We start from the raw sequence: 45,964 nt of genomic DNA, 5'->3' as shown, positions 1-45,964 counted from the left end.
AGATGTGTATAAGAGACAGCTAAATATACATCATGGATAGAACCAGTTTGATCGCCGAATTGAACAATCGTGGCCTCGGCGACGGGACCGGAAGCGGGCCGCTTTATAAGCGCCTGGCCCAGGCGCTGACTGGTCTCATCCAGGAAGGGCTGCTGAAAGCCGGAACGGCGCTGCCGGGCGAGCGCGATCTCGCCGGCGCCCTACAGATCGGCCGCGTCACGGTACGGACAGCCTATCGCGACCTGCTCACCTCGGGCGTCATCGAATCCCGTCACGGCAGCGGCACCTTCGTCTCACAACACGTGGAGCGCATCGAGCAGCCGCTCTGGCGCCTCTCTTCCTTTTCCGCCGATATGCGCTCGCGCGGCCGCGAACCGGCGGCGCGCATCCTGTCACGCACCGTCAGCGCGCCGGCACCGGAGGAATCCTTCCTGCTTGGCCTCAGCCTCGACGAGCCCGTGCTGCGGCTGGACCGACTGCGCCTCGCCGACGGCCAGCCGCTTGCCATCGAGCGCGCCGTCGTGCCCGTCAAATTCCTGGGCGAAGAAGCCATATCCGAAGGATCGCTCTATGATGCGCTGGCCGCCAGGGGCTTCAAGCCGGTGCGCGCCCAGCAGAGGCTGACCGCCGTGACGCTCGACCCGACATCCGCATCAATCCTGACCGTCAAGGCCGGGGCGCCGGCATTGCTGATCGAACGCGTCTCCCGCCTCGCGGACCAGCGCGTCGTTGAATACACACGCTCGCATTATCGCGGCGATGCCTATGATTTTGTTGCTGAATTGAGAATTGGAGATGACCAGTGAGCGAGACCCAATCCCTGATGCTGACGGAAGCCGGACAATCGCCGGAGGTCGTCGCAACCCTGCTTGAAAAGGAAAAGCCCGCTTTTGCCGAAATCGCGAAGCTCTTCGCCTCGGGCCGCCCGTCGCTGATCACGACAGCCGCGCGCGGCTCTTCCGACCATGCGGCGACCTTCTTCAAATATCTCTTTGAAATCTCCTGCGGCGTCCCTGTCGCCTCCGTCGGCCCGTCGATCGCCTCGGTCTATGGTGCACCTCTTCACCTGAAGGGCGGCATCCACTTCACGGTTTCCCAATCCGGCGGCAGCCCCGACATCATCGCGCTGCAGGCCGCCGCCAAGAAGGGCGGCGCAACCACGATCGCCGTCGTCAACGTCACCGACAGCCCGCTCGCCAACGAGGCTGATATCGTGCTCGGCATCAATGCCGGCCCGGAAAAGAGCGTCGCGGCCACGAAATCCTTCATCGCCTCCGTCGCCGCGCTTGCCGGCGTCACCGCGGCGATTTCGCAGGACAAGGCGCTGTCTGCCGGCCTCACGAAGCTGCCTGAAGCCCTTGCCGCGACCTCTGGCATCGATAGCAAAGCCGCCGAAGACGTGCTCTTCAACGCTTCCTCGCTCTATACCGGCGGCCGTGGCCCGGCTTTCGCCATCGCGCTCGAAGCGGCGTTGAAGGCAAAGGAAACCGCCGGCCTACATGCGGAAGCCTTTTCGCTGGCCGAACTCATGCATGGCCCGATGCGCCTCGTGCAGCCGGGCTTCCCGATCGTCGCCTTCTCTCCCGACGACGCCGCCTTCGCCAACAACGCGCAGGCGCTGGAGCGCCTGCAGAAGCTCGGCGCAACCGCCGTCTCCTTCTCGACCGCGCCGCTTGCCGGCATCAACCTACGCATGCCCAGCACCGGCAACGGCCTGCTCGACCCGCTGGTGTCGCTGCTGTGCTACTATCGCCTCGTCGAGTCGGTCACGCGGCGCAAGGGTTTCGACCCGGATAAGCCGGCTAATCTTCTCAAGGTAACGGAGACCATGTGATGGACTACAAGGTCTTTACCGGCGCCCGCATCTTCGATGGCGACCGCTTTCATGAAGACAGTGCGCTTGTCATCGGCAATGGCCGCATCCATGCCATCACCGGCGCCAACGATGTGCCTGACAATGCCGAAACCATCCAGCTGAAGGGCGGCGTCCTCTCTCCGGGCTTCATCGATGCGCAGGTGAACGGCGGCGGCGGCCGCATGTTGAACGACGAGCCCTCACCCGAATCCATGTATATGATCGCCGCGGGACATCGCCCCTACGGCACGACATCGCTACTGCCGACCCTCATCACCGATGTCGCGGCCGCGACGACAGCGGCGATCGAAGCGGCCGTCATGGCCGTGAAGGCCAATCGCGGCGTCGCCGGCCTGCATCTGGAAGGCCCGCATCTGGCGCCGGCCCGCAAGGGCGCGCATCTGGCCGAGCTGATGCGCCCCGTCGAGGACAGCGACGTCCGGACCTTCATACGCGCCCGCGAGGCGATCGGCACGCTGCTGGTCACGATCGCGGCCGAGCAGGTGACTGAACGGCAGGTGCAGGCGCTCAGCGAAGGCGGCGTCATCGTCAGCATCGGCCACAGCGATTGCACGGCGGAAGCGGCTACGGCGTGTTTCGACGCCGGCGCGCGCGGCGTTACCCATCTTTTCAACGCTATGAGCCAGATGGGCCATCGTGCCCCGGGTCTCGTCGGCGCGGCGATCGACCACCCCGCCCCCTGGTGCGGCATCATCGCCGACGGCCATCACGTCGAGCCGATTGCGCTCAGGGTCGCGCTGCGCGCCAAGCGCGGCGAAGGCCGGCTGTTCTTCGTCACCGATGCCATGTCGCTCGTCGGCACCGATCTTCCGAGCTTCACGCTGAACGGCCGAACGGTCTATCGCACCAAGGGCGGCTATTGCTCCAAGCTGACGCTTGACGACGGCACGCTGGCGGGCTCGGATGTCGATATGGCCTCCACCATCCGCTATGGCGTCAATATCCTCGAGCTGCCGCTGGCCGAAGCCCTGCGCATGGCGACCTCCTATCCCGCCCGCTTCCTGCGGCTTGTCGATCGCGGCCACCTGGCGCCGGGAATGCGCGCCGACCTCGTTCACATCAATGACGGCATCGAAGTCACCGGAACATGGATCTCCGGCCAGCCTTCGGCTTAAAACACTCGAAGAGGAAGCCGGCATGACCGCAGTCACGGACAGCTATTTCTCCGCCCTCATCGGCCGGTTGGAAACCCTGCGCGAGGTGCTTGCCGAACCCATGTCCAGGGCCTCCGCAGCCATCTGCACGGCCGCGCGCGCCGATCGTCGCGTCTATGTCTTCGGCACCGGCCATTCGCACATGCTGGCGGAAGAGGTGCATTATCGCGCCGGCGGCCTCGCCTTCACCATCCCCGTGCTTGTGGGATCGGCCATGCTGCATGAAGGCGCCGTCATCAGCTCGGTCTATGAGCGCACCGAAGGCCTCATCCGGCCGATCTTCGAGCGTTACGGCATGCAGCCGGGCGATGTGCTGATCATCGCCTCCAACTCCGGCGTCAACGCCGCTCCCCTCGAGGCGGCAGACTATGGCCGCGAGATCGGCGCCACCGTTATCGCCATCACCTCGCTGGCCTATTCGGCCGCCATTGCCAACGGACGCAGGAAGCTCGCGGATATCGCCGATATCGTGCTGGATAACGGCCTGCCGCCGGGCGACGCCATGATCGACCTGCCGGGCACCGGCCTGAAGGTCGGCCCGGCATCGACGGCGGTCGGCGCCACGGTGCTGAACGCCATTTTCGCCGATGTCGCCGCCGAACTCTGCAAGGATGGCGACCCGCCGGTCTACCTCAGCGCCAACATGCCGGGCGCCAAGGAAACCAATCAGCAGCTGGTCAAGAAATACCGGCCCCGCAACCCGCATCTCTAAGGCGGCTTATTGCGCTGCGTCAGACGCCGATTGCTCTTCTGCCGCAGCCTCCGCCTGCTTGCGCCGCCGGCGCAGGACGACGTAGAAGACCGGCGTCAGGAACAGGCCGAACAGCGTCACGCCGAGCATGCCGGAAAAGACGGCCGTGCCGAGTGACTGGCGCATTTCCGCGCCCGGACCGGTGGCGATCATCAGCGGCACGACGCCGAAAATGAAGGCGAAGGCCGTCATCAGGATCGGACGCAGGCGCAGATGGCTTGCCTCGATCGCCGCTTCGATAGCGCTTTTTCCCTCAAGCTGCGCCTGCCGCGCAAATTCCACGATCAGGATCGCGTTCTTGGCTGCGAGACCGATCAGCACGATCAGCCCGATCTGCGTCAGGATGTTGTTGTCCATGCCCCTTAGATACACGCCGATCAGCGCCGCCAGAACCGCGAGCGGCACGATGAGGATGATCGCAAGCGGCAGGACCCAGCTTTCATACTGCGCCGACAGAGCCAGGAAGACAAAGATGACCGACAGGGCGAAGATATAGACCGCCGTATTGCCGGTATGCTTTTCCTGATAGGCGAGTTCCGTCCATTCGAAGGTCGTGCCTGAAGGCAGGAGGTTCTTCGCCAGCCCCTCCATGATGTCGAGGGCCGAGCCGGTGGAAACTCCCGGCCCCGGATTGCCCTGCAGGGGGACCGAGACATACATGTTGTAGCGCTGCACGAGCGTCGGCCCGGTTGTATCCCGGATATCGACCAGCGTGCCGAGCGGCACCAGCGCCCCGGTCGCCGAGCGCACCTTCAGCGCCAGAATGTCCTCGCGATCCATGCGATACTGCTGATCGGCCTGCGCTCGCACCTGGTAGACGCGGCCGAAGGCGTTGAAGTCGTTGACGTAGGACGTGCCGAGGTTGATCGACAGGGTCTCGAAGATATTCGGGATCGGCACGTTGAGCGCCCGCGCCTTATCGCGGTCGATCGCCAGGAAATATTGCGGGCTGTTGGCGGAGAAGGTGGTAAAGACGCCGCTGACACCTTTGTTCTGTGCCGCGACGCCCATCATCTGGTAGGCGAGCGGCAGGATGCGGCGCATGTCCGGATTTTCTCGGTCCATGATCTGCATCTTGAAGCCGCCGGAATTGCCGATGCCTCGGATCGAGGGCGGCGGAATGGCAATGATGAAGGCTTCCTGGATGCCCTGCAGGCTGCCGAAGAGCTGACCGATGATCTTGGTGGCTGTCTCCCCGCTCTTCAACCGCTCCTCGAAGGGCTTGAACGGCGTGAAGATGACACCGGAATTCGAGGCATTGGTGAAAGTCGCACCGTTGAAGCCGGCGAAGGCGACGGCATTGGCGATACCAGGCGTCTTGTTGATGATCTCGGTCGCCCTCTGAATGACCGCATTGGTGCGCGCGAGCGAGGCCCCATCAGGCAATTGTACGACGACGATCGCATAGCCCTGGTCCATTGTGGGAACGAAGCCCTGCGGCACGATCCGGCCCATGTACCAGGTGCCGGCGAGCAGCCCGGCAAAAACGAGAAGCGCGCAGGCGAGCGCTGCCCAGGTGGTCACCAGATGGCGGACGATCCAGGAATAGCCGCGGCTCATCCGCTCGAAACCCCGGTTGAACCCGTCGCCCAAGGCACGGCCGAACCGCGCGAAGATATTGTTGGATTTCTCGTGGCTGTGCGGGCGCAACACGATCGCGGCGATCGCCGGCGAGAGCGTCAGCGAGTTCAGGCAGGAGATCGCCGTTGCAACCGAAATCGTCACCGCGAACTGCCGATAGAACTGCCCCGAGATGCCCGGAATGAAGGCGGTCGGCACGAAGACCGCAATCAGCACCAGCGAGATTGCCAGCACGGCCGTACCGACCTCGTTCATGGTCACATGCGACGCCTCCTTCGGCGTCATGCCGAGCGCGAGATTTCGCTCGACATTCTCGACCACGACGATCGCATCGTCGACGACGATGCCGATCGCCAGCACCAGGCCGAACAGCGTCAGCATGTTGAGCGAGAAACCGAAGGCGAGCAGGAAGGCGAAGGTGCCGATCAGCGACACCGGGATGGCGACGATCGGAATGATCGCCGTTCGCCACGATTGCAGGAAGACCAGCACGACAATGGCGACGAGGATAGCCGCCTCGAAGATGGTCTTGTAGACCTCGTGGATCGATTCGGCGATGAATTCGGTCGGGTTGTAGATGATGCGATATTCGAGCCCCTGCGGGAAATCCTGCGCCAGGCTCTCCATCGTCTTCTGGATATCGGCGGCGGCGGCAAGCGCATTGGTGCCGGGCCGGGCGAACACGCCGAGCGCGACCGCCGGGCTGCCGTTCAGATAGCTGTTGGTGACGTAGTCCTGCGCGCCGAGTTCGATGCGGGCGACATCCTGCAGCTGCACGAGCCGGCCATTGCCCGTCGCCTTGACGATGACGTAGCGGAATTGCCGCGCATCAGAGAAGCGCCCTTGTGTTGTCACCGTGTATTGGAAGGCATTGGTGCCCGAAACCGGCGGCCCGCCGATCGCGCCGCCCGAAACCTGCACGTTCTGGTCCCGGAGCGCCTGCACGATGTCGCCTGCGGTCATGCCGTAGGCCGCGAGCTTTTCCGGATCGAGCCAGATGCGCAGCGAATATTGCCGCTCGCCGAAGAGCTGCACGTCGCCGACGCCATCCAGTCGGACGAGAATGTCGCGGATGCGCGTGCGCGCATAGTTGGAGATGTAGAGCTGGTCGTAACGGTTGTTCGGCGAGAGAAGATGCACGACCATCATCAGGTCGGGCGAGCTCTTAACCGTGGTGATGCCGATGCGCCTGACCTCGTCGGGCAGGCGCGGCTCGGCAATGGCGACGCGGTTCTGCACCAGTACCTGCGCCTTGTCGAGATCGGTGCCGAGCTTGAACGTGATCGTCAGCGACATCGAGCCATCGGCACTGGAATAGGAGGACATGTAGAGCATGTCCTCGACGCCGTTGACCTCCTGCTCGATCGGCGTTGCCACCGTATCGGCGATGGTCTGCGCGTCGGCGCCCGGATAGGAGGTACGAATTACGATTGTGGGAGGCGCAACCTCCGGATACTGCGCCACCGGCAGCTGGAAATAGGCGATGCCGCCGACGATCAGCAGCACGATGGATAGAACCGATGCGAAAATCGGCCGGTCGACGAAAAAATGGGAAAACCTCATTGGTTCGTCCCCTGCACATCCGCTTGAGCCGGCGGCTCGTCATTCGTCGCCTGCTGTGGCAGCTCGATCAGCTGCGGTGTCACTTTGGCGCCCGGCCGAATGCGTATCAGCCCGTTGACGACGATCGTCTCGTCACCGGTCATGCCGTCACGGATGACGCGGTAGCCGTAGAGCTTCGGCCCGAGACGCACCGGCTTCGGCGTGATATTGCCGGCGGTATCGGCGACATAGACGACGCGCTGGTTCTGGTCGGAGCCGATGGCTTCATCGGGAACCAGGATCGCCTTGTAGCTGTTCGAGCCTTGCACCTGAACGCGTCCGAACAGGCCGGGCTGAAGGGTAAGATCGGGATTCGGGAACCTGGCGCGGACGCGGATCGTGCCTGTCTCGTTGTCAACGCGGTTTTCGGCGAAATCGAGCTTGCCCTTGAACGGCTTCTGCCGCTGATCGGCAATCGTTACGGTCACGTCAAGCCCGCCGCCGCCCTGCTGCAGGGCGCTGCCGTTCTTGCGAGCCTCATCGGCGTAGGAAAGCAGCCGGCGTTCGTCGACATCGAAATAAAAATCGATGGGATCGAGCGAGACAATGGTCGTCAGCACGGTCTGGTCGGCCTGCACGAGGTTGCCGACGGAAATCAGCCGCCGGTCGATCCGGCCGCTGAGCGGCGCGGTGATTTTGGTGAAATCCATGTCAAGATTGGCACGGTCGACGGCTGCCTGCGCGCCGCGCACATTCGCCTGCGCAGAGAGAAGGTCGCGTCGGCGATCATCCAGCGTGGATGCCGACTGGCTACCCGTCGTCGACAGGGATTCCGTCCGCTTGAATTGCGCATCGGCGAGCGTCAGCGACGATTTCGCCACCTCCAGCGACGCCGTGGATTCGTTCAGCGTCGTAATGAACGGCCGCTGGTCGATGACGAAAAGCAGGTCGCCCTGCTTGACCATGGTGCCATCCTGGAAATGCACTTCCTGCAGATAGCCACCCACCCGCGAGCGCACGGAAACTTCATCGACCGCCTGGAAGCGCCCGATGAACTCGTCGCTATCGACGACATTGCGAACGATAGGCTTGGCGACCGTCACCGGCGGGGCCGGCGGCGCACCCTGCGCCAGCGCCTGGGCGCCCGAGACAACGGCAAGAACACAGCTCAACAAAACGGCACGCGGCAGCATCGGCATGAAGCCCCCCTTGAAAAACCGCATACGGCAAGAGGCGCCGTCATCACGGTAAGCGCTCACAAAATTTGCCTGCAACTTTCAGCGAAGAACCCGTCGCCATCAGGCGCAATCCAATCAGGTCTCTTCGGACTTCCCCAACATGCGCCTCGGGCCGCGTGGGCCCGGGTATCATCCAGCCCTTGCGGCCGGCGTCACGCGTTAATGTATAAACGGTTTATCGAATTGGACAACAGGGAATGAAGCGGACGCGACTAAACGCAACCGTTTGTTTTCATTATATGGAAGGACGCCCATAAGATGAGCTGGCCGAGGCCGTCAGCCCTCCAGCTCCTCGCGCAGCATTTCGAGCTCGAGCCACTCCTCTTCCATGCTGACAAGGCTCTCCCGCAGCTTTTCCATCTCCGCTGCGAGGCGATTGAAGGTTGCGGGATCCTTGGAAAAGAGGTTCGGATCGGCCATCTTCTTCTCGCGCGCGGCAATCTCCGCTTCGGCTTTCTCCATGTCCTTCGGCAGATTTTCCAGCGCGAATTTCTGCTTGTAGGACAGCTTGCCCTTGCCCTTCGAGCCCTCGCCGGCTGGCGCTGCAGCTTCGGCTGATTTCGGCTTCTCCGCCGCCTTTTCCGCCCGCTTGCGCTCCTCGATCGCGCCCTTACGCTGGGCGAGCATGTCGGAATAGCCGCCGGCATATTCGATCCAGCGGCCATCCGGTTCTTCCGGATTGGCGGGAGCGATCGTCGAGGTCACGGTGCGGTCGAGGAAATCGCGGTCGTGGCTGACGAGGATGACCGTGCCGGAAAAACCGGACACGATTTCCTGCAGCAGGTCGAGCGTCTCGATGTCGAGGTCGTTCGTCGGTTCGTCGAGGATCAGGAGATTGGTCGGCCGCGACAGGATGCGCGCCAGCATCAGCCGGGCACGTTCGCCGCCGGAGAGGTTCCTGATCGGCGTGCGCGCCTGCTCCGGCTGGAACAGGAATTCCTTCATGTAACCGGTCACATGCCGCTGCTCGCCGTTGACGAGCAGGTTTTCGCCACGGCCGTCGGTCAGGTAGTTGGCGAGCGTATCCTCCGGATTGAGCTCCTCGCGCTTCTGATCGAGCGTGGCGATTTCCAGATTGGTGCCGAGCTTCACCGTGCCGCTATCAGGCTCCAGCTGACCGGTCAGCATCTTCAAAAGCGTCGTCTTGCCGGCGCCGTTCGGGCCAACGAGACCGATGCAATCGCCGCGATGGACGCGGATCGAAAACGGCGCGACGATCGACCGATCGCCATAGGTTTTGGTGATCTTATCAGCCTCGATCACCAGCTTGCCGCTCTCCTGCGCATCGGAGGCAGCGGCCTGCACCGTGCCCAGGGCGCCCTTGTGCCCGCGATAGCGCGAACGCATGTCCTGCAGTTCGCCGAGGCGGCGCATATTGCGCTTACGCCGCGCCGTCACGCCGTAGCGCAGCCAGTGCTCCTCGCGCTCGATCTGCTTGCCGAGCTTGTGCTGCTCCAGTTCCTCGGCCTCGAGCACCTGATCGCGCCAAGCTTCGAAATGGGCAAATCCCCTGTCCAGACGGCGCGATGTGCCGCGATCGAGCCAGACGGTCGCGGTCGAAACCTTCTCCAGGAAACGCCGGTCGTGCGAGATCAAGACGAGCGCGCTGCGGCTCTTCTGCAATTCGCCTTCCAGCCATTCGATGGTCGGCAGGTCGAGATGGTTGGTCGGTTCGTCGAGCAGCAGGATATCCGGTTCCGGCGCCAGGACGCGCGCCAGAGCAGCACGGCGCGCCTCGCCACCCGAGAGGGTCTTCGGATCCTCCTCGCCGGTCAGGCCGAGATGGGACAGGAGGTAGGTGACCCGGTAAGGATCGTCGCCTGGTCCGAGACCGGCTTCGGCATAGGCCGCGACCGTCTTGTAACCGGCGAAATCCGGGGCCTGTTCAAGGTAACGCACGGTCGAAGACGGATGGCGGAACACCTCGCCCGACTGCGCTTCGACGAGGCCGGCCGCGATCTTCAAAAGTGTCGACTTGCCCGAACCATTGCGGCCGACAAGGCAGATCTTGTCGCCCGGCTCCACCTGCAGCGCGGCACCGGCGAGCAATGGCGCGCCGCCAAAGCTCAGGAAGATGTCGTCGAGTTTCAGAATGGGAGGGGCCAAGATCAGACTCCGCTGAGATCATAAGGGCGGGCAAGAACGATCGCTCTGCCGCTGCCGAGCGAAAAGCGCACGTCGCCTTCCGCCACGTTGGAAATGGTGCGCGATGCGCCGAAGGGCAAATGGAAATCGCGCAGGGGATAGCGGGCATTATCGATGAAAAGGCCCTTCAGATCGCTGAAGCCGAGGACTGAGAACAGCGAGCCTGCCGGCAGCGCCAGCGTGAGATCGCCCGGCGGCAGCGGCACCGCCTCCTCGTCACCGGAGGTCAGCAGGACATCGAAGCCTTTCTCGGCCAGGCGGATGCCATAGAGCAGGTGCTGGATGGCATGATCGGACCGCTCGCCACCCATGGCGCCCGCCAGGATCAGCCTCGTGGCACCGCGATCGATCGCTTCCGAGACGGCAATCTCGCCGTCGGTCGCCGCCTTCGCCGCCGGATAGGGCTGCTTGGGCACATTGGGAAATGCAGCTTGCAAATCGGCGGGCGTGGAATCGAAATCCCCGACCCATAGCTCAGGTTCCACCCCAAGCGCGATCGCATGGCGCATTCCGCCATCGGCTGCGATGAAACGGCTGCCGGAAATGGCGGCGCGCAACCGCTCGGTCAGACGGAGTTCGCCGCCGAGCAGTATGGTGAAGGTGGTGGACTGGCTCATGAGGCAAGCCCATAGCGCAAAGTCATGCCCCTAGGGAAGAGCAGCATAGGCAAGAACGGCCGCGACGACGGCTCAGTCGTCCGTTTCCTTGAGACGCGCCTGGAAAACCCGTTCGTAGCCGCTGACATAGCGATCGAACAGCAGCGAGAAGCTCTCGATCTCCTCCGGCGTCCAGTCGGCGAAGATGCTGCCGATGACGGAATATTTCTGCGCCTGGATCTCCAACAGCAATTTCTGCCCGAGCGCGGTCAGGATCACGACGATGCGCCGCGCATCCGCCTGCGATGCCTTGCGCCGTAACACGCCGCGCGTCACCATGTCGGCAACGATGCGGCTCGCCCGCGAGGGATCGATGCGCAGCATCTCGGCAATCGTGCCGACGGTGACTTCGCCTGTCATCTCCGCCCGGCGGACGACATCGAGCACGTCGAGATGCGAAAGCTCGAGCCCCGGCGCAACGCTCTCAATGGCAAGCCTGCCAATCATGCGGCGCCCTGTCAGCAGCCGCATGCGCGTCATCGCATGGCCGATGCGCAGGAGGTTCTCGTCGTCGGTCAGGGTCTGGGCTTCAACTTCACGTGTATTCGTCGCAGATGTCATCTTTCCACCATACCAGAGGCGGACAAGAAATAAAACATGCAAATAGCACTCACCTGTCATTGACATTTATATGCTATTGGCACATATGTATCAGGTATGAAAACCGGGACGTCCCGCGCATTCGATCGACCGCGCAGCGTTTCGGCCAAGCTCGGATTTCTTGCCCCATGGACATGCAGACAACCTTCGCGCCGCTCGTGGCGGATCATAAACGGCGGCTTATACTCTTCCTGTTTCTGATGACGGCCATGTTCATGGCAACACTCGACAACCAGATCGTCTCGACGGCGCTTCCGACGATCGTCGGCGAGTTCGGGCATCTGGAGCGTTTCGGCTGGATCGGATCGGCCTATCTCCTCTCGCTCTCCGCCGTCATGCCCGTTTACGGCAAGCTCGGCGATCTCTTCGGCCGCAAATATGTGATGATGACGGCGATCGCGATCTTCACGATCGGCTCCGCCGTCTGCGGCCTAGCCATCTCGATGGATACGCTGATCGCCGCCCGTGTCCTTCAAGGCTTCGGCGGCGGCGGCATCATGGTCTCGATCTTCGCCGTCAACGCCGATCTTTTCGAGCCGCGCGAGCGTGCGCGCTACCAGAGCTATTCCAGCCTCGTGCTGATGGCGTCGGGCGCCATCGGCCCCGTTCTCGGCGGCACGATGAGCGATCTTTTCGGCTGGCGTTCGATCTTCCTCGTCAACGTGCCGATCGGCTTCATCGTGCTTGCCGGCCTCGCCTTCATGCTGCCCTACCGCAAGCCGGCCCGCCGTCCGAAGATCGATTATGCCGGCGCCATCGTCCTTGCCCTGACGACGACCAGCATTGTGCTTGCTGCCGACGGAAGCGAACTCTTCGGGTCGCTGCTATCGCCGCAATGCCTCGGCATCATTGCCTTCGGCGCGATCTGCGCCATCGCCTGGGTCTTCATCGAGCGCCGCGCACCCGAGCCGATCGTGCCGATGACATTGTTTCGCAATCCGACATTCGGCCTTCTGCTGATCATCTCGATCACCAGCGGCGCCGTTGCCATCGGCATGGTCAATTACTTCGCGCTCTTCCTGCAGACAACGACGGGCCTTTCGCCCTCGATGGCCGGCCTGCTGTTCATTCTGCTGACCGGCGGCATCGTCTGCGGCTCGCTGTCGGCCGGCAGGCTGATTGCGGCCAGAGGGCGCTACAAGCCCTTTGCCATCGCAAGCGCTGCCTGCAGCGCCATCGCATTTGGCTCGCTTGCCGTCCTGCCCGCCGGCACACCCATCGTCTTCATCGGCGGCCTGATGCTGCTGCACGGCATCGGCATCGGTCTTGCGCAGCAAGTGCCCGTCATCGGCGTGCAGAACGCAGCCGCTGCCCGTGACGTCGGCGCGGCGACCGGCGCGGTCACGCTCTCGCGCATGGGCGGCGCCTCGATCGCCATCTCCATTTATGGCGCCATCATCGCCGCCAAGCTCGGCAATGTCGGCGTCTCCATATCAGGCGTATCCGATATCGAGCAACTGACACCGAAGATGATGGCCGCATTGCCCGAGGCGACCCGCGAGGCCGTCGCCAACGCCTATGCGAGCGCCTTCAGCCCGCTGTTCATGACGGCCGCCGGCATCTGCCTCATCGGCCTTCTGACCGCGCTGACGCTGAAGAACGTGCAGCTACCCGGTGCTGTGAAGAAATTCGAAAGCACCGCCGCCGCTCAGGCGGCCGAGTAACAAAAAGGTATATTCTTAAGTAAACCCAATATTCTACTGCCATAGTAACTGCACTACGCAATTAGTTTTTGAGCGTGCCTAAGCAACCTTTCATTCCGTCTGTCTATAAAACCTACGAAATCGTCATCAAAGTCAGCTACATGACAAAATACGCTCGATAAAAGCTCTTCTCTTCCGTCAATTGGAATTAGCTCTTCGAGATAAATAGATGGCAATTTCTTTCCAATTTTCTTATTTTCGGCAGCACTAAGGAAACAGAAATTTGCAAGGCTGTTTACCTGATCCTCCGCTTCATTCTTAAAAGAAGCCTTTGGATAAATATGGTGAAACTCAGATCTATTATACGCCTGAAGGACCGGCTCAAGATCAATTTCCTTACTAGACATAAAACTCCTAGGAATATTATTTGATAACATCAAAACAAAAGTCTTTGTATTTGCTGTGGTTGTCCTAAATACGTTTTTCTTAAAAAACTCAGGAGATATATCAATATCCATGGAATCGATATGCGATTGCATGCCATTTTTTAACGATTTCATTTCCTTAATATCGCGTATTACTGCCTTTCTGGTTTGGCTACTATATCTATTACCCAAACAAGACCTCCAAAACCAACGCTTTAATTTTAGATATGTTTGGTTACTGTATGAAACTTCCTTGCCATCTGGCTCCGCGAAAAATACGGACAGTGGTATAAGCAATGCGGGATATGGAAGATTTTTGAGATTGTAGACACAAAGTTGCGTACGCAAGAAGTCGATAGCTCCCTTAATTCCATTACGAACTCGCGGAAACTCTTCCCTCACAGTTTGACCATTTAGTTCTAGCAAAGTTTCAGCCGACGGCTCATCTTTAAGTATAGCCGCAGTACACCGCAGTATTAGATCTGAATCTTCTCCCACGCCTTCAAAACCAAACTCCTCCAGCTCATCCTTTAATCCCTTAAAACTCTCCAGGAGATCAAAATTCTCATTCCACGTCCACGCAGAAAGAAGTTGGAGCGTATCTAGCTCAACGCCAAGCCTGTTTACTCGTTCAAAGACAATAGCGACCATAGACCTATCTTCGGTTTTTAGGACCTGTACAGGTATTGTTACTTCTTTAAACTTTTCTTGTAATCTATCGACTTGATTAATTTGATCCTCAGTGAGGTGAGAAGTTGCTTCTCGATAGGAGACAGAATCGAACAGTACTCTTAAGGGAAAATATCTCTCGTTATCCACTTCGTTATCTTTAAGAGGATAAAATTGGCTCTCCTGCGCGTTATTGCCGGATTTTAGATCAAAATAAATATCGCTCCATTTATCATCAATCTTAGGCTTCAATTCTGTTTGAAACACCGTAAAAATTGAAGTTAGACGCTGCTGCCCATCCAGCACATAATCTACGGGATAATCTTCCTCGGGATCAGGGAGATCAAATCTACCGAGGCTTCTTTCTACGTTTAGCTTGTTTTTGGTTCGCCAAAACAATAAAGAACCAAACGGATAATTTTTATAGATACTATCCATTAAGTAGGCAACATGATCCATGTCCCATACAAAGCCTCGCTGAAATGCGGGTATTCTTATGCCTCCGCCCTTGACGGAATCTAGTAATTTACGAACAGAATAAGATTGATATTCCATACTGGATCTACCTAAAATTAAGTTAGAGAATCAATTTTCTATCTATAGCAGATAAATTTGTTTTGCGAAGATAGGTTCAAATGGCAAACGTACTTGTCATCCCTTCGTCACAAGGCTAAATCTGCCGACGCTCTAACGGGGTGCCTCATGTCCTTCCGGACATCTGGCTGAGAGGCTTTCATCGGCCAACCCGCGGAACCTGATCCGGCTAACACCGGCGGAGGGATTAGACGCGTGACGAAATCATAGCGCCCTTTTCCCCTTCAAGACGAAACCTAGAGCGTGATGCCGAAAAGCGTAAACGGTTTTCGGGCGACATCATGCTCTAATTATTTGATTTTAGAGCGGATTCAGATTTTAGGTCGATAGACCTAAAATCATCCGGCTCCAGGAGGAGGCGCTGTCGTGCAAAACCGATCGCTATTGTCATTCTTCGCCGGCCTGACCCTTGCCGCCGGCGCAACGTTTTTTGCTGCCCAGACGGCCGAGGCAGCCGACAAGACCCTGACCATCTACACCTATGAGAGCTTCACCGCCGATTGGGGTCCGGGCGCCAAGGTCAAGGCCGCCTTCGAAAAGACCTGCGGCTGCACGGTCAATTATGTCGCCGTCACCGATGGCGTCGCACTTCTGTCCCGCCTGAAGCTGGAGGGCGCCGGCACCAAGGCCGATGTCGCTCTCGGCCTCGACACCAATCTCGTCGACGAGGCCAAGGATACCGGCCTCTTCGATAAAAGCGGCGTCGACACGTCTGCCCTCAAGGTCCCCGGCGATTTCAAGGACGACGTCTTCGTGCCCTACGACTACGGCCATTTCGCCGTGATCTACGACAGCCAGGCGGTCAAGAACCCGCCGAAGAGCATGAAGGATCTGATCGAGGGCGATTCCTCGCAGAAGATCGTCATCGAGGATCCGCGCACCTCGACGCCGGGTCTCGGCCTGCTGCTCTGGGTCAAGTCGATCTATGGCGATAAGGCGGCCGACGCCTGGACGAAGCTCAAGGGCCGCATCCTGACCGTCACCCCCGGCTGGTCGGAAGCCTATGACCTCTTCACCAAGGGCGAAGCGCCGATGGTGCTCTCCTATACGACGTCGCCGGCCTATCACATGATCGAGGACAAGACCGATCGCTATCAGGCGGCCGCCTTCTCGGAAGGACATTATATCCAGATCGAAGTCGCCGGCCTCATCAAGTCCTCGCCGAACAAGGAACTCGCCCGCGACTTCCTGAAGTTCATGATCTCCTCGGGCTTCCAGGACATCATCCCGACAAGCAATTGGATGATGCCGGTCTCCACCACCTCGGAGCCGCTTCCGGATGCCTTCAGCAAGCTCGTCGTGCCGTCGAAGACCTTCCTGATGAGCCCCGATGTCGTCGACAAGAACCGCAAGGCCTGGATCGACGAATGGCTGGCCGCCACCAGCGGCAATTGACGCCCTGAGCATGCTTGCGGCATCCGAACGAAGACGCGCCATTTCCGGCGGGGCGCTCAGCCTCGCCGGCATCATGCTCTTCGTCGGGGTCGCGGTCCTCGTCCTTTTGGCCGCCGGCATCGAATCCGGCGGCGACACCACGCTGGCCGACCCCTATCTGCTGCGCGTCCTACGCTTCACGCTGCTGCAGGCGGTGCTTTCGACGCTGCTCTCCGTAGTGCTCGCCATACCGGTCGCCCGCGCCTTGGCGCGCCAGCCGCGCTTTCCCGGCCGACTGTGGCTGCTCCGACTGATGGCGGTGCCGATGGGCTTGCCGGTGCTGATCGGCGCGCTCGGCCTGCTCGGCATATGGGGGCGGCAGGGGCTGCTCAATCAGGCTCTTGCAGCACTCGGCCTGTCGCAACCCGTTAGCATCTATGGCCTTGCCGGTATCCTGCTGGCGCATGTCTTCTTCAACATGCCGCTCGCCTGCCGGCTGATGCTGGCCGGGCTGGAGCGCGTGCCGGCGGAATATTGGCTTGTGGCCGGCGGGCTCGGCATGCGGCCGGCCTCGGTCTTCCGCTTCATCGAATGGCCTATGCTGCGCGGCCTTATTCCCGGCATTGCCGGCCTGATCTTCATGCTCTGCGCCACCAGCTTCACGCTGGTCCTGATCCTTGGCGGCGGCCCGGCCGCAACGACGCTGGAAGTGGCGATCTATCAGGCGCTCCGCTTCGATTTCGATCCCAGCCGCGCCGTGATGCTGTCGCTGCTGCAGATCGCCGTCACTCTCCTCATCCTCGGCGCCATGACGCTGTTTCGCTCGCCCGACGATCATGGGCTGACCAGCGGCCGCGCGCTCCGCCGCATCGATGGGCAGAAGACGGCTGCCCGATGGATCGACGCTCTTCTGCTTTCAGCTGCTGCGCTCTTTCTCGGCCTGCCGCTCGCTTCGGTCGTCGTGACCGGCCTCGAGGCAAACCTTCCGAAGCTCGCCGGCCAGCCGATCTTTCTGCAAGCGGCCGTCACCAGCCTCGCCATCGCAATCGCCGCCGGCCTTCTGGCCGTCTTGATATCCTTTGCCATCATCCGCGCCCGATCGGTAATATCGGCGGATCGCCGCAAGACCGCCAGCCTGCGCGGCCTGGCGCTCGCCTTGAGCGCAAGCTCGTCCCTTATTCTGCTGGTCCCGCCGATCGTGCTGGCAACCGGCTGGTTTCTGGCGCTGAGACCATTGGGCGATCCCAGCCGCTTCGCCGCCATCCTCATCGTTGTTATCAATGCGCTGATGGCGCTGCCCTTCGTCATCCGCGTCATCGAGCCGGCCTATGCGGTCCACCGCCGCCGCACTGAACGGCTGGCGACGAGCCTCGGCCTTCACGGCATTGCCCGTCTTCGCCTCATCGATTGGCCGGGCTTGCGCAAGCCGCTCTTCACCGCGCTCTCCTTCGCCATGGCGCTTTCGCTTGGTGATCTCGGCGCCGTGGCGCTCTTCGGCTCGGACAGCCTGATGACCCTGCCCTGGCTGGTCTACAGCAAGCTCGGCAGCTACCGCACCAACGACGCCGATGGATATGCCTTGATCCTCGGCCTAGTGTGCCTTCTTTTGACCATCGCCGGCACCGCCGGCCAAGGTACGCGCGATCATGAAAGCAAGGGAAATGACTGACGGCCACGACATGAAGGAACAAGGCATCGCCATGGCCGGCGTCGAGCTGCGCCTCGGCACGCACGACTTTCGTTTCGATTGCGCATTGCCACAGGGCAAGATCATCACCATTGCCGGACCGTCGGGATCTGGAAAATCGACCTTCCTCAATTTATTGGCCGGCTTCGAACAGCCCGATCGCGGCCGCATTCTGCTTGCCGGACAGGACGTGACCGGCCTCCACTCCGCCGAACGGCCGGTGTCGCTGGTCTTTCAGGACAACAACCTCTTTGCCCATCTCGATCTCTTCACCAATGTCGGTCTCGGCATCAGCCCGTCATTGAAGCTTTCGCCACGGGACCGGCAAAGGGTCTCGGAGGCCCTGGCGCGCGTCGGGCTGCCCGGCTTCGAGAAGCGCAAGCCGGGAACGCTCTCCGGCGGCGAACGACAACGCGCCGCTTTCGCAAGGGCGCTGGTGCGCGACAAACCAATCCTGCTGCTGGACGAACCCTTCGCCGCCCTCGATCCGGGTCTCCGCTCGGGCATGGTCGAGCTTTTGAAAACACTGCATCGCGAAAGCGGCAATACGGTGCTGATCGTCTCGCACGATCCGGCCGAGGTGCGGCGCCTTGCCGACCATGCCGTCTTCATCGATGGCGGCGCAATCGGGCTTGCCGCCCCCATAGAGACCTTCCTGAAGACAGGCGATATCCCGGCATTGACCACATTTCTGCAGCATTGATTGCGCTGCAGCATCCAGCCATCGGCTTTGCCTTAATTTCGTCGTGCCGAACGGCTGAAAGTCCTGGGAAATGCTTGCTAAAATACAACGCCGCCACATTTAAACGGAGTCTCGCTATGCAACCGATGCCAAAATCGGCTACAGCAAGGGTTGGAGACCGTCCGGGCAGATGCGGATCGATGGGGATGCAAGCAACCTATATCGGCGCGCGACGATGATCAGCCCGGTAACGATCAACCGGATTTGGCGCCGAGCCGGCATGGCAGCGAAATGAGTGGGACACTGGTACTGAAGCAGAGCGAACGAGCAGAACGAAGGATCAGCGTGACCGTCGCAGCCCGTTTGCGCCGCCTTGCCCCGCTTCTTGTCGCCGCCATGGTGCTGGACAGCTGCCAGACGGTGATGGACCAATCCTATCAGCCGAGCGTTTCGCCCTCCGCCAATCCGCAGATCGTCTCCGAAGTGCAGAAAAACGATCCGCGCGCGCAGATGGGCGCACGCGAGCATCCACGCATCCTCGCAAGCTATGGCGGCGAATACAAGGACGCCAGGACCGAGCGCCTCGTTGCCCGCATCGCCGGCGCCCTGACCAGCGTGTCGGAAAATCCGCAGCAGTCCTATCGCATCACCATTCTCAATTCGCCCTCGATCAACGCCTTCGCGCTTCCAGGCGGCTATCTTTATGTCACCCGCGGCCTTCTGGCGCTTGCCAATGATGCTTCCGAAGTCGCTGCCGTGCTGTCGCACGAGATGGCGCACGTGACAGCCAATCACGGCATCGAGCGGCAGAAGCGCGAGGAAGCCGAAGTCATCGCCAGCCGCGTCGTTTCGGAAGTCCTGTCGAGCGATCTGGCCGGCAAGCAGGCGCTTGCGCGCGGCAAGCTGCGTCTCGCCGCCTTCTCGCGTCAGCAGGAACTCCAGGCCGATGAGATCGGCATCCGCACGCTCGGCCAGGCGGGCTACGATCCCTATGCCGCCGCCCGCTTCCTGAATGCCATGGAAGACTACAGCCGCTTCATGTCGGCCAATTCCGATGCCGATCAGAGCCTGGACTTCCTGTCGAGCCACCCGAGCACGCCGCAGCGCATCGATCTCGCCAAGGCGCATGCCCGCGAATTCGGTGAGGAACGTAAGGTCGGCGACATCGGCCGCGATTATTACCTGAACGGCATCGATGGCCTGCTCTATGGCGACAGCCCCGAGGAAGGCTATGTGCGCGGCCAGACCTTCCTGCATGGCGGTCTCGGTATCCGCTTCGACGTGCCGCCCGATTTTCGCATCGACAATAAGGTCGAGGCTGTGATGGCGACCGGCCCCGGCGATATCGCCATCCGCTTCGACGGGGTTGCCGACAGCCAGAACCAGAACCTGACGAATTATATTTCCAGCGGCTGGGTGACGGGCCTCGATCCCTCGTCGATCCAGTCGATCACCGTCAACGGCATGCCGGCCGCCACCGCGCGTGCTTCGGCCGATCGCTGGGATTTCGATGTCACCGTCATCCGCGACCGCACGCAGATCTTCCGTTTCCTGACGGCCGTGCCGAAGGGGAACATCGCGCAGCTCAACCAGACGGCGGATGTCCTGCGTTCGAGTTTCCGGCATATGACCCCGGAAGAGGCGGCATCGCTGAAGCCGCTCAGGGTCCGTGTCGTCACCGTCAAGCCCGGCGACACGATCACGACGCTCGCCGCCCGCATGATGGGCACCGACCGCAAGCTCGACCTGTTCAAACTGATCAACGCCCTACCGACCGGGTCGACGATTGCACCGGGCGACAAGGTCAAGATTATTTCGGAATAATAATCGGCCTATCTTCCCCCGGCCGGGAGAAGACCCTTCTCAGGCATAGGTCGCCATGCGGGGATCCGCATCGACAAGCGCGTTGCGGAGCTTGTCCATCGCACGGCTTTCGATCTGACGCACGCGCTCCTTGGAAATTCCGAGATCGGCGCCCAGTTCCTCGAGCGTCGCTCCGTCCTCGACAAGGCGGCGTGCCTGGATGATCTTCATCTCGCGTTCGTTGAGGTGCTTCAGCGCCGAGGCAAGCCAGATGCGGCGGCGTTCGCCGTCGATCATGTCGGAAACCTGCTCGTCCGGCAGTGGCTCGTCGCTGATGAGAAAATCGATACGCTCCGCGCTTTCGGAATCGCCCGATATCGACGGCGCCTGCAAGGAGGTATCGCTGCTGGAAAGGCGCGCATCCATAGTCTGTACGTCGGAAAGGCTGACGCCCAGCGCAACCGCGATTTCCTCATGGATGGACTGAACGGTAACACCCGAATTGCTGCGGGCGAGCTTGGCGCGCAGGCGGCGAAGATTGAAGAACAACGCCTTCTGCGCCGAACTCGTGCCCCCGCGCACGATCGACCAATTGCGCAGAATATAATCCTGGATCGAAGCGCGGATCCACCAGCTTGCATAGGTCGAGAAGCGAACTTCCCGTTCCGGTTCGAAACGGGCGGCCGCCTCGAGGAGACCGACATAGCCTTCCTGCACGAGATCGCTCATCGGCAGTCCGAAGTTGCGAAACTTGCCCGCCATGGAAATGACGAGGCGCATATGGGCGGTTGCTATCTGATTGCGGGCGCCGCGATCATCGTGATCCTTCCAGCGTATGGCAAGATTATGCTCTTCGTCGCGATCGAGATAGGGGGCAGCCATCGCAACTTTGATCATGCGTCGATCTGCAGACATGTTCGTCATACGCATCTCCTAGGTTCGGCCTCAAATCGTCTTTAGTGCCGCGGTCGACGAAAAGGGCAGCAAGTATCGTTTCCGAACATCGCTGTTCGGATGGAAATCAATGAATGAAATTCAAATTGGAGACCGATATCCGGTTCGCCGGATAATCGATGACTAGTCTTGTTCGATCTCAGCGAATGGATCTGGCGATTGAAGCTTGTTCGGATCGCCGGGGGGCTTCGGATGAAAACGCATAGGCCGGTCCTCGTAAATGTCGATAATACGGCCTATCCGGAAACCTCTCCCCACAGGAGTGTACCCACACGGACCGCTAACACGAGGGCTTAAACGCGGCAGAAGCAAAAAGGTTCCAAAGAAAAAACCCGGCGCGAAGGCCGGGTTTTTTTAAAGCTGGATTGGGGCGCTGGCCTTATGCGGCTTCGTCCTGGGAATCGTCTTCCTCGATGGCCTTGCCGCGCTTGGGGCCCTTGTTGAGATTGGTCTCGACAAGGCGAACGGCTTCGGTTTCCGACATTTTGTTGACGGCTGCAATTTCGCGCGCCATGCGATCGAGTGCAGCTTCATAAAGCTGACGTTCGGAATAGGACTGCTCCGGCTGGTTCTCGGCGCGATAGAGATCGCGAACCACCTCGGCGATGGAGAGCAGATCGCCGGAATTGATCTTGGCATCATATTCCTGAGCGCGACGCGACCACATGGTGCGCTTCACGCGGGCTTTGCCCTGCACGACCTTCAGTGCCCGCTCGACGAAATCCGTCTCGGAAAGCTTGCGCATGCCGATGCTCATGGCCTTGGCCACCGGCACCTTCAGGCGCATCTTGTCTTTCTCGAAGTCGATTACGAACAGCTCGAGCTTCATGCCTGCGACTTCTTGTTCTTCGATCGCAGTGATCGTGCCGACACCGTGGGCCGGATAAACGATCGCTTCACCAGTCTTGAAGCCATGGCGTGCTGCTGAAGGTTTTTTCTGCTGGGTCGTCATTCTTTTCAAAAACTCCCTGTTACGCGCCCGGTTGGGCCGGGTGCCGGGTCAGTCAGGCCCGGATGAGACGGACGTACCGTCGGGGTCACTTCATCCTGGTCCAGCCAGACTTATGCAAACAGAAACCCATCCATCGCGATCTAGGACCCGACAACACAAACGGTTGATATGTCAAGGAAACCGCGTACGGATTGGTGATTTGCTTTCGTGATGGTTTTGGGCATGCGAAATGCCGCTGTGGATCAGTATGAGGAACCTATCACAAAAATCTGAGGAAATCAATAATTTGCTGCGCGCGCGGCAAAAAGGCCACGTTGACCGCCATGCGGCCCGACGGCAATGATTCGCTTTCTGCGATATCGACTACACCTTTATCGACGGCCTGTCACGGCCCTCGATCAGTCGCCGGTTCCGGGATTCGCCGAGAAATACTTCTCGAACTTTCCTTCTTCGCCATCCATCTCCTTGGCTTCCGGCAACGGGTCACGCTTGACCGTGATGTTCGGCCAGATGGCGGCATATTCCGTATTGATCTTCAGCCACTTGTCGAGGCCCGGCTCCGTATCGGGCTTGATCGCCTCGGCGGGACATTCCGGTTCGCAGACGCCGCAATCAATGCATTCGTCGGGATGGATGACGAGAAAGTTCTCGCCTTCGTAGAAGCAGTCGACAGGGCAGACTTCCACGCAATCGGTATATTTGCAGCGGACGCAATTATCGGTCACGACATATGTCATGAAGCACTCCAGGAATGTCTCTAGCTTCCGCGGATGCGCAACCTGGAACGTCGCGCCGTCCCGCGGAGCCGAACGGACAAACGAATGCATCACGCGCAAACGCGCCGCCCGGCTGGTTACCGGCAGGTTGATGGTGAGGTATCGACTTTATCAGTCAATTTCAAGGACAAACAATCTGGAAAGCGGCCTGAGACAGGCAGAGTTTTCTAATCGTCGTCCGAGATCAGGCGATCGATTGCCCGGCGATCGCGTTTCGTGGGCCTTCCGCTCCCCGGCGCTCGCAGCGCCTGTTCGAACGGGGTGAGGCGTTTTGTCTCATCCGGCGGCGGCGTCAGGTCCTCATAGAGCAGCCTGGCTTCCTCGAAAGGCCCCCTGCGCTCGCCGGGAGCACGCACGATGAGGATGACATCCCGGCGCTCCAGGGAGAGCTCGATACGGTCGCCGGCCTTGACGCCGAAGCTCGGCTGCGCGATCCGCTCGCCGTTTACCCGCACACTGCCGTTCTGAACATAGACCTGCGCCAGCGAGCGGGATTTCACCATGCGGGCAAAGAACAGCCATTTGTCGATGCGCTGGCGCGAACCGGAAAATGGCTGTTTCTCGTCCGTCATGACCTATTTCTTCATCTGCTCCTTGAGGGCAGCGAGCTTGGCGAAAGGAGAATCCGGATCGATCGGCTTTTCCTTGCGCGGCGGCTTGGCCTCGAATCGCAACGGCTGCGATGCGCCGCGATTGTTGCGATCGTTCCGGTCGTTGCGTTCGCCGCGCTCCTGACGGTCGCCGCGATTGCCCTGATGCGGCGGACGGCCGCCCTCGCGGTTGCCGCGCGGTCCCTTATCGCCGCCACCGCCACCGCGATTGTCACGGCCATCGCGACGGTCGCGTCCTTCGCGGTTGCCTTCGCCACCGCCTGCCTGCTGCTCGCCACCACCACGGCGGTTGCCCTGCTGACCGCGGCCCTCGCCCTGCTGGCCGCGACGGTCACCATGACCACGGCCACCCTGGCGCTGCTGATTGTCGCTGCGTCCACCCAAGCGCCAGAGCAGAACCGGCTTAGGCTCGACAGGTTCCGCGGCAACGATTTCAGCGTCAGTTGCCTCGGCAACTTCAGCTGCCACTGGCACCGATTCAACCGAGACATCGGCGGCCGGAGCTGCATCCTGCACAACGGCTTCCGTTTCCTTAGCCGGCTCGTCGCCGACAACATCGGCGTCGTCATGATCGGCCTTCTCGGCGGCGGCTTCCGCAGCCGGCGCTGCCGGTGTCGCAGCCGCATCCTGCTGGGCGAGGAAGGCGGTGGCCTCCTCCGCCTTCACGGAATCGGCGCGATAGCCGAGACCCTTGAGAATTTCCTCCATATCCTCGAGCGTCGCGCCGAGGATGGAGAGCATGGCGGTCGTCGTGGTGAAGCGGCGGCCGTCATAAGCGCCTTCCGGACGCGAAGCCTGGCCGGGCTTCCACTGCAAGAGCGGGCGGATGAGATCCGCCAGGCGCTCGAGAATGTCGATGCGAACCGCCCGCTTTCCAAGGAAGCGGAAGCCCGCGAGCTTGTAGAACATGCGTTCGTAGCTCGGATCGGTGACGACCGAGGTGCGGCCGGCGGCAAGAACCGGGATCAGATCGCCATAGCCCGGCTTGTCCAGGCCATCGTTCTTCAGAGCCCATAGCAGCGTGATGAGCTCGGCCGGAGCCGGCTTCAGCAATGCGGGCACGAAAATATGATAGGCGCCGAAGCGGACGCCGTAGCGGCGCATGGAGGCGCGCCCATCCTGATCCAGCGACTTCACCTCTTCCGTGACGTCGCGGCGGAACAGAACGCCGAGATTCTCCACCAGCTGGAAAGCCAGCCCCTTGGCGAGGCCCTGCAGATCCTCGGCGCGCTGGAGATCGTCGAGCGGCTTCAGGATCGTGCTGATATGATGGTTCACGAAGCGCTCGATGCGCGAGGCGACATGATCGCGCGCATGGCCCGTCAGCTGCTCGTCGGCAAGCAGGATGACGCGCGGACGCATGACATGATCGCTCCCCGACAGGCGCGCCACGGGATCGCCGAGCCAGCGCACGAGTCCATCGGCGCTGATCGCAAGATCGCTGTTGCCAGCCGCATGCAGGCGCGCGGCGCGCGCCTCGAATTCCAGAGACAGCGCCTTCTGGGAGGCTGTCTGGACGGCCTTCGCATCCGGCCCCTCGGTGCCCGCAACAGGCGTGAACCGGAAACCGGTCAACTGTCCCACATGATGCCCTTCAACGAAGACATCCCCATTCACACTGATTTCAGCTTCCAGCATCGCATTCTCTCTCAGGCGCTTCATGAGCACAGATGTCCTGCGATCAACAAAGCGTTTCGTCAACCTCTCATGTAACGCGTCGGACAATCGATCTTCGATTTCCCGCGTCTTTTCTTGCCAGTGTGTCGGATCGGCAAGCCAACCGGGCCGGTTCGACACATAGGTCCAAGTCCTTATCTGCGCGATTCGCGCCGAAAGCGTGTCGATCTCGCCATCCGTCCGATCGGCGCGATGCACCTGTTCGGCCAGGAAATCCTCTTTCACCGTGCCATAGCGCACCAGATCGGAAAAGAGGGCGGCAATGAGATCGGCGTGCTGGGCAGGCGTAATGCGCCGATAGTCGGGAAGCGCGCAGGCCTCCCATAATTTCTCAACCCGAGCCGGGTTGCTGGCAAGATCGACTATCTCCAGATCGCGTGACAAATATTCCAACGCCTGCTGGTCTACCGCAGGCAGCGCCCGCGTCAACCCCTGCACGCGCGGCGCGTCTTCCAAACTGGCGCGCAGCGCCGCGATCGAGGAAAAATTCAAAGCCTTGGTGCGCCACTGCAGCACCTTCACCATGTCGAATTCGTGTCCCTCGATCCGGCGCACCAGTTCGTCGTCGAAAGGATCGACCTGTCCGGTCACTCCGAAGGTGCCGTCCTTCAGGTGGCGGCCGGCGCGGCCAGCGACCTGGCCAAGCTCGGCGGGATTGAGGTTGCGGAATTGATAGCCGTCGAACTTGCGGTCCTGGGCGAAGGCGACATGATCGACATCGAGATTGAGGCCCATGCCGATCGCATCGGTCGCGACCAGATATTCGACATCGCCGGCCTGGTAGAGCGCCACCTGCGCATTGCGCGTACGTGGGCTGAGCGCGCCGAGAACGACGGCGGCGCCGCCGCGCTGGCGGCGGATGAGCTCAGCGATCGCGTAGACCTCATCGGCGGAAAAAGCCACGATCGCGGTGCGCTGCGGCAAGCGCGTGATCTTCTTCTGCCCGGCATAGAAAAGATGCGACAGCCGCGGCCGCTCCAGGACGGTGATCCCGGGCAAGAGCTGTTCGAGGATGGGCCGCATCGTGCCGGCCCCCAATAGCAGCGTCTCGTCCCGGCCGCGCAGGTGCAGGATGCGGTCCGTGAAGATGTGGCCGCGCTCGAGATCCCCGGCAAGCTGAACCTCGTCGATGGCGACGAAGGAAGCACGCGTCTCGCGCGGCATGGCTTCGACGGTGCAGACGGAAAAGCGGGCATTGGGCGGCGATATTTTTTCCTCGCCCGTGACAAGCGCCACATGCTGGACCCCAACCTTCTCGACGACGCGCGTATAGACCTCGCGCGCCAGCAGCCGCAGCGGCAGGCCGATCACGCCGCTGCCGTGCGCCACCATGCGTTCGATGGCATAATGGGTCTTGCCGGTATTGGTCGGTCCGAGCACCGCGGTCACGCCGCGTCCGCTCAGGATCATGGGCTGCGAAGTCTGTGTCATTGGTCCGTGCATGGGCGAGAAACCACCGTCTTTCGATCAGCAAGTTCCCCAAGGAGGAAACGAAGAGATGACGACCATATGCGACAAAGGCAAGACCTGAATAAAAAAACAGCCGCAGCAACAATCGATTTCATTATTGATGGCTTCAACCATAAGCTACATTAATCCTGCATCTAATGCGAGTCCCGACGATTTCCGGAACAGCTTGAGAACGAATCGGAGACGAATCGCTGACTCGCTGTCGTTCTTTTTTTGTTCACTACAACATATGGATTTCGATGAAAAGACTGACACCAAATGCTGAATCTCGTTTCCGTGCCTTTTCCCTGAGAAAGGGAGTCAGGCAGAGAATCCGAAGCCGGCGAAAATCAGCGTTTTTCGTAGTTAATTATTTGTAAATAATGCAGCTTCCCGGAATGCCGCTCCTTCCATTAAGATTCGGGCCAAAGCCGGAACGAATCGGCGACGAATCGCGGATTCCAGCCGATTCTGCTTTTGTTCCACACAATATCTAGCGCTTCCTGGACCAGAACCCATAGGACTCCGAATGGTTGAACCCACGATTCGAGCCGAATCTGCAATTGCGATCAATCTTTTAACGAGCGCAAATATAATGAATCTGGAAACACACGCATAAGCTGTTCGTATCGGCGCCTCGATCGAGGCCAACGCGAAGCGGATTTCACGGCTACATATTTGTATTTCGCCAGGACAGCATTGAGACATGGAAAGCGGCGCGGGCGCAGGACGCCTCCACCGGCCTATTCCGCGCGAACCGATGGGGGCATGAAGGCATCATCCTGTGAACACCCGCCTTCCACTGGATTTCGCTCAGTTTGCACGCCCGGGACGTACAAAAAGGCCCGGCCATTAACCAAAGTCCAAAGGCAGAACGAATCGCCGACGAATCACGGACAGGCTTCTTTTCTCGTTTCGTTCACCGCAACATATTGTATTTTAATAGTATTTTAACCATAAGAACGGGTCGTGGCTCCGCCCTCCTACGCCCGCTTCGTGCCGCCGCGTTAATATCTGGCTGAATGCCGCGCCGCCGGCACCTAGCCATTTTTATTTCTTAGCCGGAACAATTTTCGGCGACGCAAGTTTCTATCTGCAGAATTGGGGAACTCCGCCCATTCGCTAAGGAACCGATTCGAACTGGAGCCGCTGGAGCATAGAGCCGGATTGAATGACATTGCCGGCGCTATTCAAGCGATGGACATGGAGGAGACATATCATGCTTGGTACGGTATTGCTTGTCATACTGATTCTGCTGCTGATCGGCGCACTGCCCAGCTGGGGTTACAGCCGGGCATGGGGGTACGGTCCATCGGGCGGTCTCGGGCTTGTTCTCGTCATTGTCCTCATTTTGTTATTGATGGGGCGGATCTGATCCGCGGGTCAATGTTCAAACTTCACAACACCAGGGAGCTAACACCATGAAGAAGATCATCGTCGCGATCGCCCTTGTCGGCGCTTTAGCGTCGTGCACGGCAACGGAAAAAGGGACTGCCATCGGTGCCGGCACCGGCGCCCTGATCGGCGGCGTGGCCACCCATAGCTGGGGCGGCGCGGCAGTCGGCGCTGTTGCCGGCGGCGTCGTCGGCAATCTTATCGGACGCTCCCATGAGCGCCGCGGCTATTGCATCTATCGCGATCGCTACGGCAATCGCTACGAGGCTCGTTGCCGCTAAGGCTTGACCGCTCGTGACCGGCCGCTTTTGCGGCTCGGTCGCGAACATCGGAGCAGGCTCCGGAAGCCGGATTTTCTGAAGGAATCCTCTTCCCGCGCGATCGGCCGCGGGAAGGGAGCAGTGTTTTGAGAAAGGAACGGCACCATGGCCGCAATCATCGCAAGCATTGCAGCACTCGCGCTCATCGGCACCACTTTTTACGCGCTCGGAAGCGCGGCAAGAGCGCGGGACAAAGAGAGAAAACGGCGAGCGCCATTGGAAGCCGTGATCCTGGAATTCAAGCCACGGCAGCGACAGCAGGCAAATTCAGGCCGGGGATGATTGCCGGGCTGACACTTCCGCCTATCCGGCAATCCTGCCCATGATGCGAATGGCCAAGAGCGGATCAGCTCTTCACGGAAGTTCCGAACCGCTCTATCCCATCGCTTCTACGCAATTGCCAACGGAAAGCCGCTATGCACTTTCCCTGGAATTGCTCTCTAGACGAAGAACTGGCCGCCATTGGCTGTTATCGTCGATCCCGTAATGAAACCGGCATCGTCGCTGGCAAGGAAAACCGCGATGCGGGCGATTTCCTCGGGCTCGCCCAGGCGCCCCACCGGGATCTGCGGGATGATGCGCTCGTTCAACACCTTTTCCGGTACCGCCAGCACCATTTCCGTGCCGATATAACCGGGGCAAATGGCATTGACGGTGATGTTCTTGGCAGCGCCCTCCTGGGCGAGCGCCTTGGTGAAGCCGAGATCGCCGGCCTTGGCGGCGGAATAGTTCGCCTGCCCCATCTGCCCCTTCTGACCGTTGATCGAAGAGATGTTGATGACGCGGCCGAAGCTGCGGTCGCGCATGCCTTGCCAGACCTGATGGGTCATGTTGAACAGGCCGGTGAGGTTCGTATTGATGACCTCCTGCCACTGCTGTGGCGTCATTTTGTGGAACATGGCGTCGCGGGTGATGCCGGCATTGTTGACCAGGATTTCGACGTGACCGAGATCGTCCTCGACCTTGGCGATGCCCTTGCCGCAGGCTTCGTAATCGGTGACATCCCATTTATGGACGGCGATGCCGGTCACATCGTGGAAAGCCCGAGCCTTCTCGTCGTTGCCGGCATAGGTCGCCGCCACCTTGTAACCCGCATTATGCAGCGCCATCGAAATGGCCGCGCCGATGCCGCGCGTGCCCCCGGTTACCAATGCCACTCTGCTCATGTGCCACTCCCCTTTGTTGCTGCGGAGGCGGGACGCCCGAAGGCCGGGTCGCCCGCTCGCTTTCACCACTTCTTCTGGAAAATTCCTTTCAAGACGCCCTAGAGCATGACGCCGAAAAGTGTGAGCGGTTTTCGGACGACATCATGCTCTATTTCTTTAGATTCTAGAGCGCCTCGAAGCACATGGCGACGCCCATCCCGCCGCCGATGCACAGCGTGGCGAGCCCCTTGCGGGCGCCGCGGCGCTTCATTTCGAACAGTAGCGTATTGAGGACGCGGGCGCCGGAGGCGCCGATGGGGTGGCCGATAGCGATCGCGCCGCCGTTGACGTTGACGATCGAGGTATCCCAGCCGAGATCCTTGTTGACGGCGCAAGCCTGGGCGGCAAAAGCCTCGTTGGCTTCGACGAGATCGAGATCCGCGACAGACCAGCCGGCCTTTTCCAGTGCCTTGCGCGAGGCCGGGATAGGCCCGGTCCCCATGATCTGCGGATCGACACCGGCGGTTGCCCAGGAAACGATGCGGGCAAGCGGCTGAATGCCGCGGCGCGAGGCTTCCGCCTCGGTCATCAGCACGGCGGCAGCCGCGCCGTCATTGAGGCCGGAAGCATTGCCGGCGGTGACTGTACCTTCCTTGTCGAAGGCCGGGCGCAGCTTCGCCATGCCGTCCAGCGTCGCGCCGTGGCGGATATATTCGTCGGCATCGACCGTGATGTCGCCCTTGCGCGTCTGGATGGTGAAAGGAATGATCTCGTCCTTGAAGCGGCCGGCCTTCTGTGCGGCTTCCGCCTTGTTCTGCGAGGCAACGGCGAACTGATCCTGTTCATCGCGCGAAAGCTGCCACTGGCGCGCGATGTTTTCGGCCGTAATGCCCATGTGGTAACCGTAGAACGCGTCCGTCAGACCATCCTTGATCATGGTGTCGATCATCTTCATGTCGCCCATCTTGGTGCCGGAGCGAAGGTTTGCCGCATGCGGCGCCATCGACATGGATTCCTGGCCGCCGGCGACGATGATCTTTGCATCACCTGTTGCGATCTGCTGCAAACCGAGCGCCACGGCGCGCAGGCCGGAGCCGCAAAGCTGGTTGACGCTCCAGGCAGTCGCTTCCTGCGGAATGCCGGCCTTCATCGCGGCCTGGCGGGCCGGGTTCTGCCCTTCGCCGGCCTGTAGCACCTGGCCGAGGATCACTTCATCGACTTCCTTGGCATCGACACCGGCCCGCTCCAGCGCACCCTTGATGGCGGTGGCGCCAAGTTCATGCGCCGGAACGGTCGCAAACGCGCCGTTGAACGAGCCGACGGCGGTGCGGGCGGCGCTGGCGACGACGATGGATGAACTGCTCATGGAAGCCTCCTCGGAAAATGAACGTGTATATAAGGCGAAACTGTCAAAGCTTTGCGCCGGAGTCAAATTGCAAGAATTTCCGGCGTACAGATTTCATGAAGCCGTCATTGCCTGCGAGAAATCCAATCAAAGGAAAGGTCTTGCCGCATCGCACAAAGCGATTGTCACCAAGCTTCTTTTGCGTCTACACTCGGGAGTGGAGGAGTATTCCATACAATCAGACGGGGCCAGGAGACTGATAATGGCAAAGAATGAGGGCCAGATCGTAATCAAGAAATATGCGAATCGCCGCCTATACAATACCGGCACCAGCACCTACGTGACGCTGGACGACCTGGCGGAGATGGTGAAGAAAGGTGAAGAATTCACTGTCCAGGATGCCAAGAGCGGTGAAGACATTACGCATTCGGTCCTGACGCAAATCATTTTCGAGCAGGAATCAAAGACCGGCAACACGCTGCTGCCGATTTCCTTCCTCCGGCAGTTGATCGGCTATTACGGCGACCAGATGCAGATGGTCGTGCCGAGCTTCCTCGAACATTCCATGCGCGCCTTCACGGAGCAGCAGACGCAGATGCGCGAACAGATCAATCGCGCCTTCGGCGAAACGCCGCTCGGCAAGAATCTTCAGCTGCCCATGCAGATGGTCGAGGAGCAGGTTCGCCGCAACACCGAAATGTTCCAGCAGGCCATGCAGATGTTCTCACCCTTCATGAAGCCGCCTGCCAAGGAAAGCCGCAAGGCCGAAGCCAAGGACATCGACGAACTGAAGGAACAGCTCCGCGCCATGCAGAGCAAGCTGGATAGCTTGTGAGGTGTGGCAGCGCTGAAAAACCGCCTGTGCGTTCATGGAGAGTTTTCACCCCCCTCTGTCCCTTTCGGGACATCTCCCCCACAAGGGGGGAGATTCGTAACTCGCAGCGACCTCTCGCCTCAAACAAATATCGAATCTGCGCAGACTGCAGTTTATTGGTTTAGCGGCAATGGGCAGCATACTCCCAACGATCTCCCCCCTTGTGGGGGAGATGTCCCGAAAGGGACAGAGGGGGGTATCACAGCTTCGGCACACAAATAGGCCGCATTTCACCCACCGAGCACACCTCAATCACAACGAAAAAAGGCCGGCGAAACGCCAGCCTTTAATTCATGCCACCAAGGCAGCGCTTGATTATGCGCTTTCCTTCGGCGTCAGAACCTGGCGACCGCGATACATGCCGGTCTTCAGGTCGATGTGATGCGGGCGACGCAGTTCGCCGGAGTTCTTGTCTTCGACATAGGTCGAAGCCTTCAGGGCGTCAGCCGAGCGGCGCATACCGCGCTTGGACGGGCTTGTTTTTCTCTTCGGTACAGCCATTCTCGTTACTCCATGTACGGACGAAACATATCCACGGCCAGCAAGGCGGCCGAAACAGACATGCATCAATTTCGGAATTTGGGCCGGCTTATACATGGCTTGTCGGGCTTTGACCAGTCCCCTCTAGCATTTTTTGCCCGCCGCGTTTGATTCGCAGATATCGACGCCGAATCAAGCGGTCAGGCCTCGTCCTCCGACACAGTCCACGTCTCCTTCAGCGCCGCTTCCTCCCATTTCTTCCAGGCAGGCAGGGCTTTCATGATGGCCATATAGTCCTTCGTATCGGCGGAGACGGCAATATCATACCGTTCCAGGCGGCTGACGACCGGAGCGAACATGGCATCGGCTCCGGAGAATGCCCCGAACAGAAAGGGACCGCCGGAGCGGGAGCGCGCCTCGCGCCAGATGGCTTCGATGCGCGCCACGTCTTCCATCACCCCTTCCGGCAGGTCAAGCGAGCTCACGGGGCGGCGCATGTGCATCGGGCAGACATTGCGCAAGGCGCTGAAGCCGGAAAGCATCTCCATGCTATAGGATCGCGCCAGCGCGCGGGCCTGGCGATCCCTAGGCAGAAGACCGGCATCGGGGAAAAGCTCCGCGACATACTCGATGATGGCAAGCGACTCCCACACCTTGAAGCCGTCATGCACCAGCATCGGTACCTTGCCCGTCGGCGAAACCTCGCGAATGTTTGGATTGCCCGCCGGAAAATCGAAGGGGATCAACACCTCCTCGAAAACTATGCCGCAGCCTTCGAGCGCGATCCACGGCCGGAACGACCAGGAGGAATAATTCTTGTTGCCGATATAGAGCGTCAGCTTGCTCACGATCTTGTTCCTTTTTTAGCGTCGGAACCCGAAGGGGAAGAGTTCCTCGAAATGGTTCATGTCCTTGAATGAGCAGAAGGCCGACGGTCCGATCGTCGGTGGCAGGTCATCCGCCCATATGTCACGGCCAAGAATGCCAGATGACAACAAGCCGATCGAACGACAAGTTCTGATCTCACTCATAAAGGCATTTGATGTATGCGTCGGCATTCCTCGCGCGGCGCTGGATCAGCGAGGCAAGCTGGCCAAGCCCCCGCCCCGGCTTGCTCGCCACCCGATCGATCGGATTGGGAAGCGAGACGGCGAGAAGGGCCGCCTGACGGGCCGTGAGCTTGGAGGCCGGCACTTTGAAATGATAGCGCGCCGCGGCTTCGATGCCGTATATGCCCGGGCCCCATTCGGCGACGTTCAGATAGATCTCCATCATCCGGCGCTTCGACCACACGGCGGAGGCGGAGACCGCTAAAGGCAATTCCATCGTCTTGCGCACGAAGGAACGGCTGTTCCATAAAAACAGGTTCTTCACCGTCTGCATCGGGATCGTGCTGCCGCCGCGCGTGGACTTGCCGCGCAGCGTCTCCTGCACCAGCACCCGCATCTCGCCCCAATCGACGCCGCCGTGGTAGCAGAATTGCCCGTCCTCGGAGACCATGACGGATTTCACCAGCACCGGCGCGATTTTATCCAGCGGCACCCAGCGACGATCATACCCCTGAAAGGTAACGGCATCGCCGATCATCAGGGTTGAAACAGGGTGGATGAACGACAGCACATAGACGACGATGAAAAAATAGGGCAGCAGCAAGAGGCCGATCAGGACGAGGATGATGCGCTGCCAGAACGGGCGGTCTCTGAAGCGCGCCAACAGGGAGGAGCGTCGCGGCACCTCGGCTTCCTCCCCCTCATTGTCCGTCGATATGTCCAAATGTCTGACGTCCACGGCCGCTCCATCCCGGTACACCCCTTAATGTATCCGGGAAACGCTCTGATGCTGCATTCGTCATACCGTCTACACAAAGCGATGACCAGAGTGCGAGGCAATTCCCCATCCGGCTGTTGACAATTCTCGTTGCCAGCAAGAGCCTCTCATGCCAAACAGCGGCCATGGACAGCACCCATTCCTCATTCGAGCACCGTCTCAAGGACAATGCCGGCAAGATCGAAGCCATGTTGAACGGGCTTCTGGTCGACGCCAGCCTCAATGACGAGATCGTTCGCCCTGCCCGGCTCCTGAACGCGATGCGTCACGGCGTACTGAACGGCGGCAAGCGGCTGCGTCCCTTCCTCGTGATGGAATCCTCAGCGCTTCTCGGCGGTAATGCCGAGGCGGCGCTCAGGGTCGGTGCCGCGCTGGAATGCGTGCACTGCTATTCCCTCGTTCACGACGATCTGCCCGCCATGGACGACGACGACCTGCGCCGTGGCCAGCCGACGGTGCATATCGCCTTCGATTACGCAACGGCGATCCTGGCGGGCGACAGCCTGCTGACCTTTGCCTTCGACATCATTGCGGCGCCTGAAACGGAGCTGCCGGCGGACCGGAAAATGGCGCTCGTGCTGGCGCTGTCACGCGCAGCCGGCATCGGCGGAATGACCGGCGGGCAGGCGCTCGATCTCGCCGCGGAGAAGGAGGCGCCGGATGAAGGGGGCATCACCACCCTGCAGGCGATGAAGACGGGCGCGCTGATCCGCTTTGCCTGCGAGGCCGGCGCCATTATTTCAGGCGCCTCGGCTGATGACCGCAAGCGCCTTCGCACGTTCGGCGAAAAGATCGGCCTTGCCTTCCAGCTCGCCGATGATCTGCTCGACCTGACAGCCGACGCCGCCACCATGGGCAAGGCAACCGGCAAGGATGCCGCCCGTGGCAAGGGCACGCTGGTGGCTCTCCACGGCCAGGAATGGGCGGAAGTGACGCTCGCAAGGCTGGTGAAGGACGCGTCCGACCTGCTGTCCGGCTACGGCGACAAGGCAAGCGTCCTGACGGAAACCGCCCGCTTCGTCGCCAACCGCAAGAACTGAGTTGTGCTCAACCGGGTACGGTATTGCCTGACGGAGGGCAGCTTATCTTACGCTGCGCATCGGCTCATGGGCGCGGAGAGAACGGTCCAACCTGGATAGCGACACGCCCGCCATCATCCAGCGAGGGCCATCCATTCAGCTCGCGAATGTCACCATAACAAGAATCCATGGCGTCACCGGGTGATTTCCGCCGCATTCTATGACACATTCCCGTGCCGTATTGGCCTGTAGACGCAGAATTCCTCGCGGCCGTGCCAATGCTTCGGGAATAGTCTCCATGCGCGAAATGCTTTCCTATCTGCCGCACATCCTGCCGGCCTATATCGCTTACATCGTTGCCGTCATCAGCCCCGGCCCCGCCATCATGGCCATCATCGGCACATCGATGACCCACGGCCGCAAGGCCGGCATGACCCTGGCGCTCGGCATCTTCGGGGGGTCGCTGACCTGGGCGATTGCCGCGGCGGCAGGCCTTGCCACGCTGCTGCAGACCTATGCGATGGCGCTGGAGCTTTTGAAGATCTTCGGCGGCCTCTATCTGCTGTATCTCGCCTACAAGGCCTTTCGCGCCGTCCGCGCTGGCGGCGAGCTGCCGACAGCCGCCGAGGGGCCGAAAACACCAAGCTTCAAATCGCTGATCCTGCGTGGCTACGGCATCCACGTCACCAACCCGAAGGCCATCTTCGCCTGGCTCGCCATCATCGCGCTCGGTATGCCGCAGGGCGCGCCGGGCTCGGTCGCGATCCTGATCATCGGCGTCTGCGGCGTGACCGGTTTCGTGGCTTTCATGGGCTATGCGATCCTGTTTTCGACGCCGCATGCGCTGAAAATCTATCGCAATGCGCGGCGCTGGATCGAAGGCGCCATGGCCGGCTTTTATTGCTTCGCCGGCATCAAGCTGCTGACGAGCAATATATAATCCGGCGTTGGCTTTAAGCGGCGGATCACTCCGCCGCGACGGTCTTCTGGCCGAACCGCTTTTCGATATAATCGCTAACCAGCGCCTCGAAATCGGAAGCGATGTTCGGGCCGCGCAGCGTCATGGCCTTCTGGCCGTCGATGAAGACGGGAGCCGCCGGCGTCTCGCCGGTGCCAGGCAGCGAAATGCCGATATCGGCATGCTTGCTTTCGCCGGGGCCGTTGACGATACACCCCATGACGGCGACGTTCAGTGCCTCGACGCCCGGATATTTCTCGCGCCAGACCGGCATGTTCTTGCGGATGTCGTTCTGGATGTTCTGCGCCAGTTCCTGGAAGACAGTCGACGTCGTGCGGCCGCAGCCGGGACAAGCCGCGACGACGGGAATGAACTGGCGGAAGCCCATGACCTGCAGCAGCTCCTGCGCCACCTGCACTTCGCGGGTCCGGTCGCCGTTCGGCTCCGGCGTTAGTGAAACGCGAATGGTATCGCCGATGCCGTGCTGCAGCACATAGCCCATGGCGGCGGAGGAAGCGACGATGCCCTTCGAGCCCATGCCGGCCTCGGTAAGGCCAAGATGCAACGCATGGTCGGAACGCTCCGACAGCATGGAGTAGACGGCGATCAGGTCCTGCACCTGGCTGACCTTGGCCGACAGGATGATGCGGTTGCGCGGCAGGCCGATTTCCTCGGCAAGATCGGCCGAAATCAGCGCCGACTGCACGATGGTCTCGCGCGTCACTTGCCGGGCCGAGAGCGGCGAGCCTTCGGCGGCGTTCTTGTCCATCAGCGCGGTCAGCAGGTCCTGATCGAGCGAGCCCCAGTTGACGCCGATGCGCACCGGCTTGTCGTAGCGGATCGCCATCTCGATGATTTCGGCGAACTGCTTGTCCTTCTTGTCCTTGAAGCCGACATTGCCGGGATTGATGCGGTATTTGGCCAGCGCCTCGGCACAGGCCGGATGATCGGCCAGCAGCTTGTGGCCGATATAGTGGAAGTCGCCGATCAGCGGCACGTCCATGCCGAGACGCAGCAGCCGCTCGCGGATCTTCGGCACGGCGGCAGCGCTTTCATCGCGATCGACGGTGATGCGCACCAGTTCCGAGCCGGCTTTAAAGAGGGCAGCGACCTGGGCCACGGTCGAATCGATATCAGCCGTATCGGTGTTGGTCATCGACTGCACGACGACGGGGGCACCGCCGCCGACAATGACGCCGCCGACATCGACGGCAACGGAGGAACGGCGCGGTTTCGGATCGAAATCGGTGGCGGACGACATGGAAAGCTCTCGCAGGCCTCGAAAATGGGTGTCTTTCAGGTGGATCACGGAGCGGTCGTTGTCAACCGCTGCGACGATCTCTTTTGATCGAATGGAGCTTAGCCGTTACCGAGCAAAAGCGACGAAATTAATACGCGCTCTCGCCGATACCGTCCGCGTAACGCGCGAGCGACGACAAGGCCAGTACGACGAGCAGCAGCACCGGCAGTGCCATCAGGACCGGCGAGAAACCGACATGCTCCGCGGCAAAACCGATGGCCGACGGCGCGACCAGCATGCCGGAATAGCCGAGTGTCGTCACGACCGAGATGCTGATACCGGGCTGCAGGCCGGGAATATTGCCGGCGGCGGAAAAGGCGATTGGCACCATGTTGGAAATGCCGATGCCGCAGAGCGCAAAGCCGAGAATGGCAATTTCGGCGTTCGGCGCCAGCGCCGCGGTCAGCATGCCGACGATGGCGAAGACCGTGCAGATGCGCAGCGTTCTGATGGCGCCCAGCCAATCGCGCACGAAATCGCCGGCAAAGCGCATGGTCGCCATGGTGGCGGAGAAAGCGGCATAGCCGAAACCCGATAGCGCCACCGACGCACCTTTTTCCTGGCTGAGATAAAGAGCGCTCCAATCCAGGACCGCGCCTTCCGGCACCATGCAGAACAGCGCGACGATGCCAAGCAGCCAGGGCAGCGGGATCATCGGCAGCTTTGCCTTCGGCTTGGCCTCATCGTGATGCGGCTGATCGCTGAGCACCATCGGCCAGGCAATGGCGACGAAAAGCACGGCAATCGCGGTCGAGGCCTCGGCATGGCCGAGAATGCCCCAGCGCGAAATCAAGAGCCCGCCGATCGCCGCGCCCAAAAGGCCGCCAAGGCTCCAGAAGGCATGGCAGGAGGACATGATCGCCCGGCGCATGGATTTTTCGACCGAGACGGCATTGGCGTTCATCGCCACATCCATGGCGCCGATGAAACCGCCAAAGAGGAAGAGAGCGACGGCCGCGGTCCAGACGTTCGGCGTAAGCGTCAGCGCCAATATCATCGGCAGCAGCAATACCGCAAAGGCGCGCACGACAATGCGCGAGCCACGCACTGAGATCTGTGCGCCGGCGAGCGGCATCATGACGAGCGAGCCGACGCCGAAGACGAGGATCATCAACCCAAGCTCGAATTTCGTCAGTTGCAGCCGCTCGGCGAATTCGGGAATTTTCGGTGCCCAGCAACCGACCATGAAGCCATTCATCAGGAACATCAACGAGACAGCCGCGCGCGGTTTTGTGAAGAATCCGCTCCTTTTCGCCTCAAAACCCTCCATCCTCGCCATATCGTCCATGAAAATTCCTCCAAATCCGCGGCCGCAGTCTATTTAAATCGATTGAAATCGCAACGATCGAAAACAGCGGGAACGGTCACATTTCGTCTCCGTCTGTTACTGCATAATTCCTTAGATCGGGATCGATTTAAGGATAAAATTATGCAGCAGCTTTGAGGTGCTACAGCGACCTTTGCGCGTCATATATGACGCGCGGCGCTGTAGAACGGAGGCAAAGACGCCACAACCCCGAATAAATAATTCGTGACCATACGCCGCTGGCGAAAAGCCCTATTGACGGCGAAAAAGCAGGCTCCTATCGCTTGAAGCCTGAAAGATTCTTCGGCCGGCCCATATCGGGTCATCCTCTGGTGCATCCCCGTGAAAAATCCCATCAGCTATGGCATCCTGCTTACGGTGTTTGCCTACATGCTGTTCACCGCCCACGATTCGGCGGTGAAGCTGCTTGTCGCCTCCATTCCCGTCTGGCAGGTCCTGTTCATCCGAAGCTGCACCATCCTTGCCGGCTGCTTCGTCTTCGAAGGCCCCTCTCTCATCCGCAAGGTGGCGCGCTCGCCGATCATCAAGCCGATGATCCTGCGCAGCATCATCATCCTGATCGCCTGGATTTCCTATTATTCGGCGGCTTCCTACCTGCAGCTCGCCGAGGTAACGACGCTCTATTACGCAGCACCGATCGTCGGCACGATTCTCGCGACCATCGTACTGCGCGAAAAGGTCACCGTCGCCCGCTGGATGGCGGTCGGTGTCGGCTTCTGCGGCGTCGTGATCGCCTCCAATCCGGTGGGACTGTCGATTTCCTGGCCGGTCTATCTGGCGCTGCAGGCCGCCGTCCTCTGGGCAAGCGGCATGGTCCTGCTGCGGAAAACAGCGCTGCACGAGAAGAGCCATATCCAGATGGCCGTCTCCAACATCCTGTTCATCATCCTGACCGCCGGCATGGCGATCGCCCACTGGCACACGCCGACGCCGTTCCAGATCGTTCTGCTCGCGCTCACCGGCATCATCGCCGGGGCAGGCCAGCTCGCTCTCTTCGAAGGCATGCGCCAGGCACCCGTCTCGGTGCTGGCGCCGTTCGAATATACCTCGCTCGTCTGGGCCTTCCTGCTCGGCTACCTGATCTGGGGCGACATCCCCGGCCCCAACACCTTCATCGGCGCCATCCTGATCCTCAGTGCGGGGTTCATCATCATTATCAGCGAGCGAATGAAACGGCGCGCGGCTGCGGCTTGAGGCGGCTTTGCATCCGGAATTGCGCGAATCCGACGAGATAGGGCATTGCGGTACCCCGTTTAAACCGGAAGTGCTCTAACGAGTATCCTTCCAACCCACACCGAGGCGTTGGATTTCACTCCGCCACAGCAGCGGTCTGTTCGATGGGATGCGGCCGCCGCATCAGGAGAGCCTGCATCGGCCGCTCGAAGTACTTGAGGAGCGCCACCGAGATCCCAATCGTGCAAAGCGTGACCAGCGCCAATATTATCGTCACGAGGGGCAGGGAGAGGTGCTTGCCCAGCAATTTGAGCGGAAGCTGCAGCGTGTAGGGGTGGATGAGGTAAAGCGAGTAGGATGCGTCTCCCAAGAGAACCAGAATGGCCCACAATTTCCCGGACGGCACCCGCATGAGCAGGAACCCGGAGACGAGCAGGACGGCAAGCAGGCTCGAGGCGAAAAGACTGGGGCCGGCGAGTGTCACAATGAAGAAGTGACCCCCGCATGCCAGAAGAACGAGCAGGACGGCGGCGACATTCGACCCGTTCCTGAAGGCACTATACGCCGAATATGCCTTATGAAGCATCATGCCGAGCACGAATTCGATCAATATCGGATTGGTATAGAAGCGCCATTCGACGGATCCCTCCGGCCAAATCTCATGCAGCGCGATCAGGAAGAGGACGGCCGAGGAGGCGAACCAGGTTGCCCTGGAGCCAAAGATCAGGCAGGCGCCATAAATTATGTAGAAAAACACCTCGTAACAAAGCGTCCAGCCCAGGAAAAGGATCGGCTGCACGGCGCCGCCGCTTTTCTGATAGGGGACGAAAAGAAGAGATTTGACGATCGTTTCCACGGTCACGACAGTCGAATTGAGCAGGCTGGGTTTCACAAGCGCGATCAAGACGACCACGAATGTCAGCAGCCAGTAGAGCGGGACGATTCTGGCAATCCGCTTGCGTGCGAAATAGACAAGTCCGCGCGCCGGATCGGAGGAGTAGCTGATGATGAAGCCGCTGAGAACGAAGAAAACGTCGACACCGGTAGCACCCATGAAGAAATAATTGCGATCAAGATGGTATTCGATCGCAAGGCCGCTTCCGAAATGGAAGAGAAGGACGGAAAAGGCGGCCACGAACCGAAGAAACTGGAGAGAATCCAATTGTTTCGAGGTTGACCGCCGAATGGAAAGCATCTGCTCGTTAATCATGGAGGCCCCAATCCGCTCTGATAGCTTGTTCCAACAAGGTTGCCATGGCCGCATTGGTGCTGCGGCTTGGATGCCAATCGCATCCGAAATCCTTCGGTTTGACGCGTAAATTCAGATAGCGCAGGCGGGTTTCGCCTTTCGCGGCGCTCGCCTGGACGGCGGCCTCGATTGCTTTTTCGGCCGCATCGAAGTCCTTCTGGGACATCATCGGACCGAGGGCGGCGTAGAGATACGCCTTTGGAAACTGTTCTCTGAGCCTGAAGACAAGCTTGACGTATTCGTCGATGAAATCGCTGGGATTCCTGTTATCCGAAAAGTCGTTCGTCCCGAGATTGACGACCACCGCTGAAACGTGTTCGTCGGGAAGAGCAGGCGCGCCCTTTCTCAACGGCGTCACACTGTCGATGACATCCGACATGGTTTTCGCGTTCTTGCCGGCACGCGAAAGGCCGATCCCAGAAACCGCGAGCGTCGTAAGCTCCATCCCGAGATTGCGGGCGGCGACTGCGGCATATGTCAGGTACTGGTTTTCCGTTCCGGGGCTGAATTTGCATCCGGGACCGACACCCTCGAGGCCATAGCCCGCGGTAATGGAGTCTCCGATTGCCACCAGCTTTGCGGTCGATGCTTCCGCAGGAAGGAATGACCCGTCAGTTTCGGCGGAAACGAATATGGTATCGCCGATCCATCCCTCGGTGCGACGCATCACGCGAACCTCATGGGTGCCTTGCCGCAAGGTATCGGCAAGCTGGTATCGGTGCTGCCCCGCCTGCAGATCAAGGCGCTGGGGAATGCCGTCCAGTTCGACCTCCAGGCTATTTTTCCCGGTATCCACGAGGGTAGCCGAGAGCGACGTACCTTCGAAACGCAGCGCGAAACCACTGCCGGGCCAGCCGAAAGCCGCATCGCTGGCAGCAACGCGGCCGATCCATTTCGATGGCCGCTCGATCGTTTCCGCCGCGAAGCTCGGCATGAATGTAAACAAACCCAGAAAGAGAGACGCGACCGCGACATCAAACCTCATGACCGACCAAGGCCGGCGGCGCGCAATGATGGGCAATTCATCACCTCTTCGGGCTGCGTCAGATCAATTTTTGCACTTAAATTTTCGAGTAGAATCGCAGTTTGATGGCCGCCCGTGTCTCCCGGCAAACCGCCAGGATACATGGAGCACACGCTCTGCGCGAACGCTTCTGCTCCAACAATCATATGATGCACTAAGGCAACATTGAGAGTAATGGAGCAACTTTGGGACAAATAGGGCGGCATTGTGAATTGTCACTATGCCGCACTGCACCATCGATCAGCATTTTTTGGCGGCGACGGAGGTAGTGGCTCCCTTGGCGGCCCGATCGCAATTTCTTGAGAAAAATATTCGCAATTGCTCGATTCTTTTGCAGTTTTCTACGCTTTCGCGCTGCAATTTTTCTGCGATGTATGCAACATTGAATGAACGCTCCAGAAACGGAAGAAAACGATGAACTGGTTGAAGACTGTTGCCGCCGCCGCCCTCGTGCAGGCTGCATTCCTGCTCCCCGCCCACGCCGGCGAAAACCTCAAGGCGATCCAGTCGGCCGGCGTTTTCAAGGTCGGCACGGAAGGCACCTACGCGCCCTTCACCTTTCATGACGAAAGCGGCAAGCTGACCGGCTTCGACGTCGAGATCGCCGAAGCGATCGCCGGGAAGCTCGGCGTCAAGGCGCAGTTCCTGGAAGGCAAGTGGGATGGCCTGATCGCCGGCCTCGACGCCAACCGCTACGACGCCGTCATTAACGAAGTCGGCGTCACCGAAGCGCGCAAGAAGAAGTATGACTTCTCCGAGCCCTACATCGCCTCCAAGGCTGTGCTGATCGTCAAGGACAGCAACACCGGCATCAAGGATTTCGCCGATCTCAAGGGCAAGAAGGCGGCACAGTCGCTGACCAGCAACTTCGGCAAGCTCGCAACCGAATCCGGCGCAGAACTCGTCGGCACCGACGGCTTCGACCAGTCGATCCAGCTCGTGTTGACTGGCCGCGCCGACGCCACCATCAACGACAGCCTCTCCTTCCTCGATTTCAAGAAGCACAAGCCCGACGCGCCGGTGAAGATCGTCGCCCAGCAGGCCAATGCCGATTTCTCCGCCGTCATCATCCGCAAGGGCGAGCCGGAGCTGCTGGCTGCGATCAACAAGGCGCTGGCCGACATCAAGGCCGACGGCACCTATGACAAGATCTCCAAGAAATACTTCGGGCAGGACGTTTCGAAGTAAGAAGGCATAGGCAGAGACATAAAACTGTGAAAAAGATGCGTCCGGGGTCACCTCCGGACGCATTCTCTTATCGAAAGGCTTCTCCTTGGAGCATTGGCTGCAACTGATGTGGGAGTCACTGGGCACGCTGCTTTGGGCAGGGCTCATCTTCACCATCCCGCTCACCTTGATCACCTTCGTCCTCGGTCTTTTGCTTGGCCTGCTCACCGCCGTCACGCGCCTGTTCGGCCCGCGGCCGCTGGTGGCCGTCGCCCGCTTCTACGTCTGGGTGATCCGCGGCACGCCGCTTCTGGTGCAGCTCTTCGTCATCTTCTACGGCCTGCCGAGCCTCGGCATTCTGCTGGATGCCTTCCCGGCCGCGATGATCGGCTTCACGCTGAGCATCGGCGCCTATACCTCCGAAATCATCCGCGCCGTCATCTCCTCGGTGCCGAAGGGCCAGTGGGAGGCCGCCTATTCGATCGGCATGAACTGGCGTCAAGCCATGAGCCGCACCATCCTGCCGCAGGCAGCCCGCGTCGCCGTGCCGCCGCTCTCCAATACCTTCATTTCGCTGGTCAAGGACACGTCGCTTGCCGCCGCCATCACCGTGCCGGAGCTGTTCCAGGCCGCACAGCGCATCGTGGCGACGACCTACGAGCCGCTGATCCTCTATGTCGAGGCTGCCCTTATCTATCTGGTCATGAGCTCCTTCCTGTCCGTGCTGCAGGGCTCGCTCGAACGCCGCTTTGCCCGCTATGGCGGCACGCTGGAGGCCCGCACATGATCGAGCTGTCCCACATCGAAAAGCGCTTCGGCGACAATGTCATCCTCAAGGACATCAGCCTGATGATCCCGGAAGGAACAGTGACGGCTCTCGTTGGCCCTTCGGGAGGCGGCAAGAGCACGCTTTTGCGCTGCATCAACCTTCTGGAAATCCCGACCGCCGGAACGATCCGCATCGGCGGGGAAACCGTCTCCTTCGTGCCCAACAAGCGCGCTGCATGGCAGGATATTCAGAAGATCCGCCGCCAGACCGGCATGGTCTTCCAGAATTTCCAGCTCTTCCCGCATCAGACCGCGATCGGCAACGTCATGGAAGGCCTGACGACCGTGCTGCGCTGGCCGGCTGAAAAGGCCCGCGCCCGCGCCGTCGAACTTTTGACCAAGGTGGGCATGGCGCACAAGATGGATGCCTGGCCTTCGACGCTCTCGGGCGGCCAGCAGCAGCGCGTCGCTATCGCCCGGGCACTCGCCCCCTCGCCGCGCGTGCTGCTCTGCGACGAGCCGACCTCTGCGCTCGATCCGGAACTGGCGGCCGAAGTGGTCGACGTCCTTAGCAAGCTCGCCAATGAGGGCACGACCATGGTCATGGCAACGCACGACCTGCGCCTCGCCTCGAAAATCGCCAACAACGTGGTCTTCCTGGAAGCGGGCAACATCGTCGAAACCGGCTCGTCGCGCAACGTCTTCTCCAATCCCTCGCAGGAGCGGACCAAGCAGTTCATCTCGACGCTCAATTCCGGGCTCAGCTACGATATTTGAGTTGATCTCAAGCGCCCATTTCGCGGGCGGGCCGCGCATTGACGATGCGAGGCTTTACGAATAGCTTTGGCGCCATGAACACGGCACTCGTTCTCGTAGTGGTAGGAAGGCGCATGGGCAGGATGGCGTAGACATCCGGCGAAAGCACCCATGCGCGGTAAGCAGGCTCCTGACGGGGCCTTTTTTATTGCCCTGAAACAGGGCGGCGCCTCGTCAGATCTCCCTCGACTTCCACTCACACGACGGACAAGGCCATGACGCACACCGAGAGCCGCACAGACCATTCAGCCTGGCAAGCAATCGAAGACCCGACCATCAGACAAGCCACCGCTCAGCCGCGGCTGACGATGCTGATCCTGCTCTCTGCACTTGCCGTGCTGCCTGTTAATATGATCCTGCCGTCGCTGCCGAAGATCGCAGCGACATTCCATGCCGATTTCGCCCTCGTGAACCTCTCGGTCGCCGGCTTTTCCCTTGTTACGGCAACCCTTGAGGCGATCGGGGGCGCGATATCGGATCGGTTCGGCCGCCGGCCCGTCGTCCTGACGGCGCTCGCGATCTTCATCATCGCATCGATCGGCTGTGTACTGGCGCCCGATATCGGCACCTTTCTCGTCTTCCGCTCAATGCAGGCCTGTATCGGCCCATGCTACTCGGTCGCCCTTGTCATCATCAAGGAAACATCGGACGAACGCGAGGCCGCCAGCAAATTCGGCTATCTCGCCATGGGATGGGCGCTGGCGCCCATGGTCGGGCCGCTGTTCGGCGGCTCGCTGGACGAGTTTTTCGGCTGGCGCGCCAGCTTCGTCGTCCTCGCCACCCTCGGCATGGCCGCCTTCCTCCTGTCCCTGTGCGAATTGAGGGGATCGAGAGCGCCCTTATCGGCTGCGCGGAGGAACTACCTTGCCTCCTATGGGCTGCTTCTATCTTCGGCGCGGTTCTGGGCCTATACCTTCTGCATGGCCTGCTCGATGGGC

At 60.4% G+C, this 45,964-nt stretch carries 40 protein-coding genes and 1 riboswitch (1 of these 41 running past the window's edge); of the genes, 20 read left to right on the top strand and 20 right to left on the bottom strand.

The window, feature by feature from the left end:
• Nucleotides 1-32 precede the first annotated feature (32 nt).
• From ACPYOP_RS16445 to ACPYOP_RS16430, 4 genes are read left to right on the top strand one after another with little or no spacing between them, the layout of a single operon-like run.
• Complete coding sequence (locus tag ACPYOP_RS16445; protein WP_481411424.1) at nt 33-806, top strand: GntR family transcriptional regulator; 774 nt, start codon at nt 33-35, stop codon at nt 804-806.
• Nucleotides 803-1,834 carry an SIS domain-containing protein gene (locus ACPYOP_RS16440; protein WP_481411423.1) on the top strand — a complete coding sequence of 344 codons (1,032 nt, stop codon included), beginning with the start codon at nt 803-805 and terminating at the stop codon, nt 1,832-1,834. The genes ACPYOP_RS16445 and ACPYOP_RS16440 overlap by 4 nt, the downstream gene beginning before the upstream one ends.
• Nucleotides 1,834-2,991, top strand: a complete 1,158-nt coding sequence (gene nagA / locus ACPYOP_RS16435; RefSeq protein WP_481411422.1) for an N-acetylglucosamine-6-phosphate deacetylase — start codon at nt 1,834-1,836, stop codon at nt 2,989-2,991. The genes ACPYOP_RS16440 and nagA overlap by 1 nt, the downstream gene beginning before the upstream one ends.
• A gap of 22 nt (nt 2,992-3,013) precedes the next feature.
• Complete coding sequence (locus ACPYOP_RS16430) at nt 3,014-3,742, top strand: SIS domain-containing protein (protein ID WP_481411421.1); 729 nt, start codon at nt 3,014-3,016, stop codon at nt 3,740-3,742.
• 6 nt (nt 3,743-3,748) lie between these two features.
• Here ACPYOP_RS16430 and ACPYOP_RS16425 read toward each other — a convergent pair whose 3' ends face one another.
• The 5 genes from ACPYOP_RS16425 to ACPYOP_RS16405 all read right to left on the bottom strand — a co-directional run bounded on the left by ACPYOP_RS16425 (nt 3,749) and on the right by ACPYOP_RS16405 (nt 11,504).
• Entirely contained in the window at nt 3,749-6,925 is a 3,177-nt protein-coding gene (locus tag ACPYOP_RS16425) for an efflux RND transporter permease subunit (RefSeq protein ID WP_481411420.1), read from the bottom strand.
• A complete protein-coding gene (locus tag ACPYOP_RS16420; protein WP_481411430.1) occupies nt 6,922-8,097 on the bottom strand; it encodes an efflux RND transporter periplasmic adaptor subunit in 1,176 nt (391 codons plus the stop codon). The genes ACPYOP_RS16425 and ACPYOP_RS16420 overlap by 4 nt, the downstream gene beginning before the upstream one ends.
• A 321-nt stretch (nt 8,098-8,418) precedes the next feature.
• A complete protein-coding gene (locus ACPYOP_RS16415; protein ID WP_481411419.1) occupies nt 8,419-10,248 on the bottom strand; it encodes an ABC-F family ATP-binding cassette domain-containing protein in 1,830 nt (609 codons plus the stop codon).
• A gap of 2 nt (nt 10,249-10,250) precedes the next feature.
• Nucleotides 10,251-10,904 (bottom strand): thiamine diphosphokinase, encoded by a 654-nt coding sequence (locus ACPYOP_RS16410; protein ID WP_481411418.1) that lies wholly within the window; start codon nt 10,902-10,904, stop codon nt 10,251-10,253.
• A gap of 72 nt (nt 10,905-10,976) precedes the next feature.
• The gene (locus ACPYOP_RS16405; RefSeq protein WP_481411417.1) at nt 10,977-11,504 is read right to left on the bottom strand and encodes a MarR family winged helix-turn-helix transcriptional regulator; all 528 of its coding nucleotides are present in this window, start codon (nt 11,502-11,504) and stop codon (nt 10,977-10,979) included.
• Nucleotides 11,505-11,671: 167 nt separating this feature from the next.
• On the opposite strand from ACPYOP_RS16405, the gene ACPYOP_RS16400 reads away from it, so the two are divergent.
• Nucleotides 11,672-13,207, top strand: coding sequence for an MDR family MFS transporter (locus ACPYOP_RS16400; protein WP_481411416.1), 1,536 nt, complete (start codon nt 11,672-11,674; stop codon nt 13,205-13,207).
• Nucleotides 13,208-13,260: 53 nt separating this feature from the next.
• Here ACPYOP_RS16400 and ACPYOP_RS16395 read toward each other — a convergent pair whose 3' ends face one another.
• Nucleotides 13,261-14,835 carry a GmrSD restriction endonuclease domain-containing protein gene (locus ACPYOP_RS16395; protein WP_481411415.1) on the bottom strand — a complete coding sequence of 525 codons (1,575 nt, stop codon included), beginning with the start codon at nt 14,833-14,835 and terminating at the stop codon, nt 13,261-13,263.
• Nucleotides 14,836-14,961: 126 nt separating this feature from the next.
• Nucleotides 14,962-15,078: riboswitch (TPP riboswitch) on the top strand.
• Nucleotides 15,079-15,276: 198 nt separating this feature from the next.
• On the opposite strand from ACPYOP_RS16395, the gene thiB reads away from it, so the two are divergent.
• The 4 genes from thiB (at nt 15,277) to ACPYOP_RS16375 (ending at nt 20,441) form a co-directional block, all read left to right on the top strand.
• The gene (gene thiB, locus ACPYOP_RS16390) at nt 15,277-16,269 is read left to right on the top strand and encodes a thiamine ABC transporter substrate binding subunit (RefSeq protein WP_481411429.1); all 993 of its coding nucleotides are present in this window, start codon (nt 15,277-15,279) and stop codon (nt 16,267-16,269) included.
• Between the two features lie 10 nt (nt 16,270-16,279).
• Entirely contained in the window at nt 16,280-17,917 is a 1,638-nt protein-coding gene (gene thiP, locus ACPYOP_RS16385; RefSeq protein ID WP_481411414.1) for a thiamine/thiamine pyrophosphate ABC transporter permease ThiP, read from the top strand.
• A complete protein-coding gene (locus ACPYOP_RS16380; RefSeq protein ID WP_481411413.1) occupies nt 17,910-18,638 on the top strand; it encodes a thiamine ABC transporter ATP-binding protein in 729 nt (242 codons plus the stop codon). The genes thiP and ACPYOP_RS16380 overlap by 8 nt, the downstream gene beginning before the upstream one ends.
• 375 nt (nt 18,639-19,013) lie before the next feature.
• Nucleotides 19,014-20,441 (top strand): M48 family metalloprotease, encoded by a 1,428-nt coding sequence (locus ACPYOP_RS16375; RefSeq protein WP_481411428.1) that lies wholly within the window; start codon nt 19,014-19,016, stop codon nt 20,439-20,441.
• 39 nt (nt 20,442-20,480) lie between these two features.
• Here ACPYOP_RS16375 and ACPYOP_RS16370 read toward each other — a convergent pair whose 3' ends face one another.
• The 5 genes from ACPYOP_RS16370 to ACPYOP_RS16350 form a co-directional block, all read right to left on the bottom strand.
• A complete protein-coding gene (locus tag ACPYOP_RS16370) occupies nt 20,481-21,344 on the bottom strand; it encodes an RNA polymerase factor sigma-32 (RefSeq protein WP_481411412.1) in 864 nt (287 codons plus the stop codon).
• 409 nt (nt 21,345-21,753) lie between these two features.
• Nucleotides 21,754-22,326 carry a CarD family transcriptional regulator gene (locus ACPYOP_RS16365; protein WP_481411411.1) on the bottom strand — a complete coding sequence of 191 codons (573 nt, stop codon included), beginning with the start codon at nt 22,324-22,326 and terminating at the stop codon, nt 21,754-21,756.
• A 398-nt stretch (nt 22,327-22,724) separates the two neighbouring features.
• Nucleotides 22,725-23,063: a ferredoxin FdxA gene (gene fdxA / locus ACPYOP_RS16360; RefSeq protein ID WP_481411410.1), complete on the bottom strand. Its 339-nt coding sequence runs from the start codon at nt 23,061-23,063 to the stop codon at nt 22,725-22,727.
• A 206-nt stretch (nt 23,064-23,269) separates the two neighbouring features.
• Nucleotides 23,270-23,674: an RNA-binding S4 domain-containing protein gene (locus ACPYOP_RS16355; RefSeq protein WP_481411409.1), complete on the bottom strand. Its 405-nt coding sequence runs from the start codon at nt 23,672-23,674 to the stop codon at nt 23,270-23,272.
• A gap of 3 nt (nt 23,675-23,677) precedes the next feature.
• Nucleotides 23,678-26,821: a helicase-related protein gene (locus ACPYOP_RS16350; RefSeq protein ID WP_481411408.1), complete on the bottom strand. Its 3,144-nt coding sequence runs from the start codon at nt 26,819-26,821 to the stop codon at nt 23,678-23,680.
• Between the two features lie 1,237 nt (nt 26,822-28,058).
• Between ACPYOP_RS16350 and ACPYOP_RS16345 the strand changes: the two genes are divergently transcribed.
• The 3 genes from ACPYOP_RS16345 to ACPYOP_RS16335 all read left to right on the top strand — a co-directional run bounded on the left by ACPYOP_RS16345 (nt 28,059) and on the right by ACPYOP_RS16335 (nt 28,836).
• Nucleotides 28,059-28,214 carry a DUF3309 family protein gene (locus ACPYOP_RS16345; protein ID WP_075853478.1) on the top strand — a complete coding sequence of 52 codons (156 nt, stop codon included), beginning with the start codon at nt 28,059-28,061 and terminating at the stop codon, nt 28,212-28,214.
• Nucleotides 28,215-28,260: 46 nt separating this feature from the next.
• Nucleotides 28,261-28,515 carry a YMGG-like glycine zipper-containing protein gene (locus ACPYOP_RS16340; RefSeq protein WP_149636122.1) on the top strand — a complete coding sequence of 85 codons (255 nt, stop codon included), beginning with the start codon at nt 28,261-28,263 and terminating at the stop codon, nt 28,513-28,515.
• A 144-nt stretch (nt 28,516-28,659) separates the two neighbouring features.
• The gene (locus tag ACPYOP_RS16335; RefSeq protein WP_481411407.1) at nt 28,660-28,836 is read left to right on the top strand and encodes a hypothetical protein; all 177 of its coding nucleotides are present in this window, start codon (nt 28,660-28,662) and stop codon (nt 28,834-28,836) included.
• Nucleotides 28,837-28,994: 158 nt separating this feature from the next.
• Here the strand turns inward: ACPYOP_RS16335 and phbB are convergent, their stop codons facing one another.
• Complete coding sequence (phbB, locus tag ACPYOP_RS16330; RefSeq protein ID WP_481411406.1) at nt 28,995-29,720, bottom strand: acetoacetyl-CoA reductase; 726 nt, start codon at nt 29,718-29,720, stop codon at nt 28,995-28,997.
• 163 nt (nt 29,721-29,883) lie between these two features.
• Nucleotides 29,884-31,065 carry an acetyl-CoA C-acetyltransferase gene (locus tag ACPYOP_RS16325; RefSeq protein ID WP_481411405.1) on the bottom strand — a complete coding sequence of 394 codons (1,182 nt, stop codon included), beginning with the start codon at nt 31,063-31,065 and terminating at the stop codon, nt 29,884-29,886.
• A 241-nt stretch (nt 31,066-31,306) separates the two neighbouring features.
• Between ACPYOP_RS16325 and phaR the strand changes: the two genes are divergently transcribed.
• Entirely contained in the window at nt 31,307-31,879 is a 573-nt protein-coding gene (gene phaR / locus ACPYOP_RS16320; RefSeq protein WP_112341594.1) for a polyhydroxyalkanoate synthesis repressor PhaR, read from the top strand.
• 354 nt (nt 31,880-32,233) lie between these two features.
• On the opposite strand, the gene rpmF is transcribed toward phaR, so the two are convergent.
• The 3 genes from rpmF to mtgA all read right to left on the bottom strand — a co-directional run bounded on the left by rpmF (nt 32,234) and on the right by mtgA (nt 34,171).
• Entirely contained in the window at nt 32,234-32,419 is a 186-nt protein-coding gene (gene rpmF, locus ACPYOP_RS16315; protein ID WP_006724402.1) for a 50S ribosomal protein L32, read from the bottom strand.
• A gap of 179 nt (nt 32,420-32,598) precedes the next feature.
• Nucleotides 32,599-33,246 (bottom strand): glutathione S-transferase family protein, encoded by a 648-nt coding sequence (locus ACPYOP_RS16310; RefSeq protein ID WP_481411404.1) that lies wholly within the window; start codon nt 33,244-33,246, stop codon nt 32,599-32,601.
• Between the two features lie 175 nt (nt 33,247-33,421).
• Complete coding sequence (gene mtgA / locus ACPYOP_RS16305; RefSeq protein ID WP_481411427.1) at nt 33,422-34,171, bottom strand: monofunctional biosynthetic peptidoglycan transglycosylase; 750 nt, start codon at nt 34,169-34,171, stop codon at nt 33,422-33,424.
• Between the two features lie 179 nt (nt 34,172-34,350).
• On the opposite strand from mtgA, the gene ACPYOP_RS16300 reads away from it, so the two are divergent.
• A complete protein-coding gene (locus ACPYOP_RS16300; RefSeq protein WP_481411403.1) occupies nt 34,351-35,265 on the top strand; it encodes a polyprenyl synthetase family protein in 915 nt (304 codons plus the stop codon).
• 277 nt (nt 35,266-35,542) lie between these two features.
• Nucleotides 35,543-36,184 carry a LysE family translocator gene (locus tag ACPYOP_RS16295; protein WP_481411402.1) on the top strand — a complete coding sequence of 214 codons (642 nt, stop codon included), beginning with the start codon at nt 35,543-35,545 and terminating at the stop codon, nt 36,182-36,184.
• 25 nt (nt 36,185-36,209) lie between these two features.
• On the opposite strand, the gene ispG is transcribed toward ACPYOP_RS16295, so the two are convergent.
• Together ispG and ACPYOP_RS16285 are read right to left on the bottom strand one after the other, a co-directional pair.
• Complete coding sequence (gene ispG, locus ACPYOP_RS16290) at nt 36,210-37,463, bottom strand: flavodoxin-dependent (E)-4-hydroxy-3-methylbut-2-enyl-diphosphate synthase (RefSeq protein WP_481411401.1); 1,254 nt, start codon at nt 37,461-37,463, stop codon at nt 36,210-36,212.
• Between the two features lie 127 nt (nt 37,464-37,590).
• Entirely contained in the window at nt 37,591-38,790 is a 1,200-nt protein-coding gene (locus ACPYOP_RS16285) for an MFS transporter (RefSeq protein ID WP_481411400.1), read from the bottom strand.
• Nucleotides 38,791-39,150: 360 nt separating this feature from the next.
• On the opposite strand from ACPYOP_RS16285, the gene ACPYOP_RS16280 reads away from it, so the two are divergent.
• On the top strand, nt 39,151-40,023 hold the full coding sequence (locus ACPYOP_RS16280) for a DMT family transporter (protein WP_481411399.1): 873 nt from the start codon (nt 39,151-39,153) through the stop codon (nt 40,021-40,023).
• A 115-nt stretch (nt 40,024-40,138) separates the two neighbouring features.
• On the opposite strand, the gene ACPYOP_RS16275 is transcribed toward ACPYOP_RS16280, so the two are convergent.
• Both ACPYOP_RS16275 and ACPYOP_RS16270 read right to left on the bottom strand, forming a co-directional pair.
• Entirely contained in the window at nt 40,139-41,197 is a 1,059-nt protein-coding gene (locus tag ACPYOP_RS16275; protein WP_481411426.1) for an acyltransferase family protein, read from the bottom strand.
• Between the two features lie 7 nt (nt 41,198-41,204).
• Nucleotides 41,205-42,185: an SGNH/GDSL hydrolase family protein gene (locus tag ACPYOP_RS16270; RefSeq protein ID WP_481411398.1), complete on the bottom strand. Its 981-nt coding sequence runs from the start codon at nt 42,183-42,185 to the stop codon at nt 41,205-41,207.
• A 504-nt stretch (nt 42,186-42,689) separates the two neighbouring features.
• Between ACPYOP_RS16270 and ACPYOP_RS16265 the strand changes: the two genes are divergently transcribed.
• The 4 genes from ACPYOP_RS16265 to ACPYOP_RS16250 all read left to right on the top strand — a co-directional run.
• A complete protein-coding gene (locus tag ACPYOP_RS16265) occupies nt 42,690-43,463 on the top strand; it encodes an amino acid ABC transporter substrate-binding protein (protein ID WP_481411397.1) in 774 nt (257 codons plus the stop codon).
• Between the two features lie 85 nt (nt 43,464-43,548).
• A complete protein-coding gene (locus ACPYOP_RS16260; RefSeq protein ID WP_481411396.1) occupies nt 43,549-44,229 on the top strand; it encodes an amino acid ABC transporter permease in 681 nt (226 codons plus the stop codon).
• Entirely contained in the window at nt 44,226-44,987 is a 762-nt protein-coding gene (locus ACPYOP_RS16255; protein WP_481411395.1) for an amino acid ABC transporter ATP-binding protein, read from the top strand. Before ACPYOP_RS16260 ends, ACPYOP_RS16255 begins: the two co-directional genes overlap by 4 nt.
• 254 nt (nt 44,988-45,241) lie before the next feature.
• Nucleotides 45,242-45,964 carry the 5' portion of an MFS transporter gene (locus tag ACPYOP_RS16250; RefSeq protein ID WP_481411394.1) on the top strand. 534 nt of this gene lie beyond the right edge of the window, so 723 of the gene's 1,257 nt are visible here — the first part of the coding sequence; it begins with the start codon at nt 45,242-45,244; its stop codon lies beyond the right edge, outside the window.

Source organism: Rhizobium sp. KNZ2-6A (assembly GCF_056755475.1).
The sequence above is the reverse complement of the archived record's forward strand: the minus strand, read 5'-3'. Positions and strand labels throughout refer to the sequence as shown.

Excerpts from the sequence above, each read along its gene's own strand:
- ACPYOP_RS16295 (WP_481411402.1), top strand. The coding sequence starts at position 35,543 with ATGCGCGAAATGCTTTCCTATCTGCCGCACATCCTGCCGGCCTATATC.
- ACPYOP_RS16325 (WP_481411405.1), bottom strand. The coding sequence starts at position 31,065 with ATGAGCAGTTCATCCATCGTCGTCGCCAGCGCCGCCCGCACCGCCGTC.
- ACPYOP_RS16275 (WP_481411426.1), bottom strand. The coding sequence starts at position 41,197 with ATGCTTTCCATTCGGCGGTCAACCTCGAAACAATTGGATTCTCTCCAG.
- thiP (WP_481411414.1), top strand. The coding sequence starts at position 16,280 with ATGCTTGCGGCATCCGAACGAAGACGCGCCATTTCCGGCGGGGCGCTC.
- ACPYOP_RS16405 (WP_481411417.1), bottom strand. The coding sequence starts at position 11,504 with ATGACATCTGCGACGAATACACGTGAAGTTGAAGCCCAGACCCTGACC.
- ACPYOP_RS16370 (WP_481411412.1), bottom strand. The coding sequence starts at position 21,344 with ATGACGAACATGTCTGCAGATCGACGCATGATCAAAGTTGCGATGGCT.
- ACPYOP_RS16335 (WP_481411407.1), top strand. The coding sequence starts at position 28,660 with ATGGCCGCAATCATCGCAAGCATTGCAGCACTCGCGCTCATCGGCACC.
- ACPYOP_RS16355 (WP_481411409.1), bottom strand. The coding sequence starts at position 23,674 with ATGACGGACGAGAAACAGCCATTTTCCGGTTCGCGCCAGCGCATCGAC.
- phaR (WP_112341594.1), top strand. The coding sequence starts at position 31,307 with ATGGCAAAGAATGAGGGCCAGATCGTAATCAAGAAATATGCGAATCGC.
- ACPYOP_RS16410 (WP_481411418.1), bottom strand. The coding sequence starts at position 10,904 with ATGAGCCAGTCCACCACCTTCACCATACTGCTCGGCGGCGAACTCCGT.
- ACPYOP_RS16380 (WP_481411413.1), top strand. The coding sequence starts at position 17,910 with ATGACTGACGGCCACGACATGAAGGAACAAGGCATCGCCATGGCCGGC.
- ACPYOP_RS16300 (WP_481411403.1), top strand. The coding sequence starts at position 34,351 with ATGGACAGCACCCATTCCTCATTCGAGCACCGTCTCAAGGACAATGCC.
- ACPYOP_RS16365 (WP_481411411.1), bottom strand. The coding sequence starts at position 22,326 with ATGACGACCCAGCAGAAAAAACCTTCAGCAGCACGCCATGGCTTCAAG.
- ACPYOP_RS16270 (WP_481411398.1), bottom strand. The coding sequence starts at position 42,185 with ATGCCGAGCTTCGCGGCGGAAACGATCGAGCGGCCATCGAAATGGATC.
- ACPYOP_RS16400 (WP_481411416.1), top strand. The coding sequence starts at position 11,672 with ATGGACATGCAGACAACCTTCGCGCCGCTCGTGGCGGATCATAAACGG.
- ACPYOP_RS16430 (WP_481411421.1), top strand. The coding sequence starts at position 3,014 with ATGACCGCAGTCACGGACAGCTATTTCTCCGCCCTCATCGGCCGGTTG.
- nagA (WP_481411422.1), top strand. The coding sequence starts at position 1,834 with ATGGACTACAAGGTCTTTACCGGCGCCCGCATCTTCGATGGCGACCGC.
- phbB (WP_481411406.1), bottom strand. The coding sequence starts at position 29,720 with ATGAGCAGAGTGGCATTGGTAACCGGGGGCACGCGCGGCATCGGCGCG.
- ACPYOP_RS16255 (WP_481411395.1), top strand. The coding sequence starts at position 44,226 with ATGATCGAGCTGTCCCACATCGAAAAGCGCTTCGGCGACAATGTCATC.
- ACPYOP_RS16340 (WP_149636122.1), top strand. The coding sequence starts at position 28,261 with ATGAAGAAGATCATCGTCGCGATCGCCCTTGTCGGCGCTTTAGCGTCG.
- ACPYOP_RS16395 (WP_481411415.1), bottom strand. The coding sequence starts at position 14,835 with ATGGAATATCAATCTTATTCTGTTCGTAAATTACTAGATTCCGTCAAG.
- ACPYOP_RS16375 (WP_481411428.1), top strand. The coding sequence starts at position 19,014 with ATGGTGCTGGACAGCTGCCAGACGGTGATGGACCAATCCTATCAGCCG.
- ACPYOP_RS16445 (WP_481411424.1), top strand. The coding sequence starts at position 33 with ATGGATAGAACCAGTTTGATCGCCGAATTGAACAATCGTGGCCTCGGC.
- ACPYOP_RS16425 (WP_481411420.1), bottom strand. The coding sequence starts at position 6,925 with ATGAGGTTTTCCCATTTTTTCGTCGACCGGCCGATTTTCGCATCGGTT.
- ACPYOP_RS16285 (WP_481411400.1), bottom strand. The coding sequence starts at position 38,790 with ATGGACGATATGGCGAGGATGGAGGGTTTTGAGGCGAAAAGGAGCGGA.
- ACPYOP_RS16350 (WP_481411408.1), bottom strand. The coding sequence starts at position 26,821 with ATGACACAGACTTCGCAGCCCATGATCCTGAGCGGACGCGGCGTGACC.
- ispG (WP_481411401.1), bottom strand. The coding sequence starts at position 37,463 with ATGTCGTCCGCCACCGATTTCGATCCGAAACCGCGCCGTTCCTCCGTT.
- fdxA (WP_481411410.1), bottom strand. The coding sequence starts at position 23,063 with ATGACATATGTCGTGACCGATAATTGCGTCCGCTGCAAATATACCGAT.
- rpmF (WP_006724402.1), bottom strand. The coding sequence starts at position 32,419 with ATGGCTGTACCGAAGAGAAAAACAAGCCCGTCCAAGCGCGGTATGCGC.
- ACPYOP_RS16345 (WP_075853478.1), top strand. The coding sequence starts at position 28,059 with ATGCTTGGTACGGTATTGCTTGTCATACTGATTCTGCTGCTGATCGGC.
- ACPYOP_RS16420 (WP_481411430.1), bottom strand. The coding sequence starts at position 8,097 with ATGCTGCCGCGTGCCGTTTTGTTGAGCTGTGTTCTTGCCGTTGTCTCG.
- ACPYOP_RS16265 (WP_481411397.1), top strand. The coding sequence starts at position 42,690 with ATGAACTGGTTGAAGACTGTTGCCGCCGCCGCCCTCGTGCAGGCTGCA.